The sequence below is a fragment of the Mesorhizobium sp. M0701 genome, assembly GCF_040320365.1.
Lineage (GTDB): Bacteria > Pseudomonadota > Alphaproteobacteria > Rhizobiales > Rhizobiaceae > Mesorhizobium.
This window is the reverse complement of record NZ_JAMYPO010000011.1, coordinates 110,706-156,735: the sequence shown is the minus strand read 5'-3', so window position 1 is coordinate 156,735 and position 46,030 is coordinate 110,706. Positions and strand designations below refer to the sequence as shown.

54 protein-coding genes and 1 pseudogene (1 of these 55 running past the window's edge) are annotated in these 46,030 nt (G+C 63.1%); 28 read left to right on the top strand and 27 right to left on the bottom strand.

The genetic code is table 11. The annotated features are described in order from the left end of the window. A pseudogene (locus tag NKI24_RS14160) lies at positions 1–119 on the top strand (IS110 family transposase); the annotation flags it as partial. A gap of 59 nt (positions 120–178) precedes the next feature. On the opposite strand, the gene NKI24_RS14155 reads toward NKI24_RS14160, so the two are convergent. The 3 genes from NKI24_RS14155 to NKI24_RS14145 all read right to left on the bottom strand — a co-directional run bounded on the left by NKI24_RS14155 (position 179) and on the right by NKI24_RS14145 (position 2,036). Continuing rightward, positions 179–466: an ArsR/SmtB family transcription factor gene (locus NKI24_RS14155; protein WP_023678497.1), complete on the bottom strand. Its 288-nt coding sequence runs from the start codon at positions 464–466 to the stop codon at positions 179–181. A 31-nt stretch (positions 467–497) separates the two neighbouring features. Further along, a complete protein-coding gene (locus NKI24_RS14150) occupies positions 498–1,745 on the bottom strand; it encodes an MFS transporter (protein WP_023678496.1) in 1,248 nt (415 codons plus the stop codon). A gap of 96 nt (positions 1,746–1,841) precedes the next feature. Next, positions 1,842–2,036 (bottom strand): DUF1192 domain-containing protein, encoded by a 195-nt coding sequence (locus tag NKI24_RS14145; protein ID WP_023678495.1) that lies wholly within the window; start codon positions 2,034–2,036, stop codon positions 1,842–1,844. A gap of 124 nt (positions 2,037–2,160) precedes the next feature. Between NKI24_RS14145 and NKI24_RS14140 the strand changes: the two genes are divergently transcribed. Further along, positions 2,161–3,171, top strand: coding sequence for an NAD(P)H-quinone oxidoreductase (locus NKI24_RS14140; RefSeq protein WP_352452476.1), 1,011 nt, complete (start codon positions 2,161–2,163; stop codon positions 3,169–3,171). Positions 3,172–3,303: 132 nt separating this feature from the next. Beyond that, a complete protein-coding gene (locus tag NKI24_RS14135) occupies positions 3,304–3,444 on the top strand; it encodes a DUF1127 domain-containing protein (protein ID WP_023678493.1) in 141 nt (46 codons plus the stop codon). On the opposite strand, the gene NKI24_RS14130 is transcribed toward NKI24_RS14135, so the two are convergent. After that, positions 3,441–3,806 (bottom strand): hypothetical protein, encoded by a 366-nt coding sequence (locus NKI24_RS14130; protein WP_352452477.1) that lies wholly within the window; start codon positions 3,804–3,806, stop codon positions 3,441–3,443. The two genes, NKI24_RS14135 and NKI24_RS14130, sit on opposite strands and share 4 nt — an antisense overlap. Between NKI24_RS14130 and NKI24_RS14125 the strand changes: the two genes are divergently transcribed. Next, positions 3,799–4,494, top strand: a complete 696-nt coding sequence (locus NKI24_RS14125) for a DUF1013 domain-containing protein (RefSeq protein WP_023678492.1) — start codon at positions 3,799–3,801, stop codon at positions 4,492–4,494. The genes NKI24_RS14130 and NKI24_RS14125 overlap by 8 nt on opposite strands. A 58-nt stretch (positions 4,495–4,552) precedes the next feature. On the opposite strand, the gene NKI24_RS14120 is transcribed toward NKI24_RS14125, so the two are convergent. From NKI24_RS14120 to NKI24_RS14110, 3 genes are all read right to left on the bottom strand, one after another. Then, the gene (locus tag NKI24_RS14120; RefSeq protein ID WP_023678491.1) at positions 4,553–5,272 is read right to left on the bottom strand and encodes a helix-turn-helix transcriptional regulator; all 720 of its coding nucleotides are present in this window, start codon (positions 5,270–5,272) and stop codon (positions 4,553–4,555) included. 18 nt (positions 5,273–5,290) lie between these two features. Next, positions 5,291–5,698: a hypothetical protein gene (locus NKI24_RS14115; RefSeq protein ID WP_352746016.1), complete on the bottom strand. Its 408-nt coding sequence runs from the start codon at positions 5,696–5,698 to the stop codon at positions 5,291–5,293. A 141-nt stretch (positions 5,699–5,839) separates the two neighbouring features. Beyond that, the gene (locus NKI24_RS14110) at positions 5,840–6,007 is read right to left on the bottom strand and encodes a hypothetical protein (RefSeq protein ID WP_023678489.1); all 168 of its coding nucleotides are present in this window, start codon (positions 6,005–6,007) and stop codon (positions 5,840–5,842) included. Between the two features lie 202 nt (positions 6,008–6,209). Here NKI24_RS14110 and NKI24_RS14105 point away from each other — a divergent pair, with 202 nt between their 5' ends. After that, positions 6,210–6,371, top strand: a complete 162-nt coding sequence (locus NKI24_RS14105) for a hypothetical protein (RefSeq protein WP_352540257.1) — start codon at positions 6,210–6,212, stop codon at positions 6,369–6,371. 117 nt (positions 6,372–6,488) lie between these two features. On the opposite strand, the gene NKI24_RS14100 is transcribed toward NKI24_RS14105, so the two are convergent. The 7 genes from NKI24_RS14100 to NKI24_RS14070 all read right to left on the bottom strand — a co-directional run bounded on the left by NKI24_RS14100 (position 6,489) and on the right by NKI24_RS14070 (position 13,213). After that, the gene (locus NKI24_RS14100) at positions 6,489–7,220 is read right to left on the bottom strand and encodes an SGNH/GDSL hydrolase family protein (RefSeq protein ID WP_352746013.1); all 732 of its coding nucleotides are present in this window, start codon (positions 7,218–7,220) and stop codon (positions 6,489–6,491) included. Positions 7,221–7,306: 86 nt separating this feature from the next. Next, positions 7,307–8,044, bottom strand: a complete 738-nt coding sequence (locus tag NKI24_RS14095) for a DUF899 domain-containing protein (protein ID WP_352746010.1) — start codon at positions 8,042–8,044, stop codon at positions 7,307–7,309. Positions 8,045–8,194: 150 nt separating this feature from the next. Then, positions 8,195–9,220: a class I fructose-bisphosphate aldolase gene (locus tag NKI24_RS14090; protein WP_352452480.1), complete on the bottom strand. Its 1,026-nt coding sequence runs from the start codon at positions 9,218–9,220 to the stop codon at positions 8,195–8,197. A gap of 140 nt (positions 9,221–9,360) precedes the next feature. Further along, on the bottom strand, positions 9,361–10,557 hold the full coding sequence (locus NKI24_RS14085) for a phosphoglycerate kinase (RefSeq protein WP_352746021.1): 1,197 nt from the start codon (positions 10,555–10,557) through the stop codon (positions 9,361–9,363). A 161-nt stretch (positions 10,558–10,718) separates the two neighbouring features. Next, positions 10,719–11,573, bottom strand: a complete 855-nt coding sequence (locus NKI24_RS14080) for a lytic transglycosylase domain-containing protein (RefSeq protein ID WP_352746007.1) — start codon at positions 11,571–11,573, stop codon at positions 10,719–10,721. A 4-nt stretch (positions 11,574–11,577) separates the two neighbouring features. Further along, positions 11,578–12,831: a flavodoxin-dependent (E)-4-hydroxy-3-methylbut-2-enyl-diphosphate synthase gene (gene ispG, locus NKI24_RS14075; protein ID WP_352683417.1), complete on the bottom strand. Its 1,254-nt coding sequence runs from the start codon at positions 12,829–12,831 to the stop codon at positions 11,578–11,580. Positions 12,832–13,033: 202 nt separating this feature from the next. After that, on the bottom strand, positions 13,034–13,213 hold the full coding sequence (locus NKI24_RS14070; RefSeq protein WP_023678481.1) for a YdcH family protein: 180 nt from the start codon (positions 13,211–13,213) through the stop codon (positions 13,034–13,036). Positions 13,214–13,452: 239 nt separating this feature from the next. On the opposite strand from NKI24_RS14070, the gene NKI24_RS14065 reads away from it, so the two are divergent. Next, a complete protein-coding gene (locus NKI24_RS14065) occupies positions 13,453–13,656 on the top strand; it encodes a YdcH family protein (RefSeq protein WP_023678480.1) in 204 nt (67 codons plus the stop codon). 51 nt (positions 13,657–13,707) lie between these two features. Here the strand turns inward: NKI24_RS14065 and NKI24_RS14060 are convergent, their stop codons facing one another. Then, complete coding sequence (locus tag NKI24_RS14060; RefSeq protein WP_352746003.1) at positions 13,708–14,511, bottom strand: IclR family transcriptional regulator; 804 nt, start codon at positions 14,509–14,511, stop codon at positions 13,708–13,710. 128 nt (positions 14,512–14,639) lie between these two features. Between NKI24_RS14060 and NKI24_RS14055 the strand changes: the two genes are divergently transcribed. From NKI24_RS14055 to NKI24_RS13995, 13 genes are all read left to right on the top strand, one after another. Further along, positions 14,640–15,521, top strand: coding sequence for a transporter substrate-binding protein (locus tag NKI24_RS14055; protein ID WP_031212143.1), 882 nt, complete (start codon positions 14,640–14,642; stop codon positions 15,519–15,521). Positions 15,522–15,587: 66 nt separating this feature from the next. Next, positions 15,588–16,253 (top strand): amino acid ABC transporter permease, encoded by a 666-nt coding sequence (locus tag NKI24_RS14050; protein WP_352746000.1) that lies wholly within the window; start codon positions 15,588–15,590, stop codon positions 16,251–16,253. 1 nt (position 16,254) lies between these two features. After that, positions 16,255–16,905, top strand: a complete 651-nt coding sequence (locus NKI24_RS14045; protein ID WP_023678476.1) for an amino acid ABC transporter permease — start codon at positions 16,255–16,257, stop codon at positions 16,903–16,905. Between the two features lie 4 nt (positions 16,906–16,909). Next, positions 16,910–17,704: an amino acid ABC transporter ATP-binding protein gene (locus tag NKI24_RS14040; protein WP_023678475.1), complete on the top strand. Its 795-nt coding sequence runs from the start codon at positions 16,910–16,912 to the stop codon at positions 17,702–17,704. A 34-nt stretch (positions 17,705–17,738) separates the two neighbouring features. Then, the gene (locus NKI24_RS14035; RefSeq protein WP_023678474.1) at positions 17,739–18,200 is read left to right on the top strand and encodes a RidA family protein; all 462 of its coding nucleotides are present in this window, start codon (positions 17,739–17,741) and stop codon (positions 18,198–18,200) included. 23 nt (positions 18,201–18,223) lie between these two features. Continuing rightward, positions 18,224–19,429, top strand: a complete 1,206-nt coding sequence (locus NKI24_RS14030) for an aminotransferase class V-fold PLP-dependent enzyme (protein WP_352745998.1) — start codon at positions 18,224–18,226, stop codon at positions 19,427–19,429. Positions 19,430–19,588: 159 nt separating this feature from the next. After that, positions 19,589–20,536 (top strand): metallophosphoesterase family protein, encoded by a 948-nt coding sequence (locus NKI24_RS14025; protein ID WP_352745996.1) that lies wholly within the window; start codon positions 19,589–19,591, stop codon positions 20,534–20,536. 10 nt (positions 20,537–20,546) lie between these two features. Then, positions 20,547–20,894, top strand: coding sequence for a cupredoxin domain-containing protein (locus tag NKI24_RS14020; RefSeq protein ID WP_352452488.1), 348 nt, complete (start codon positions 20,547–20,549; stop codon positions 20,892–20,894). A gap of 25 nt (positions 20,895–20,919) precedes the next feature. After that, positions 20,920–21,480 (top strand): sigma-70 family RNA polymerase sigma factor, encoded by a 561-nt coding sequence (locus NKI24_RS14015; protein WP_352817726.1) that lies wholly within the window; start codon positions 20,920–20,922, stop codon positions 21,478–21,480. Then, a complete protein-coding gene (locus tag NKI24_RS14010; protein WP_352452489.1) occupies positions 21,477–22,325 on the top strand; it encodes an anti-sigma factor family protein in 849 nt (282 codons plus the stop codon). The genes NKI24_RS14015 and NKI24_RS14010 overlap by 4 nt, the downstream gene beginning before the upstream one ends. A 154-nt stretch (positions 22,326–22,479) precedes the next feature. Beyond that, positions 22,480–22,818, top strand: a complete 339-nt coding sequence (locus tag NKI24_RS14005; protein ID WP_352452490.1) for a DUF6572 domain-containing protein — start codon at positions 22,480–22,482, stop codon at positions 22,816–22,818. Positions 22,819–22,943: 125 nt separating this feature from the next. Beyond that, positions 22,944–23,441: a 5-(carboxyamino)imidazole ribonucleotide mutase gene (purE, locus tag NKI24_RS14000; protein WP_023678468.1), complete on the top strand. Its 498-nt coding sequence runs from the start codon at positions 22,944–22,946 to the stop codon at positions 23,439–23,441. Continuing rightward, positions 23,438–24,514, top strand: a complete 1,077-nt coding sequence (locus tag NKI24_RS13995) for a 5-(carboxyamino)imidazole ribonucleotide synthase (protein ID WP_352452491.1) — start codon at positions 23,438–23,440, stop codon at positions 24,512–24,514. Before purE ends, NKI24_RS13995 begins: the two co-directional genes overlap by 4 nt. Before the next feature lie 92 nt (positions 24,515–24,606). Here NKI24_RS13995 and NKI24_RS13990 read toward each other — a convergent pair whose 3' ends face one another. Continuing rightward, the gene (locus NKI24_RS13990; RefSeq protein WP_352452492.1) at positions 24,607–25,029 is read right to left on the bottom strand and encodes a lysozyme inhibitor LprI family protein; all 423 of its coding nucleotides are present in this window, start codon (positions 25,027–25,029) and stop codon (positions 24,607–24,609) included. A 235-nt stretch (positions 25,030–25,264) separates the two neighbouring features. Between NKI24_RS13990 and ykgO the strand changes: the two genes are divergently transcribed. Together ykgO and NKI24_RS13980 are read left to right on the top strand one after the other, a co-directional pair. Beyond that, positions 25,265–25,390: a type B 50S ribosomal protein L36 gene (gene ykgO / locus NKI24_RS13985; RefSeq protein ID WP_006203764.1), complete on the top strand. Its 126-nt coding sequence runs from the start codon at positions 25,265–25,267 to the stop codon at positions 25,388–25,390. 94 nt (positions 25,391–25,484) lie between these two features. Next, positions 25,485–26,084 carry a tetratricopeptide repeat protein gene (locus NKI24_RS13980; protein ID WP_352452493.1) on the top strand — a complete coding sequence of 200 codons (600 nt, stop codon included), beginning with the start codon at positions 25,485–25,487 and terminating at the stop codon, positions 26,082–26,084. 94 nt (positions 26,085–26,178) lie between these two features. On the opposite strand, the gene NKI24_RS13975 is transcribed toward NKI24_RS13980, so the two are convergent. The 3 genes from NKI24_RS13975 to NKI24_RS13965 form a co-directional block, all read right to left on the bottom strand. Further along, complete coding sequence (locus tag NKI24_RS13975) at positions 26,179–27,261, bottom strand: NAD(P)H-dependent flavin oxidoreductase (protein ID WP_352452494.1); 1,083 nt, start codon at positions 27,259–27,261, stop codon at positions 26,179–26,181. Positions 27,262–27,476: 215 nt separating this feature from the next. After that, positions 27,477–28,907, bottom strand: a complete 1,431-nt coding sequence (gene pyk, locus NKI24_RS13970; protein WP_352452495.1) for a pyruvate kinase — start codon at positions 28,905–28,907, stop codon at positions 27,477–27,479. Beyond that, on the bottom strand, positions 28,904–29,350 hold the full coding sequence (locus NKI24_RS13965; protein ID WP_502894514.1) for a DUF1036 domain-containing protein: 447 nt from the start codon (positions 29,348–29,350) through the stop codon (positions 28,904–28,906). Before NKI24_RS13965 ends, pyk begins: the two co-directional genes overlap by 4 nt. A gap of 286 nt (positions 29,351–29,636) precedes the next feature. On the opposite strand from NKI24_RS13965, the gene NKI24_RS13960 reads away from it, so the two are divergent. The 4 genes from NKI24_RS13960 to NKI24_RS13945 all read left to right on the top strand — a co-directional run bounded on the left by NKI24_RS13960 (position 29,637) and on the right by NKI24_RS13945 (position 32,568). Continuing rightward, a complete protein-coding gene (locus NKI24_RS13960) occupies positions 29,637–30,434 on the top strand; it encodes an N-formylglutamate amidohydrolase (protein WP_352745990.1) in 798 nt (265 codons plus the stop codon). 26 nt (positions 30,435–30,460) lie between these two features. Continuing rightward, positions 30,461–30,769 (top strand): DUF1244 domain-containing protein, encoded by a 309-nt coding sequence (locus NKI24_RS13955; RefSeq protein WP_352452497.1) that lies wholly within the window; start codon positions 30,461–30,463, stop codon positions 30,767–30,769. 9 nt (positions 30,770–30,778) lie between these two features. Beyond that, positions 30,779–31,240 (top strand): cupin domain-containing protein, encoded by a 462-nt coding sequence (locus NKI24_RS13950; protein WP_352452498.1) that lies wholly within the window; start codon positions 30,779–30,781, stop codon positions 31,238–31,240. Between the two features lie 146 nt (positions 31,241–31,386). Beyond that, positions 31,387–32,568 carry an MFS transporter gene (locus tag NKI24_RS13945; protein WP_352745985.1) on the top strand — a complete coding sequence of 394 codons (1,182 nt, stop codon included), beginning with the start codon at positions 31,387–31,389 and terminating at the stop codon, positions 32,566–32,568. Here NKI24_RS13945 and NKI24_RS13940 read toward each other — a convergent pair. After that, positions 32,526–33,437: a LysR family transcriptional regulator gene (locus NKI24_RS13940; protein WP_352745982.1), complete on the bottom strand. Its 912-nt coding sequence runs from the start codon at positions 33,435–33,437 to the stop codon at positions 32,526–32,528. The genes NKI24_RS13945 and NKI24_RS13940 overlap by 43 nt on opposite strands. 93 nt (positions 33,438–33,530) lie before the next feature. On the opposite strand from NKI24_RS13940, the gene NKI24_RS13935 reads away from it, so the two are divergent. Next, complete coding sequence (locus NKI24_RS13935; RefSeq protein WP_352745979.1) at positions 33,531–34,502, top strand: SDR family oxidoreductase; 972 nt, start codon at positions 33,531–33,533, stop codon at positions 34,500–34,502. A 53-nt stretch (positions 34,503–34,555) separates the two neighbouring features. Here NKI24_RS13935 and NKI24_RS13930 read toward each other — a convergent pair whose 3' ends face one another. The 6 genes from NKI24_RS13930 to NKI24_RS13905 form a co-directional block, all read right to left on the bottom strand. Next, positions 34,556–34,714, bottom strand: coding sequence for a DUF3309 family protein (locus NKI24_RS13930; protein WP_023678456.1), 159 nt, complete (start codon positions 34,712–34,714; stop codon positions 34,556–34,558). Positions 34,715–34,813: 99 nt separating this feature from the next. Beyond that, the gene (locus NKI24_RS13925) at positions 34,814–37,990 is read right to left on the bottom strand and encodes an efflux RND transporter permease subunit (RefSeq protein ID WP_352745976.1); all 3,177 of its coding nucleotides are present in this window, start codon (positions 37,988–37,990) and stop codon (positions 34,814–34,816) included. 2 nt (positions 37,991–37,992) lie between these two features. Beyond that, entirely contained in the window at positions 37,993–39,204 is a 1,212-nt protein-coding gene (locus tag NKI24_RS13920) for an efflux RND transporter periplasmic adaptor subunit (RefSeq protein ID WP_352745972.1), read from the bottom strand. Between the two features lie 281 nt (positions 39,205–39,485). Next, on the bottom strand, positions 39,486–40,616 hold the full coding sequence (locus tag NKI24_RS13915) for a patatin-like phospholipase family protein (RefSeq protein WP_352540341.1): 1,131 nt from the start codon (positions 40,614–40,616) through the stop codon (positions 39,486–39,488). A gap of 26 nt (positions 40,617–40,642) precedes the next feature. Further along, the gene (locus tag NKI24_RS13910) at positions 40,643–41,425 is read right to left on the bottom strand and encodes a 3-hydroxybutyrate dehydrogenase (protein ID WP_352745970.1); all 783 of its coding nucleotides are present in this window, start codon (positions 41,423–41,425) and stop codon (positions 40,643–40,645) included. Between the two features lie 184 nt (positions 41,426–41,609). After that, the gene (locus tag NKI24_RS13905) at positions 41,610–42,698 is read right to left on the bottom strand and encodes a citrate synthase/methylcitrate synthase (protein ID WP_352471179.1); all 1,089 of its coding nucleotides are present in this window, start codon (positions 42,696–42,698) and stop codon (positions 41,610–41,612) included. Positions 42,699–42,790: 92 nt separating this feature from the next. Between NKI24_RS13905 and NKI24_RS13900 the strand changes: the two genes are divergently transcribed. Continuing rightward, positions 42,791–43,939 carry a citrate/2-methylcitrate synthase gene (locus NKI24_RS13900; RefSeq protein WP_352745966.1) on the top strand — a complete coding sequence of 383 codons (1,149 nt, stop codon included), beginning with the start codon at positions 42,791–42,793 and terminating at the stop codon, positions 43,937–43,939. A 68-nt stretch (positions 43,940–44,007) separates the two neighbouring features. Here the strand turns inward: NKI24_RS13900 and phaR are convergent, their stop codons facing one another. Next, positions 44,008–44,616, bottom strand: a complete 609-nt coding sequence (gene phaR, locus NKI24_RS13895; RefSeq protein WP_023678449.1) for a polyhydroxyalkanoate synthesis repressor PhaR — start codon at positions 44,614–44,616, stop codon at positions 44,008–44,010. Between the two features lie 278 nt (positions 44,617–44,894). On the opposite strand from phaR, the gene NKI24_RS13890 reads away from it, so the two are divergent. Next, on the top strand, positions 44,895–46,030 hold the 5' portion of the coding sequence (locus NKI24_RS13890) for an acetyl-CoA C-acetyltransferase (protein ID WP_352471180.1). 49 nt of this gene lie beyond the right edge of the window; 1,136 of the gene's 1,185 nt are visible here — the first part of the coding sequence; the start codon lies at positions 44,895–44,897; the stop codon falls past the right edge of the window.

Genomic DNA, 46,030 nt, shown 5'->3' with positions numbered 1-46,030 from the left:
AGCTCACGGCCGACGGCAAAGCCTCAAAACTCGCCATCACAGCCATCATGCGAAAGCTCATCATCCTCGCAAACGCACTACTCAGGGACAATCGGACCTGGACACCATCTCTCCCTTGACCAACACGGATACTCTAGGCCCGATGCTGCATAGTTGCTCGACGCGCTGACGATGCCTCTCAGCTTCCGGGTGAACCGAGCTGCTCCGCATCCCAGAACTGGTCAAGCCAGATGTTGAGCTTCAGGAAGCCGGCATTGCTGACCGTATAGACGCGCCTGGTGCCTTCCGGCTTGGCGTTGACCAACCCCGCATCAAGCAGCACCTTCAGGTGCTGCGAAACGGCCGGGCGGGACACCGGCAAGCCGGATGCCAATTCGTTGACGGTCTTCGGTCCGCGCCGGAGCTCTTCCAAGAGATGGCGCCGGTTGGGATCGGCAATCGCCATGAAGGCGTCGGAAAGCATCATGCCTTATTTGTGGGGCAAAGCGCCTCGAATCTCAACTGTCGGCTTCAGCTTTTCTACGCGGGTCGAGCCGCAACGCTTCCGGCGTCACCGAGCGATCGGCGGGCTGGGTCTTGAAGGCATCGCGGCCTTCGATCGGCACCGGCGCGCGACGGCTGATGCGCAGCAGCGTATAGCCAGCCAGGCTGAGATGCGCGAGCGCAGTGGCCAGGAACAGCCCCTCAGGGCGCATCCAGCCCATCAGGCCGGCGGCCACCAGCGGACCGATCATCGTGCCGAAGCCATAAAGCAGCAGCAGGCCGCCCGACACTTTGACAAAGTCCTCCGATCGCGCATGGTCATTGGCATGCGCCACCGCGATCGAATAGAGCGTGTAGGCGAAGGCGCCGTAGGCGGCGGTGCAGACGATGACGAAGACGCCGGAGCGCGGTTCGAACAGGAAGATGGCGATGGCAAACAGCGCAGCGCCGAAGGCCGCGCCCGCCAGCACGAAACGACGGTCCGTCGTGTCGGAGAGCCGCCCGGCCGGAAGCTGCATGGCGGCGCCGGCGATGACCACGAGGCTCATCATCAGCGCGATCTCGGCTGTCGAGATGCCGATGCGCGCTCCATAGACGGCACCAAGTGTACCCCAGGCGCCGTTGGCGATGCCGATCAGCACGCAAGCGATCGCCGACACCGGCGAATTGACGTAGAGCCCCTTGACGTCAAGCGACACGTCCTGCAGCGGCTTGGGGTGAGACGCCGTCGAGACCGCCGTCGGGATCAGCGACAGGCAGAACAGAATGCCGGTGATCATGAACAGCGACGCCGATCTCACATCGCCGCCGGCAACGATCATCTGACCGCCCATGATCGAGGCATAGGTGACCATCATGTAGAGGCCGAAGACGGTGCCGCGGTTTTCGTTGGTGGCCTTCTCGTTGAGCCAGCTTTCGATGACCATGAAGGCGCCGGCCATGGTGAAGCCGGTGAAGGCGCGCAGCAGGATCCAGGTATATTCGTCGATGATCAGGCCGGTGAGCAGTGCGACGATCGCTCCCGATGCGGCAAAGGCGCCGAAAGCCCTGACATGACCGGCGCGGCGCACGATGCGTGGCGCAAAGAAGCAGCCGGTGACGAAGCCGCCGGCCCAAGCCGTGCCCATCAGGCCGAGCGATGCCGTCGAGAAGCCCTCCACCTGGCCGCGCAGCGGCAACAGCAGACCGTGCAGTCCGGATGCCGCCAACAGGAACGCGGTGCCGCGCAGCAGCGAGAGGATCGGTCTGTAGCTTGCGAACATTTTTCAATCCGGCTGGGGTTTAGGGCACAAGTCTGGAGACAGCGGCATTCGGGCTTTTCGGCGGCGTGCCCGAGCTTTTGGAATTACCCGCAGTAACTACCCGCGGCGAAACAGCGCCTCTGCCGCCGACTTGGTCGAGCCCTTGGTCTTGAGCTCGGCTTCCAGCCGGGCGATCTCGTCGCGCAGGATGCCGATCCGTTCGGACAATTCATCGACGGAAAGCAGCGACAGATCCTGCCCGATCTCGTGCGGGCGCGCTTTCTTCTTGGGTTCGTCGTCGAAGATCGCCATCGTCGCTCCTCCGTGATTGCCCATTTGCCTGATTTGCCAATGAGCATACATAGGGCAAGGGTATGGATGCAAATGGCGGGCAAGAGCTGGCACGAGAAACCGGCGGAGCACGACGGGAAAATTCATGGCGAACGCACAGAAAATTCCGGCGAAGATGATGGCGATCGCCATATCGGAACCGGGCGGGCCGCGGGTGCTGAAAGCGGAAACCCGCGACGTACCGGTTCCCGGTCCCGGCGAGATCCTGATCCGGGTGCGGGCCGCCGGCGTCAACCGGCCGGACGTGCAACAGCGCAAGGGCGCCTATCCGCCACCGCCGGGAGCGTCGGATCTGCCGGGCCTGGAAGCAGCAGGCGAAGTCGCTGCCCTTGGTGACGAGATATCGCGCTGGCGCGTCGGCGACCGGGTCTGTGCGCTGACGGCGGGCGGCGGCTATGCCGAATATGTCAGAGTGCACGCCGGCAGCGTGCTGCCGCTGCCCGCCGGCTTTACCTACACCGAAGCGGCGGCGCTGCCGGAAAACTACTTCACTGTTTGGCACAATGTCTTCGAGCGCGGCGGCCTGAAGAGCGGCGAGACCCTGCTCGTGCATGGCGGCTCGTCGGGTATCGGCACCACGGCGATCCAGCTTGCTGCCGCTTTCGGCGCCTATGTCGTCACCACCGCCGGCAGCAAGGAGAAATGCGACGCCTGCCTCAAGCTCGGCGCCGACCGGGCGATCAACTACCGCGAGGAGGACTTCGTCGCCGCAGTCAAGGAGGCAACCGGCGGCAAGGGTGCCAATGTCATCCTCGACATGGTCGGCGGCGACTATGTGGCGCGAAACTATGAGGCTGCAGCCATGGAAGGCCGCATCGTCCAGATCGCGACGCAGGGCGGGGCGGTGGCGAGCGCCGATTTCTTCAAGATCATGGCCAAGCGGCTCGTGCACACAGGATCGCTGCTCAGGCCACGCACCGTGGAGTTCAAGGCGGCAGTTGCGGCTGCGCTGGAGGCGCAGGTTTGGCCGCTGCTCGGCACGCGCAAGGTTGCGCCGGTGATGGATACGATCTTCCCGCTCAAGGAAGCGTGGCGGGCGCATGAGCGGATGGAGGAGGGTGAGCACATCGGCAAGATTGTGCTCGATGTCGCCTGACGGCCCGCAAACAGGCTGAACGAAAGCTTAATGGTGCAATGCAACAAACGCATTGCGGCCATGCAAAAGCGTCTGTTCAATTTTTCATCGCCGATGCCTATTTACGCGGCATCAAAACGATGGAGGACTATCATGAACCCGATCCGCGCTTTCCGTAACTGGCGCATGTACAACGAAACCGTGCGCGAACTGAACCGGCTGAATGCTCGTCAGCTCAACGACCTCGGCATCAACCGCGGCGACATCGAGAGAATCGCCCGCAAAGGGCTTTAATCTCGAGCACGATCCCGCTCGAAGACCGGGCGCTGCTTTTCGGCAACGCCGAGCCGCGGTTCGGGATCAAGCTTTAGAAGCCAGAGCCGCAGCAGACGGATTTCCGTCGCCGGTTCCGAGCCCGCCCGACCTTGGTCTGGCGGGCTTTGTCTTTTTGAAGCTTTCGACTGCATGGCGTCATCTGCCGACCCTTCGCGGTCTGCTGGTCGCGCTGCCGTGCCGTCCTTGACGCGCGCCTGCCAAAAACATTGCGAAACGGCGAGCGAGCGGTTATATAGACCGCGATTTTCCCATTTTGGTGGCTCTAAACCACCGCCCGCGCGGGAACGCGGGCGAACGAGAAGGATTTTTGTAATGGCCAATACGCTGCTGATGCCAAAGGCGACCGCCGTCTGGCTGGTTGACAACACAGCGCTTTCCTTCGAGCAGATCGCGCAGTTCTGCGGACTGCATCCGCTTGAGGTCAAGGCGATCGCCGACGGCGAGTCGGCGCAAGGCATCAAGGGCATGGACCCGATCATGACCGGCCAGCTCACTCGCGACGAGATCGCGCGCGCCGAGAAGGACGCGAACCACCGGCTGAAGCTCTCGGATCCCAAGGTGCGGGTGCCGGAATCCAAACGCAAGGGTCCGCGCTACACGCCGCTGTCGAAGCGCCAGGACCGGCCCAACGCCATCCTCTGGCTGGTGCGCAACCATCCCGAGCTCAAGGATGCGCAGATTGCCCGCCTTGTCGGCACAACGAAGTCGACGATCGACCAGATCCGCGACAGAAAGCACTGGAACTCCGCCAATCTCCAGCCGATGGATCCGGTGACGCTCGGCCTGACGTCGCAGATCGACCTCGATATGGAAATCAACCGCGCCTCGCGCGGCCGCGAGCAGGCGCAGCCGGTCGGCGATACGCTGCTGCCGGCCGCCTTGACCGAACGGCTGGTGCCGGCGCCCGAAAAGCCGAAGGACGAGGACCGCGAACTTGACGCCAACGCCGTCTTCGCCAAGCTTTCAGCGCTGAAGTCGAAGGACAAGGACGCCGACGAAGAGGAATAGGTCTGGCATCCAAAACAAAAAGCCCGCTTTCAAGCGGGCTTTTTTGTGATCTTCCGTGTCAGCTTCGCGCCGCCCGGTCCGGCGCCATGCCGTAATCCTCGCTGCGCTCCACCGCGCGATAGAAATCGGCGAGCTGCTTGCCGCGCTCCGGCTTGAAGGTGCGGCCGGCGATGACCACCGAGGCGATGCGGTCGATGCGGAAGGCGCGGAAATCGCCGCGCATCTCACACCAGGCGACCAAGGTCCACACCTTGCCCCAGAACCACAGGCCGAGCGGGCGGATGTCGCGCGCGGTGCTGCGGCCGGCCTCATCCGAATAGTCGATGGTCAGCACCTGACGTTTCTCGATGGACCGCTCGATCAGGTCGATGGCTTCGCGGGCGGCATCGCTTACCACCCACATCGGCGTGTGGATCTCGGTACGGGCGATGCGGTCCTTTTCGGCGTCGGGCAACACGGCGCCTATCTTGACCAGCGCCTCGTCGGCGGCTCGCGCCATGGCCGCGCCACCAAAGGCGCGCACCATGCGGGCGCCGGCGACCAGCGCGACGATCTCGTCACGCGTGAACATCAGCGGCGGAAGGTCGAAACCCTCCCTCATCATGTAGCCGACACCGGCCTCGCCGTCGATCGGCACGCCGGTCGACTGCAGGTCTGCGATGTCGCGATAGATCGTCCGCTCGGAAACCTCGAGCCACGTGCCCAGCTTCTGGGCGGTGACCAGACGACCACCACGCAGATGCTGCACGATTTGGAAGAGCCTGTCGGCGCGGCGCATCGTATGGTCCCTCGGCGTCTATCGTTCCAGCCCTTCGCGCTTGCGCTGCGCGGCGACGAAGGCCGCGCCGAAGGACAGTTTCTTCGTTGTCGGCGTGCTTGCGTCGACCACCCGCCAGAACGGCGCAACATCGCCCAGCGCCATACCACGCTCAAGATCCTCGTTGGCGGCCTCGGCGACGGTGCGCAGATGATAGCCGATGGTGACCGGACATGTCATCTCGGCACCGTGCTCGATGGCGAGAGCGGTGCGCAAAGCGCGGATATTCATGTCCATGCCTTCGGGGATAGAGCGGATGAATGCGTGGACCTGGCGAGCTGTAGGAACCAGCATCGGCTGGCCTTCGACGACGTCGCCGATGGTGCGTGGCGACGGTGTTATGCCGTTGATGCCAAGCGTGTTCAGCCTGTCGTTCCAGCTTTTCATCGATCGTCCTCTCGGCCATCCGGCTCCGGCGGCCATTGCACTATGGCACGAGCCTCCTGACACCATACTGTCAGGAGGCTTCAGCATGCCCATTTCAGCTCGTCGCCAGGTCGCATCCAAACGCCACGCGGAAAGCTTGCCTCAATTGCCGCCATTGCGGCGGTCGCCATACATGTCCGGCCAACCAATATCCTTGCGGATGTCCGCCGGCAGGGTGTTCATGAATCGCTGGGTGCGGATCTCATTGCGGATCGTCCGGATCTTGCCGACATAGTGCTGCACGCTACGCAGAATGGTAATACCGTTCATGGCTGGTCTCCTCTCTTTCGATGCAGGCACTATCGCACACCCCTGCTGACAGCAGTCTGTCAGGAGGGTGCGGCTCTCATGACCGGCGTTCCGATTTATCCATCGAAGTGACAAGGCAGTGCTGAAAAGAGGCTTGCCGCAGTGGAAGCCGGCGATCCCGGAGCCGCTTTGACAGCCAGCCGCGATGCTGATCAAAGGCTGCATGTCGAAACTTCTCGCGCTCGTCATCATCTTCATGATGGTCATCCAGCTCATCAAGCCGCTCGGCTGGCCCGGGCTGAAGCGGCGCAGCGATTTCTGGAAGCTGGCGCTGCTGGCGATGGCGGCGATTTCGATTACGGCGGTGCTCGGGCACTGGACGTAATGCATGTCGCGCAAAATTGTGCAGCGGTTTTGCGACAACGACATGCATAGAAACAAGAACCTGAAGCGCGTCGGATGAGACCAATCGAACGCGACGCGCTTTAGTGCGGGCGGCCCGCTACGCGACGCCCGGTTCGTTGGCGAGCACCACGCTGACCAGATGTTCCGCCCAGGCTCGGTAGCCGGCTTCCGAAGCGTGAAATCCATCCGATGCGAAGCCGGCATCGGCATCCGTGATCGGCAGCCGGGGCGCCGGTATGGCGCCGCGTTCGAGGCAAAGGCGCTCGCCCATCCGGTTCACCTCGACGGCGCGGATTTCGAGGATCTTGCCGAGCAATGGCGGCATTGCCGGAGCCCGGGTGAACTCCAGCACCGGCGACCACACCACGCGCGCTTCCGGCCATTTGGCGCGCAGCGCGTAGAGCAGGCCGCCAAACTCGCGCTTGAAGCGCGGTACGGAATGAAAATTCTTGGTGTCGTTGGTACCGATGGCCAGCACGATATGCGTCCACGGATCGGCCGATAGATTGGGCAGCACATGATCGCGGATCTGGCCAGAGGTTGCCGAGTTGAAGCCGGCCGCCCGCCAGCGCACGGTGCGGCCGGTGCGTTGCGCAATCAGAACTGCCAGTTGCGCGGCCAATCCGTTTTCGGAATTGCCGATGCCGACCGAGGCGGCGGAGGAATCGCCAAGCACCAGAACCGAGATTGCTGGCGCCAGGCCAGATATCTCGTGCATGACCGGACCTTGTGCCGGCAGCATGCGGGCGGTGCGGCGACGCACGCCAAGTCCTTGCCAGACATAAACCGGAAAGGCGAGCCAGGTGAGAAGGGTCGGAAAGCGCCGCATGGCAAGTCCCTTTTAGGGCATAGCGAACAGCACTTAGCGCATGTTGCACTGAAGGTGAACGACCTTGCAGCGACACCCTTGTCGCCTCAATGGCAGCAGTCATGTGTTCCGGATCGGTCTTCATACTCGTCGTGCAGCCGCACCCAGTCGCCGAGGCTATGATGCGGGCCAGTTTCGTTGCGGCCTTTCGGCGTCAGGTCGAGATAGTGATAGGCGCCGATCAGCGGATCGCCGCCTCTGGAGCGCGAGATGAAAGTCAGGAAGATGTCGCCTTTCTCGTCGCGATAGAACACGCTGGTGCCGGGAAGGTCTTTCGATCTCAGCGCGCGCTGCTCGAAATTGTAGGTCGTGTCGCCGGCCGCGATCTGCTTGTCGGTGAATGACACCTGCATGTCGAAGTTGAAGTCCGAAGCGTAGGACGACACCCAGTCGAATTTCCAGCCCATGCGCTGCTTGTAGGGCAGCAATTCAGCCAGTGGCGCGCGCGCTACCACGACAAGTGAGACATCGTGATGCCTGAGATGGTGGTTGGCGCCGTCGATGTGGTCGGCAAGAAATGAGCAGCCCTCGCAGCGATAATCGGCGCCCGGCCCGAACATGAAATGGTAGACGATCAGCTGGCTGTTGCCGCCGAACAGGTCGGGCAGTTTCTTTGGCCCTTGCTCGGTCTCGAAGACGTAGTCCTTGCGGATCTTCAGCCACGGCAGTTCGCGGCGTTCGGCGGCGACACGATCGCGAAAGCGCATCAATTCCTTTTCGCGCGCCAGATGCGCCTTGTGCGCCTGAAACCAGTCTTCCTGCGATACGGTCTTGTTGTTTGGCATAGGTCTGCTCCTCTTTTCACGGAGGACGATCGGCAGCGAGGAATGCCGACACAGAGCTGCATTTTTAGTTGCAGGAAATTGCAGACCTTGCTGCTTTCAAACAAACCCGGGCACATGGCCCGGGTCGGAGGGAACGCAACCTGAATTCCGTCAGGCGGCTTGCTCCAGGGTCGGCTGCCATTGTCCAAGCGCTGCCAGATGGTTCATGTGGGCGCGATGGGCGAAGGCGGCCTGCGCGGCGGCGACGTTCGCCGGCTTGCCGCTCCAGGCCTTCTGCGGAGCGGCCTGCAAGGCGCGGCCGTAGGAGAAGGTCAGCTTCCACGGATGCGGGCCGATAGCGTTGATGGCATTGAGGTTGGCGGTCGCCTGCTCGTCCGTTTGTCCGCCTGACAGGAAGGCGATGCCTCCGATCGCGGCCGGCACCGTCTCGCGGAACAGTTTTATGGTCTTTTCGGCGACTTCCTCGGGGCTGCTGACCTTGCCTGATTTCTTGCCGGCCAGCACCATGTTCGGCTTCAGGATGGTGCCTTCGAGCACGACGCGGGCCGCATAGAGCTCGGTGTACAACTTTGTCAGTGTCGCCTTGCTGATCTCGTAGCAGGTGTCGATGTCGTGGGCGCCGTCCATCAGCACCTCCGGCTCGACGATCGGCACGATGCCGGCCTCCTGGCAAAGCGCGGCGTAACGGGCGAGCGCATGGGCGTTCGAGCCGATCGAGGTGGCGGAAGGCACGCCCTTGGCAACATCGATGTCGATCACCGCGCGCCATTTGGCGAAGCGGGCGCCGAGCTTGTAGTATTCGGCAAGGCGTTCGCGCAGGCCGTCGAGGCCCTCGGTGACGGTGTCGCCGGGGAAGCCGGCCAGCGGCTTGGCGCCGGCGTCGACCTTGATGCCGGGGATGGCGCCTGATGCCTTGATGATGTCGACCAGCGGTGTGCCGTCGGCGGCCTTCTGGTGAATGGTCTCGTCGTAGAGGATGACGCCGGAAATGTACTTGGTCATTGCATCGCTGGCGCGGAACATCATCTCGCGATAGTCGCGGCGACTGTCGGCGGTCGACTCGACACCGATGACGTCGAAGCGCTTCTTGATGGTGCCGGAGCTCTCGTCGGCGGCCAGCAGGCCCTTGCCATTGGCCACCATCGCGGCGGCAATGTCCTCGAGACGTTCGCTCATCGTGCTTCTCCTGAAAGAATTGATCCGCGCCCAGCAGACCACCAGAGCAACGCAGGTTCAAGTCGAACCATTTCGTCAAACAAGCGCGAATCGATTGAAATTCGCGGGCGCACTCCTTCGCGCTGCTCTTGCGGCCGCGCTCAGCGCTTCAAGACGTCGACGCCGGGCAAGGGCTTGCCTTCCATCCATTCGAGGAAAGCGCCGCCGGCCGTCGAGACATAAGTGAAATCATCGCTGACGCCGGCATGATTGAGCGCCGCCACCGTGTCGCCTCCGCCAGCGACCGAGATCAGTCTGCCGGCCTTGGTGCGCGCTGCCGCGTGCCTGGCCGTCGCCACCGTTGCATGGTCGAACGGCTCGATCTCGAAGGCGCCGAGCGGCCCGTTCCAGACCAGCGTCGCGGCGCGGTCGATCCATTCGGCAATGGTTTTCACGGTCTTTGCGCCTACGTCGAGGATCATGCCGTCGGCCGGCACGTCTGCTATGGCGACGGTCTCGCTGGCGGCGCCGGCCTTGAACTCCCTGGCGACAACGCCGTCGGCGGGCAGGATGATGGCGCAGCCGGCCTCGGCCGCCTCGATCATGATCTGCTTGGCGGTGGTCGCGAGATCATGCTCGCACAAGGATTTCCCGACGTCGGTGCCGCGCGCCGCTAGAAACGTATTGGCCATGCCGCCGCCGATGACCAGCGCGTCGACCTTCTTCACCAGGTTCATCAACAGGTCGATCTTGGTCGAGACTTTGGCGCCGCCGACGATGGCGACAACCGGGCGGACGGGATTGCCAAGCCCCTTTTCCAGCGCATCGAGCTCGGCCTCCATGGTGCGGCCGGCGAACGCCGGCAGCACATGCGCCAGCCCTTCCGTCGACGAATGGGCACGGTGCGCAGCAGAGAAGGCGTCGTTGACGAAGATATCGCCGTTAGCGGCGAGCTTTTCGGTGAAGGCCGGGTCGTTCTTCTCCTCGCCCTTATTGAAGCGGGTGTTCTCGAGCAGCAGCACGTCGCCATTATTCATGGCAGCAACGGCATTTGCCGCCTTGTCACCGATGCAGTCGGCGGCAAAGCCAACCGGACGGCCGAGCACGTCCGCCGTCGCCTTGGCGATCGGCTCGAGCGAGAATTCCGGCGCAGGTCCATCCTTGGGCCGGCCGAAATGGGCAAGCAGGATGACCTTGGCTCCCTTGCCGGAGAGCTCGGCAATGGTCGGCGCAATGCGCTCGATGCGGGTGGCGTCGGTGACCTTGCCCTCGGTGACGGGAACGTTGAGGTCGACACGCACCAGCACACGCTTGCCGCTGATATTGCCGATGTCGTCCAGTGTCTTGAAGCCGGCCATGCTGATCCCTTTCACGAAAAATCGCGGGGACCTTACCCCGCATCGACGACGATGCAAGACCTGCCTAACGGTTCACCGAAAATATGATTCACGTATCGAGGACGAAGTGCCACGGGGAGCGAGATGGGCAGCAATGGCGCAAAACGCTCCGACATATGGCTTTACCGGTTGCGTACCACGATGCAGGCGCCGCCGACGCTTTGCAGCTTGTCGCAGATCGTGTCGGCCTTGGCTCTGTTATCGGCGCCGATCCGCACGGCATAGATGCCGCGCCTGCCGATCGGGGTACGGACCCGGCTGACCACCGGATCGTGGCCGGCAAGCATTGCCGGGAACCGGCTTTTCACTCTCAGCCACTGGTTGAGCGCCGCGGCGCGGCGAAAATTGCCGGCCACCTGCACGCCCCACGGCTTGATGTTGATCGACGACATCGGCACGGTTCTGGACATGATCACCGGCAGCTCGCGGCAAGCAGCAGCGAAACTCGCCTTCTTGTCGAGCGGCCGGATGACGCCGGCGTAGGCGGTATTGGTGAAGTTGTCGGCCGGCTCGCCCATGACGTCCAACACGTAGCTTTCGGTCTCCATCGGCAAGAAGCCGCCGGAATGCAGCCAGCGCGTCACCCGGCTCTCGCCGGCATTGTAGGCTGCGGCGGCGAGGCCGAGATTGCCGAAACCGGATTTCATTTCGGCGAGGTATTTTGCCGAGGCCGGGATCGCCTGTTCGATGTCGAAGGAATTGGCGAGCCCGCGCATCCTGGCGGTGCCCGGCATGAACTGGGCAATGCCTTCGGCGCCGACCGGGCTGACCGCATTGGGATCGAAACGGCTTTCCTTCCAGATCAACCGGGCAAAGAAATCCCTGGGCAGCCCGTTCCGGTCGGCATGGGCCTCGATCAGGTTGCAAACCTGGTCGATCAGCTTCTTTTTGGCGGGCCGTGGTGGATCGGCCTGAACGGCTGTCGCCCAGATCAGCCCGCAAATGAGAACCAGCGCCGCGCCCAGCAAACGCCGCATTCAACTACTCCGCCGCGGCTTTGTCGTGCTGCCCGAACCGCCGTTCGATATAGTCGGCGACCATCTTCTCGAAATCCGCGGCAATCGATGGGCCGCGCAGCGTCGCCGCCTTCTTGCCGTCGACGAACACCGGGGCGGTCGGTGTCTCACCGGTGCCGGGCAGCGAAATGCCGATATCGGCATGTTTGGATTCGCCCGGACCGTTGACGATGCAACCCATCACCGCGACCTTGAGGTTCTCGACGCCGGGATAGCGTTCGCGCCACACCGGCATGTTCTTGCGCAGGTCGGCCTGGATGTTCTGGGCAAGCTCCTGGAACACGGTCGAGGTCGTGCGGCCGCAGCCCGGGCAGGCGGCGACGATCGGCACGAACTGCCTGAAGCCCATGGTCTGCAACAGCTCCTGCGACACCTGCACTTCGCGTGTGCGGTCACCGTTCGGCTCCGGCGTCAGCGAGATACGGATGGTGTCGCCGATCCCTTGCTGGAGCAGGATGCCCATGGCCGCGGACGAGGCGACGATGCCTTTCGAGCCCATGCCGGCCTCTGTCAGGCCGAGGTGCAGCGCATGGTCGGATCGGGTGGCAAGCTCGGTGTAGACGGCGATCAGATCCTGCACGCCGCTGACCTTGGCCGACAGGATGATCTTCTCGCGCGCAAGGCCGATCTCTTCGGCCATTTCGGCCGACAGGATCGCCGATTGCACGATTGCCTCGCGCGTCACTTCCTGCGCGGTCAGCGGAAAGCCTTGGGCCTGGTTGTCATCCATCAGCCGGGTCAGCAGCTCCTGGTCGAGCGAACCCCAGTTGACGCCGATGCGCACCGGCTTGTCGTATCGGATCGCCATCTCGACGATTGCCGCGAACTGCCGGTCCTTCTTGTCCTTGAAACCGACATTGCCGGGGTTGATGCGGTACTTGGCCAAGGCCGCGGCGCAGGCCGGATGATCGGCCAGGAGCTTGTGGCCGATATAATGGAAATCGCCGACCAGCGGCACGTTGATGCCGAGCCGCTCCAGTCGCTCGCGGATGGCCGGCACAGCGGCAGCGCTTTCGTCGCGGTCGACCGTTATGCGCACGATCTCGGAGCCGGCGCGATGCAGCGCCGCCACTTGCGCGACCGTCTGGTCGACGTCGGCCGTGTCGGTGTTGGTCATCGACTGGACGACGACTGGGGCGCCGCCGCCGACAATCACGCCGCCGACATCGACACCGACCGACCTGCGGCGTGGGAAGGGTGAGGAAAAATATCCGGTCATGCCGGCTACCTTTAATCTTGAAGGTCCGGGCATGAGGTGGAGGAGCAAAGATGGCTTGTCAATGGCAACTGGCGCGCAGGCCCAGCAAATCGGAAACAACAAGACGGCAGCTTGCCGCAAATCCATGAGCGTTTCCGGCAGCATAGAGACATGCCACCGGAAAGATCGCGCTCCGGGTGGCGCTTCTAGTCCTGGAAGGGTTTCAGTGGGTCGTCGGTTTCGCCTTCAGTTTTTCAATCTCGTCCTTGAGCGCCAGCTTGCGCCGCTTGAGATTCACGATTTCGAGGTCGTCTACCGATGGATGGGTCATCGCATCATCGATTTCGCGTTCGATGTCGCCGTGTTTCCGCTGCAGCTCATCAAGATGGGATGCAAGAGACATGATTGGTTCTCCCTTTCATGGTTTCCTCGGATTGCAGCCGTCATGGTACGTCCACCGCAGGCTCGCTTCTATGACGGCATAATGACAGTGTGCCACCATCGCGCACCGATGTCGAATGCTGCGTGGTAGCATTCCACGCCAATATGAAATGTGATATGGGCTGCGCGCCGGTGCAAGAAGACCCGGTCCCGCCCAATCAGGCCCATAGTTTGGGCGCCGCAGACGTGCAGACGGTAAAAATGTCCGATCAGGAACAGGCAGATATCCGCCTCGAATATTCCCGGCTGAAGCAGGAACACGCCGATTTCGACGCGGCCATCAATGCGATGATCGCCATGAATTGCGACCCGCTGCAAATCCAGCGCATGAAGAAAAAGAAGCTTTTCCTGAAGGACAGGCTGATGGCGCTGGAAGACAAGATCATTCCAGACATTATTGCTTGAACGAACGCCATTGCTTGAACGAACGCCGGCGCTGGCCTGCTGGAAAAGCGGTTATGCCGCGATCGAAAGCCGTGCGGCGCGCTCGCGCAACAACGCTATCAGGTCGTCGGTCTTTTCGGTCGAGGTATCGATCGGAACCACCAGGCACATCGTCGCCTCGACCCTGCCCGGCGCTGAAAAGACCGGCGCGGCCAGGCATTTCGTGTAGGCATCGACAAGGCCGGAGGTGACGCAGTAGCCGGCCGACTTGGCGACGGCGATGTCGTCTATGAAATCGTCGAGTTGCAATCTGCGGCCGTCCGGCAGCACGAGATCGTCCTCGGAGACCATATCCTCAATCGCTGCCCTGTCGAAGCCGGCGAGGAGCAGTCGCCCGGAAGCTGTCCAGGGGAGCGGTATTTGCAGACCGGTCGCCGAGCTGATCCGGAATGGCCTCGTTCCCGGGCTTGAATGGACGATGGTGTAGCGGCCGCTTTGCAGCATGCACAACTCCGAGGTCTCGCCGGTCTCGCGTGACAGATGATCGACTTCCTGGCGCCCTCGCCTGAGCAGGTCGTTGCCCCGCACATAGTCCATTCCGTAGAGATAGAGCTTCTTTCCGAAATAGACCCGATTGCCGTCTCCGGCCATCTCCAGCAGGCCTGCGTCGACCAGCGAGCGCACAAGCGTATAAGTCGTCGAACGCGGCGCGTTTACCCCCTTGGCAAGGTCGCCGATGCCGATCGCACGCTGGGTCGTGTGGAGAAACTCCAGAATCTGGAGGACCCGGTTGAGGCCCTTCTCCCGAGAAACCGAGTTCTTGTCTTCGTCCAGACCGGCGTCCGGTCGAGCGGCCAAGGCATTACCTTCTTGCATTATCGATTCCTGATGTTAATCTGTCTTGTACAGAGTACAGGCGTCCCTTGTAAGGGACAATGGCGTCAGTTGCAACCGATGCCTGTATTACTGCTCCAAAGGGGAACACAACACGAAAGGAGGTCGCCGTGAACGACACATCCAAAAGGCGTGAATTTCTGAAACTGGGAATGGCCGGGCTTGCAACGGCCGGAGTGATGAGCGCCGCTACCGCGGTCGACGTTCAGAAAGCGGCGGCCCAGGCAGCGCCGGACAGCCTGCTGCGCACCGTCCTCGAGCGCGGCAAGGTGATCGTCGGGACCGGCAGCACCAACGCGCCCTGGCATTTCGAGAACGACGCCGGCGAACTGGTAGGCATGGACATCACCATGGGTCGCATCCTCGCCAAGGGGCTTTTCGACGATCCGACCAAGGTCGAATTTGTCATGCAGGATCCGGCTCAGCGCATTCCGAACGTGACCACCAACAAGGTCGACATCACCATCCAGTTCATGACCATGACCGCCCAGCGCTCGCAGCTGATCCACTTCTCCCGACCCTACTACGTCGAAGGCATCGCCTTGCTGACCCTTCCGAACGCCGAAAACAAGACCTTCGACAAGCTGCTTGCCGGCGGTTCGGCGACGCGGATTTCCATCCTGCAAAATGTCGATGCCGAGGCTAACGTGCATATCGTCCTGCCGGAGTCGCAGGTGATGCAGATAGACACGCAGGCCAACGTGCTGCAGGCCTTGGAATCGAAGCGCGTCGACGCCGCCGCGGTCGATCTGTCAACGGTACGCTGGCTCGCCTCGCGCAATCCGGATAAGTACTTCGATGCCGGCAAGAGCTGGTTCTCGATGCTTTATGGTGCCGCGCTGCGGCAGGGCGACCTCGACTGGCTGACCTTCGTCAACCAGACCTTCACCATCGCCATGTTCGGCCATGAAACGGCCCTCTACGACGCTGCGTTCAAGGATTATTTCGGACAGGAGCCGCCGGCGCGCCATCCCGGTTTCCCGGTCATCTGATGCAAGCAGGCGGAAGGACAACGTCCTTCCGCCTTCTCTCATCACAGCCCTCCATGACGAGGACGCATGGGTTATACTCTCAACTTCAACCTTATCTGGCGGCATTTCGACAAGCTCTGGGGCGGACTGCTGCTAAGCCTCGAACTGGCCGTCATCTCGATCGCGATCGGCATCGTCATCGGACTCGTTCTGGCGGTCTGGTACGTGTCGGCCGGGCGTGCGGTGCGGACCATCATCGCGGGGTATGTCGAGTTCATCCGCAACGTGCCGCTGATCCTGCTCGTCTATCTGGTCTTCTACGGCTTGCCGACGGTGGTCGACATTACCTACAGCGCGCAAACCTCATTCATTGCCACGCTGTCGCTCTACAGCGGCGCCTACCTGGTCGAGGTGTTTCGCTCGGGGCTCGAGGCGGTGCCGCGCGGTCAGCTCGACGCCGGCAAGGCAATCGGCCTGACGCCATGGCAAAGGCTGCTCGATGTGCGCCTGCCGACGATGCTGCGCATAACCCTGCCGGCGCTTTCCAACACATTCATATCGCTCTTCAAGGATACGTCCGTGGCGTCGGTCATCTCGGTACCCGAACTCACCTATGGCGCCCAGTGGATCAACTTCAACACGTTCCGCATTGTCGAAGTCTATCTGGTAGTGACGGCAATGTACCTGTTGACCGGCTACACGCTGCTTTTCGCGCTGCGGCTCGTCGAGCGCCGGTTCAAGGCGGCGCGCTGACATGCTGAGCCAGATCATCTACGCCTTGCCGTTCCTCGCCGAAGGCTTTGCCGTAACCTTGTGGGTGTCGCTGCTGGTCGTGGTGTTATCGCTCATCGCCGGCGTGTTGATGGGCGTCGGCCTTGTCTATGGTCCTTTTCCGCTACGCTGGGCAGTGCGCATCTTCAGCGACACCATACGCGGCATTCCGATCCTGGTGCTGATCTTCTTCGTCTATTACGGCCTGCCCGCGGTAGGGCTGCATCTGGAATCCTTTTGGGCGGCCGTGTTCGCCCTCACCCTCTTCAAGACCGCACAAGTCGTCGAGTATCTCAGGGGCGCCGTCGGCTCGATTCCCAAGGGTCAGTCCGAGGCGGCGATGGCGATCGGACTGACCTTTCGCCAGCGGCTGGTCTACGTCATTTTTCCGCAGGCGTTCAGGCGCTTCCTGCCACCCTGGATCAATGGCGTCACCGACGCGGTGAAGGGCAGCGCGCTGGTCTCGCTGCTCGGCATCACCGACCTCATGCAGGCAATCAACCAGGTCATCGGCCGCACCTATGAGGCGATGCCACTCTACATTCTCGGTGCGCTCGTCTACTTCGCCGTCAACTACGCCCTCTCCTTGGCCAGCCGGCGCCTGGAGCGGCGTTTCTCCTTCATCCGGGAATAGCACGATGTCCAACGCCTCGCACCAGAATCCGGCACTTCTCGATGTCACCGAGGTTTCCAAAGCCTTTGGATCCGTCGAGGTCCTGCGCTCCGTCAGCCTGCAAGTGACGCGCGGCGAGGTCGTGACTATCATCGGCCCCTCCGGCAGCGGCAAGACCACGCTACTGCGCTGCGTCAACTTCCTGGAGAGCTACGACAGCGGCTCGATCCGTATCGACGGCAAAGAAGTCGGCTATCGCGAGACGGGAACACGCCAGCGACGCAGCGAGCGCGACCTGGCGGCGATGCGAGCCGAGACCGGAATGGTGTTCCAGAGCTTCAATCTGTTTCCGCATTTGACTGCGGCCGGCAACATCATGCTTGGCCTGCGCAAGGTGCGCGGCAAGAGCAATGCCGAGGCCCGCACCATTGCCGAGCACTGGCTCGGCCGCGTAGGCCTCGCCCACAAAGCCGACAGTCTGCCGGCCGAGCTTTCCGGCGGCCAGCAGCAGCGCGTCGGCATCGCCCGCGCCGTGGCGATGGAGCCGAAGATATTGCTTCTCGACGAGATAACCTCGGCGCTCGACCCCGAACTGGTTGGCGAGGTGCTCGAGGTCGTGCGCAGCCTCGCCGAAGACGGCATGACGATGCTGATGGTCACGCATGAAATGGCTTTTGCGCGCGACGCATCGAGCCGCATCGTTTTCATGGCGGATGGCGGCGTCAGTGCCGTCGGACCACCCGCCGAGATTCTGGCGGCGGGGTTCGACAATGAACGCCTTCGCAGTTTCCTGGCGCGGTTTCGCGCCTCGCATTTTTGACATCGGACGGCGAAAGCTGTCGCAAGGAGCTTTTATGACGCCTTACATCCGGCTCGCGGAATTGGGCCTGACACTGCCCGAGCCGCCGAAGCCCATCGCCAACTTCGTCACCTATGCCGAGAGCGGACGGCTGATCTTCCTCTCCGGCCAGGGGCCGTTGCGCGCCGATGGCGCGCTCTGCACCGGCAAGGTCGGAGAGGATGTCAGCGTTGAAGAGGCCTACGGGCATGCGCGTCTGACCGGCCTGAACCTGCTCGCCGTCATGCATGCGGCGGCCGGCGACCTCGGCCGCATCGTGCGCGTCGTCAAGCTGCTTGGCTTTGTCAATGCGACGCCGACATTCAGCGAGCACCCCAAGGTGGTGAACGGCTGTTCCGATCTTTTCGCGGCCGTCTTTGATACGCTTGGCGGACATGCCCGTTCCGCGATCGGTGTCGGCTCGCTGCCGGGCAACATCACAGTTGAAATCGAGGCGGTCGTCGAGATCGCCGCCTGAAACCTTAAACAGGATCTACAGAGATGACGACCTATGCCGCTGACCGTTCCAATACGACAATCCGCGAACGGCTTGGCCTTCGCCCAATCATCAATGTCTCCGGCACGATGACGGCACTCGGTGCTTCGATCATCGTGCCAGAAGCGATTGCCGCAATGTCGGAAATGGCCTCGCAATGGGTCGAGATGGACGATCTGCAGCGCGCCGCAAGTAGGGTGATTGCACGCCTCACCGGCGGCGAGGCCGGCTTCATCACCGCATGCTGCGCCAGCGGCATAACAATGGCGATTGCCGGCGCGATGACCGGGACCAGCCTTCTTGCGATCGAGCGGCTGCCGGACGACACCGAGGGCCTCAAATCGGAGGTCATCGTTCAGCTTGGTCACATCGTCAATTATGGCGCGCCGATCGACCAGTCGATCCGGCTTGCCGGAGCCAAGGCAGTGCCTGCCGGCACGGTCAGCGTCACCCAGGATTATCATGTTGCCGAGGCGATCCGGGACCGGACGGCGGCAGCCCTCTACGTCGTTGCGCACCACACCGTGCAATACGGCATGCTCTCGCTTGAGGAGCTCTGCGAGATTTGCCACGCCAAGGGCGTGCCAGTGATCGTCGACGCCGCCTCGGAATACGATTTGCGTGGCTTTCTGGCGCGCGGCGCCGACATTGTTGTCTACAGCGGGCACAAATTTCTCTCAGGGCCGACAAGCGGCATCGTTGCCGGCCGCAAGGATCTGGTACGGGCCGCCTATCTCCAGAACCGGGGCGTTGCGCGCGCCATGAAGGTCGGCAAGGAGAGCATTGCCGGCACTATGGCGGCCCTGGAAGCCTGGGAGCGGCGCGACCATGCCGGCATTCGCCAGCGGGAAGAAGCCGCACTGCATCTGTGGAAAGACGCATTGCAAGGACTGCCCGGTATCGTCGCGCATGTCATTCCCGATCCGACCAGCAATCCGCTCGACCGCCTGCAGGTGTTTGTTACGCCCAAAAGCCGCTTCACCGCCGCCGGCCTCGCCTCGGCGCTTGCGGCGGGTTCGCCGCCCGTGATCGTGCGCAACCACGAGGTGGAGCGCGGTCACTTCTTCCTTGATCCGTGCAATCTCCATCCCGGCGAGGCGGAGATCGTTGCCGAACGCCTGCGGGCGGTGTTGAGTGCTGCCGATCGGCCCGCGGATGCGATGAAACCCGCTCGCAAGCAATCCGCCGGATCGCTGCGCTGGCCGGACTAGACAGGGCGTGGTCGAGCCAGTGCCTTCCAGCGCCGGCTTCGCATCGGGCCAGTGCGCCATCACGGCAGTGTGAATGACCTTTTAGTCTTCGGGCGGAATAAACCACCCCGCCCATTGGTCTCCCAAACAGACGCCATTTCCGGCGTGCAGGAGACCGGTATGACCCACCACCACGACAATGAAGCTGACTGCATCAGCCGCCGTCATGCACTGGAATGCATGATCTGGGCCGGCACGGGAGTGCTGTGGACAATTTCGGCCGGCGTGCCGGTTTCGCTCAGCCTGCTCGGTGCGTCGCAAGCCGCCGAGGCCTTGGCCACCGGCTTCACTTTCCTCCAGATCTCCGACAGCCACATCGGCTTCGACAAGGCTGCCAACCCGCACGCCATCGACACGCTGAAGGAGGCCATCGGCAAGATCCAGGCATTGCCGCAAAAGCCCGCTTTCATGATCCACACCGGCGACATCACCCATTTGTCGAAAACCGCGCAGTTCGACAACGCTGCCCAGATCATCGGCGGCGCAGGCTTCGACGTGCATTATGTGCCCGGTGAGCACGACCTGATCGATGACGGCAATGGCCAGGCCTATCTCGACCGCTACGGCAAGGGCACCAAGGGCGCTGGCTGGTATTCGTTCGACCAGAACGGCGTCCATTTCATCGGGCTGGTCAACGTCGTCAACCTGAAGGCTGGCGGGCTGGGCAATCTCGGCGCCGACCAGTTGGCATGGTTGGCCAATGATCTGAAGGCGGTCACCGCCTCGACGCCAATCGTCGTCTTTGCCCACATCCCGCTATGGGCTGTTTATCCCGAATGGGGCTGGGGCACCGACGACGCGGCGCAGGCCTTGGCCCTGCTCAAGCGCTTCGGCTCTGTCACCGTACTCAACGGCCATATCCACCAGATCATGCAGAAGGTCGAAGGCAACGTTACCTTTCATACCGCGCGCTCGACCGCTTTCCCGCAACCGGCGCCGGGCACCGCAGCCTCACCCGGGCCGATGACGGTACCTGCCGGCCAGTTGCGCAGCCTGCTCGGCACGAGCAGCGTGACAGTCAAGCAAGGCGGGCAGGACCTCGCCATCATCGACAGCACGCTGGCCTGAGGGAAATGCGATGATCCGCTTCCCATCCCGCGTCTTGGTCGTATCCCCTGTCACGTTCGGTTTGGCGGCGATCCTGATAATGGTTGCCATGCCACTGAACGCAGCAGGCCAGCCAATGGTCAAGATCGAGAACTTTGCCTTCACACCGGCGGTGCTGACGGTAAAGCAGGGCACTACCGTGACCTTCGAGAATGACGACGACATCCCGCATCTGGTGGTCGCCAACGATGCCTCGTTTCGCTCCAAGGCGCTTGACACCGGTGACACATATGCCTTCACCTTCACCAAAGTGGGCAACTATGCCTATTTCTGCGGGCTTCACCCGCACATGCAGGGCAGGATCACCGTCGCTCCGTGAGGATTTTCGGAAGGTTCTGCCCGGGATGCCGGGCGATGCGACGGTGTTGAACCAAGAGGCCGCGACCGAGCGCTTTCGCGAGGTGGTTCTGCCCCATCTCGCGGATGCGCTTGCGCTTGCCCGCTGGCTGACCGGCAACGCCGCCGACGCGGAGGATGTGGTGCAGGAGGCCTGTTTGAAGGCGCATGCGGGCATCGCCGGCTATGCCGGCGGCAATGCGCGCGCCTGGCTGCTGGCGATCGTGCGCAACGCCTCTTACTCCTGGCTGGCGCGCAACCGGCCGCGCAGTATCGTCGCCGTCGGCGACCTGAGCGACCTCGATGACATGACGGCTGCATATGGCGCCGGCCTGCCGGATACGGATAGTCCTGAGGCAAGCCTGATCGCCAAGGCCGACACGGCCGCACTCGAGGCGGCGATCGCCGCGCTGCCGCACCAATTTCGCGAGACTGTGGTGCTGCGCGACATCAACGGCCTCAGCTATCGCGAGATCGCGACGCTGCTTGGCGTGCCGCTAGGCACGGTGATGTCGCGGCTGGCGAGGGCGCGCGGTCTGCTGATATCCCAACTTGGGAGGGCGCCATGAGCGCGCACAACGATGGACTGCCCGATGACCCGGCGGGCGTGGAGCTGATGATCCATGCCTTGGTCGATGGCGAGCTCGACGCAGCAGCAGCATTGGCTGTCGAGCGACGCATCGCGGCCGATCCGGCGCTCGCCGCCGAGCATGCCCGCATCGTGGCGCTGCAGTCCGCTGTCGGCAGGCTGGCGCTGCCACAGGTCAGCGACGCCCTCAATGCGCGCATCGCGGCGATCGGCGCGACTGGCGAGGCACAGGATCGGCCGGCGCCGACGCGGCCGCCGCAAACCGTGCCAACCCACATGCGGCCAACCCAAACGCGGCCGGGCCGCTTCGGCGCGTTCGACTGGCGCGCAATGGCGGCATCGATCCTCGTCACCGCCGTGCTGGCCAGCGGCGCGACGCAATGGGTGATGCTCAGCGGGGCGCCCGACAGCTTTGCAACGGCGGTCGCCAGCGGCCACCGCCGCAGCCTGCTGGCCGCCAGCCCGGTGGACGTCGTCTCGTCGGACAGGCATACGGTCAAACCCTGGCTCGATGGCAGGGTCGGTCTGTCGCCGCCTGCGCCAGACCTTGCCAATGACGGTTTCGCATTGCTCGGCGGCCGGGTCGAGGTGATCGCCGACCAGCCGGTGCCGGCACTGGTCTACCGCCATCGCGAGCACCTGATCACCCTCGTCGCCGCGCCACAGCAAACCGGCTCGACAACCGCGCCGGTCGATCTTTCTGCCGGTGGCTTCTCGCTGGTGCACTGGAGCGACGGCGCCTTTTCCTATTGGGCGATTTCCGATACGGAACGGCCCGAGCTCGACGATTTCGTCACGCGTTTCCGGGCGGCAGCCGCCCGGTGAAGCGACCGTGCCGGCGCAGCGACAGAAACCGTGGAAGCGGCCACCCGTTCCGGGTAGTCTCTCAGTTTGAATTTGCCGCGGCGTCAATCGTCGTCAACCAACTGTCGCTCGACGCGCCGAACTCCTATATGCCGTACAGAACAATTGAGGGATAATGAATAACGAGACTTTTGCTATCAAGGATGACTTCTCGAACGATTTGGAAGTTCGTTACACAAATAATAATCTTCGGTTCGTCATCACTGATACGTTACCTTGGACAGATGACGAGGCGACAACTGCGCACCTGGCGATCATATCGGCGAGAGCGGACTCTTACCTGCAGATTGCGAGAAGCGATCATTTTCGGCAGAGGTATCCGGGAACCTTGGTGACTGTCGTACTTCGATTCCACCACGACCCCACTCCACCTGCAAAGATGGTTTTATCCGAAATCTCAAAGAGACTCGCAAGCGACGGTATGCGTTTCCTTCACGGTATGGTTGCGGGATAGAAGGGACCTGCTTAGCGGCGGCGACGTTCGCAAATTTCAAACTGAGACACTACCCGTTTCGGGCCATCCTTGCTGTTCCACCCGAATTCCGCTAATGCGCGCTTTTGCCGCCGGAGAGCAGAAGCTTGGACGATCACCGCGCCGACGTCGCCATCATCATGGGCAGCCAGTCCGACTGGGCGACGATGCGCCACGCCGCCGAAACGCTTGAGGCGCTTGGAATTCCGCACAAGCGCCTGATCGTCTCGGCCCACCGCACGCCCGACCGGCTCTATGACTTCGCCAAGGGCGCCAAGGCGGCCGGCTACAAGGTGATCATCGCCGGTGCCGGCGGTGCGGCGCATCTGCCCGGCATGACGGCGGCGATGACGCCGCTACCGGTGTTCGGCGTGCCGGTGGAATCGAAGACGCTGTCCGGCCAGGATTCGCTGCTTTCGATCGTGCAGATGCCGGCCGGCATTCCGGTCGGCACTTTGGCCATCGGCAAGGCCGGCGCTGCCAACGCTGCCCTTCTGGCCGCCGCGGTGCTGGCGCTGAGCGACGAAAAGCTCGCCGCCCGGCTGGATAGCTGGCGCGCCGCGCAGACCGCCAAGGTGGCCGCCGAGCCCACGGACGCGCCGTGAGCCTGCCGGCGGGATCGAGCATCGGCATCATCGGCGGCGGCCAGCTTGGCCGCATGCTGGCGATGGCCGCGGCCCGCCTCGGCTACCGCATCGTCGTGCTGGAGCCGCAGCCGGATTGCCCGGCGGCACAGGTCGCCAACCGGCAGATCGTCGCCGCCTATGACGACGCGGCCGCGCTTAGCGAGCTGGCTTCGGCCAGTGCCGTCGTTACTTATGAATTCGAGAACGTACCGGTCGCGGCCGCCGCGGCACTTGCCTCTACGGTGCCGGTCTATCCGCCGGCACGCGCACTGGAAGTGGCGCAGGACCGGCTGGCGGAAAAGAAATTCCTCAACGGCATCGGCATACCGACCGCGGATTTCAGCCCCGTCGACAATGACGAGGAACTGACGGCTGCGCTGAAACAGTTCAACGGCAGCGGCATATTGAAGACGCGCCGCATGGGCTATGACGGCAAGGGCCAGCGTGTCTTCCGCAACATGGAAACAGGCGGCTTTGCCGGCACTTGCGAGGCGATGGGCAACGTGCCGTTGATCCTGGAATCCTTCGTCACCTTCGAGCGCGAGATTTCGGTGATCGCCGCCCGCGGCATCGACGGTTCGCTCGCCGCCTACGATCCGGCCTGGAATGTCCATCGCAACGGTATTCTGCACAGCTCGACGCTGCCGGCCGGGGTGAAGTCCGAGACGGCGGCTGCGGCTCAAGCGGCGGCGGCCGAGATACTCGCGGCGCTCGACTATGTCGGTGTCATCGGCGTCGAATTCTTTGTCCTCGCCGACGGTTCGCTGCTGGCCAACGAGATCGCGCCGCGCGTCCATAATTCCGGCCACTGGACGGAGGCCGCCTGCACCATCTCGCAATTCGAACAGCATATTCGAGCCGTCGCCGGCCTGCCGCTGGGAAGTCCCGCCCGGCAGTTCGACTGCGTCATGGAAAACCTGATCGGCGACGATGTCAGGCGCGTTCCTGATCTGCTCGCCGAGCCCGATCTGATGCTGCACCTCTATGGCAAGGCCGAGGCGCGGCCCGGCCGCAAGATGGGCCATTTTACGCGCGTGAGCCGCCGCAGCTAGAGCATGATCCCGAACCGAAGGTCCGCGCTAGCGAAAAGTGGAATCCGGATTTCGGAAAAGATCATGCTCAAACACAAAGTTAGAACCTACGCTTACTGGATTTCGCCGCTCTCGTCCTCGTCGGGGCTGGCGCAGCTCACATCGCCTTCCGCGCAGGTCGAATCGGCGGTGAGCTGCTTGGTGCGATCGTCGGTCAGCCGCGTCAGGCATTCCGATATCAGCATCGGATAGATCGAGCCGCCTTCGCTGTCCGCGGCGGAATAGCTGCATTCCGCGTCGCGAAAAGCGATCCAGGCGCGCTGCGCCGTCTGCAACAGCTTCCTGGCATTTGCGTCACTTCCGCCGATGAGATCCTGGTAGGCCTTGTTGAGCTTGGCGTCGGCGGATTTGTAGTCCGCGTCGGCGCAGATGTTCATCATCTGCTGGCTGTCGTCGTTGCGGTCGCATTCCTGCGCATAGGCAACAGAACCTGCCGCGAGGACGACAAGACAGGCGGACACAAGAATTCGGCGCATGACGATCTCCAATTCGCAACCGCATCATTCCAGCCGTCTCAACCCTGCGCAACGCCGCAAGACGCCAGTGGCGGATATTTGATGATACGAAACGGTCCGTATCGTTTAGGCAACGCGCTTGCGGTTGACACGGGCAACGCTCCTCGTCTATGAGCCACGCACAGTTCAAAGGCGCGTCTGTGGGCGCGCCTTAATAATTCGGCCCGTGACCGGGCCCAGACCGACGGGCAAGACCATGAAAATCAAGAATTCGCTCAAGGCGTTGAAGGCGCGTCACCGCGACAACCAGCTGGTTCGTCGCAAGGGCCGCATCTACATCATCAACAAGACCGCGCCGCGCTACAAAGCGCGCCAAGGTTGAGTTTTCGACGGAGGCTGCGCGCCTCCGTTCGCATGATACGACTCTCACGCTAAATTCAGTTTGACGATCCGGCGCCGGGGGCTAGATTCCCGCGATGCGGATTCTTCTTGCATTTTTCACGGCTTTCCTCGTTTCCGGCGCTGTCTCGCTGCCGGCGTGGGCTGAAGATCCGACCACAACTCCGCCGACAGCACCTCCGGTCGTCAAGACGAAACAGGCGCGGCTCGATCAGCTGTTTGCCGATCTCAAGCGCGAACGCAATGAAAAGGCGGCCGAGCGCATCGCCGGACGGATCGGCAGCGAGTGGTCCCAGTCGGGCAGCGCCTCTATCGACCTGATGATGCAATGGTCGCAGAAGGCGATCGAAAACCAGAAATTCGATGTTGCACTCGATTTCCTCGATCAGGTGGTGACTTTGCAGCCGACCTATGCGGAAGGCTGGAACCGCCGCGCCACTGTTCATTTCATGATGAAGAACTACGGGAAGTCGATGGCGGACATCGACCGCACCCTGCAGCTCGAACCACGCCATTTCGGCGCGCTTTCGGGCCTGGCTCAGATCATGGCCGAAACCGGCCACAAGCAGTCGGCACTTGAGGCCTGGCAGCGCGTGCTCGGCATCTACCCGATGATGCGCAGCGCCCAGGACCAGGTCGCCGCACTTTCCGAGGAGCTTGCCGGCGAAGGCATTTGAAGCCAGTAAGGGAGTAGGGGAGTAAGGCAGTATGTGAGTGGTGTAGATTGCACTGTGGAACGCATGCTCCCTGCTCCCCTGCTCCCCTACTCCCCTACTCCCCTACTCCCCTATAGGCCCGATCTATGCCGTTTGCCTCCGTGACGAGTTTCTCCACAAGGGCGGCGGCCGGCATCTCCCGCAGCTTCGCGACGCCCTGCCCGGCCCAAATAGGCAAGAAGTCAGCCCGCTTGCTTTCATCCTTTGCCATCGAAAGCGGCATGACCAGACTCGCCTGCAGCGGAAACGCCAACGCTGCATCTTCCTCACCAGCCATTTCCATCACAAACCGGTTGCGCACCACGCGCGCTGGGCGGCCAGTGAAGCAGCGAGTCACCGACGTGCTCTCGTCGTTGGCCGAGCGCAATGCTACGCGATAGACTGGCTGCACATTGGCTTCAGGACAGGCCAGGAAAGCCGTGCCGATCTGCACACCAGATGCACCAAGTGCAAAGCTGGCAGCGATGCCGCGACCGTCGAAGATACCGCCAGCGGCAATTACAGGCACCCGCACGGCATCAACAATCTGCGGTACGAGTGCCATAGTGCCGGCTGTGCCGATAGCAGGGTCGACAGTGAATGTGCCGCGATGCCCACCCGCCTCGTATCCCTGGGCGATAATGGCGTCCACCCCTCCTGCCTCAAGCTGGCGCGCTTCCGAGACGGTGGTGGCCGAACACAAGACAGTACAGCCGGCCGCCTTCAACTGCTGCACAATTGCGGTGTCGGGTAGATCGAAGTGGAAGCTGACCACCTTGGGGCGCAGCTCGAGCACAATTTCGAGACGCTCACGATCGAAGGTGGGGAAGGGCTCGCCCGGCTCGGGCACCGGTCCGAGGCCGACCTCCTCATACCAGCCGCGAAGGCGGTCTCGCATACTTTGGGCTGCCGCATCATCGTGTATCGGCGCCGGGTGCGCAAAGAAGTTGACGTTGATCGGACGATTGGTGGCGTGCTGTGTCGCCGTGAGCTGCTCGCGGATAGCCGCCGCAGGCAGAATGCCGCATCCGAGCGAGCCAAGCGCCCCGGCATTGCTGACTGCCGCCGCCAGTTCCGGCGTGGTGATGCCGCTCATCGGCGCCTGGATTATCGGGTGCTCAATGCCGAGGAGTTCCAGAAGATCAGTGCGCATCCACATTGGATCACCCTCCTCTTTCTCCCAGGAGAGATTACCTTAACTGACTTCCAGCTCAAGTCGGATAGGGCCTTCGAACCGCTTCACGGCCGGTCACAGGCTGATGCAAGCTGGCGGAGTTCGGCGTCTATCCTAACCCGACTGCCGTCGATGCGCCCGGCTGGCGCCGTGTTTACGACGCGCCATGCAGCCGGCCTATCCGGCAGCCGCGGCCGACATTAGCGGCCGACTTCCGATCCGACATAGGCGATGCGCAACATGTTGGTCGAACCGGGCGTCCTCAGCGGCACGCCGGCCGTGATGATGACGCGGTCGCCCGGCTTGCCGAAACCTTCATCGAAGGCGATGCGGCAGGCGCGGTCGACCATGTCGTCGAGGTCGATGGCGTCGGGGGAAACGACGCAATGCGTGCCCCACAACAGCGACAGCCGCCGCGCCGTGTTGAGGATCGGCGACAGCGCCACGATCGGCACTTGCGGCCGCTCGCGCGCGGCGCGCAAGCCGGTCGTGCCGGACGCGGTATAGGTGATGATCGCCGACAGCTTCAGCGTCTCGGCTATTTCGCGGGCGGCGAGCGAGATCGCGTCGGCCCCGGTCGCTTCCGGTTCCGAGCGCTGCGCGTTGATGATGCCGGCATAGGTCGGGTCGGTTTCGACCTTGGTGGCGATCCGGTTCATCATCGCCACCGCCTCGACCGGATAGGCGCCGGCGGCGGACTCCGCCGAAAGCATGATCGCGTCGGCGCCTTCAAACACGGCGATCGACACGTCCGACACCTCGGCCCGCGTCGGCACCGGCGCGGTGATCATCGATTCCAGCATCTGCGTGGCGACCACCACCGGCTTGCCGGCACGGCGCGCGGCGCGGGTGATCTGCTTCTGAATGCCAGGCACGGCTTCGAGAGGCATCTCGACGCCGAGATCGCCGCGGGCGACCATCAGCGCATCCGAAAGCTCGATGATCTCGGCCAGCCGGGCGACGGCCTGCGGCTTTTCGATCTTGGCCATGATCAGCGCCCGGCCGCGTGCGATCTTGCGCGCTTCGGCCAGGTCCTCGGGCCGCTGCACGAAGGACAGCGCCACCCAGTCGACGCCGGTCGCCAGAACCGCGTCGAGATCCCGGCGGTCCTTTTCCGTCAGCGCGCCGACCGGCAGGTCGGTGTCGGGCAGGCTGACGCCCTTCTTGTCGGAAATGGTGGTGCCGGCGACGACGGTGCAGACGATCGCCTTGCCGTTGCTGCTGACCGCCTTGAGCTCGAGCTTGCCGTCGTCGATCAGCAGGCGATGACCAGCCTCGACCGAACGCAGGATTTCGGGATGCGGCAGGTAGACCCTCGTCGAATTGCCGGGCTCGGGATTGTCGTCGAGCGTGAAGGTCTGACCGACGGTCAGCACCTCTTTGCCGTTGGCGAACTTGCCGACGCGCAGCTTTGGCCCTTGCAGGTCGGCGAGAACGCCGATCGGCCGGCCGACCGCCTCCTCGACGGCACGAATGCGGCCGACAAGCGTACGCATCAATTCATGGTCGGTGTGGCTCATATTGATGCGGAACACGTCGGCGCCGGCTTCGAACAGCTTCTTCAGCATCTCCTCGGACGAGGAGGCCGGACCGATGGTGGCGAGGATCTTGACCTTGCGGCTGCGTCTCATTGACTGTTTGTTCCCGGGGCGGCTGGAGCGCCATCCGTTGCGGGCTCGTCAGTCAGCTGGACCATCCAGCTTGCCTGCTCGCCCGTGTCATATTCCTGGAATCCGGCGCGCTGAAAGCCCCGGGCGACGCAATCGGTAACGCCGGCGATCTTGAACTCTTTTTCGGCCACGCACATGTTGATCGGGCCATCCCAGCGTCCGCCGCGCTCGGCGTCTTCTGCATAAAGATAGTAAAACCTTGATGACAACGGTCCCTCGATCAGCGTCTTGCAGCTCGATCCTTCGATGTGCCACCAGCCTTCGGTGATCCAGCCGGCTTTGGCGCGATAGCCGATGCCGACACCGACCAGGTTCTGCGTGGCGTTGCAGACCCGGAAATCGGCCCGTGCCGGCGAGGCCGAAATCACCGCGAAAAGACCCATGGCCGGTACCAGGAGCGGCATGGCCGAGGCGTGGCGCACACGCAGCCTGCCGGCGAAACCCATCCTGAAACCCCTCAAGAACCACATTTGCATCTCTCAACGCCCCTTTTCGGAAAAGTCCGTACGCATGTCAACGCGCCGATCTGTCCAATTCCAATCGATTTAGAAGGCTCTGGCGCGCTTGCGGTCGCCCCTGCTCAGTTTTTTGGCAGAAACCGTGGCCAAACAACGGCATTGCGCAAGCGGTCTCTTCGTGGAATGACGATACCACCCTCCCCGAAAGCCAGCGAACAGACCTTTCCCGCCAATGACCCGATCCACAGTTTTCGCGCCTTTCGATATCGTCGAAGGCGATCGCAAGCGCGGCTTGGTGCTTCTCGCCGATCACGCCCGCCGCGACCTGCCGGAGGAGTATGGCCGTCTCGGCCTGCCGGCGGCGGAGTTCGACCGCCACATCGCCTACGACATCGGCGTCGAGACTGTAACCCGCGAACTCGCAAGTCTGCTCGCCGTTCCGGCGGTGCTTGCCAATTTTTCGCGACTGCTGATCGACCCCAATCGCGGCGAGGACGATCCAACGCTGATTCGCCAGCTCTATGACGGAACCGTCATCCCGGGAAATTACCCCATCGCGCCGGAGGAGCGCGAAAGGCGGCTGGACCGCTTTTACCGCCCCTATCATGATGCCGTCAGCGCCATGATCGCCTCTGTGGCGCGAGCATCCGCGCAGGCACCCTTCATCTTTTCGGTGCATTCCTTCACACCGACCATGCAGGGATTCGTGCGGCCGTGGCACGCCGGCATATTGTGGGACCTGGACGACCGCGTTGCGCGGCCGCTGATCGACATGCTCGCCGAGGACAAGAGCCTCATCGTCGGCGACAACGAACCCTATGACGGCGCACTGCGCGGCGATACCATGTTCAGGCACGCCATCGTCAACGGCTTTGCCCATGCGCTGCTCGAGGTCCGCCAGGACCTGATCGCCGACCGCAAGGGTGCCCTCGCCTGGGCCGAACGGCTGGCGCCGATCGTTGACGCGATAGATCGACGTGCCGATATACATGCGGTGAAAATATTCGGCTCTCGCACCGGGCCGGTATGATGAGGCCCAAGGGAGGCCAACATGACATGACCGAACTCAGCGACGAACAAAAGCGCGATTTCGAAGCCGCTGCCTTCCGCCGGCTGGTCGCGCATCTGCGCGAGCGTTCCGACGTACAGAACATCGACCTGATGAACCTCGCCGGCTTCTGCCGCAACTGCCTGTCCAACTGGTACCGCGATGCGGCGAAAGCCGAAGGTGTCGAACTCAGCAAGGACCGGTCGCGCGAGATCATCTACGGCATGCCCTATGCCGAGTGGCAGGCACGGAACCAGATCGAGGCCTCCGACGCCAAGAAGGCCGAGTTCGAGGCAAGACGCCCTAGGGATCACTAGGGGGACGCCGTGCCTAAGATTGACGTTGCCGACGTGCCCGGACGCAAGGGCTCATCCTATCCACCGCCGTTCGATGCACCCTGTGCCGAACGCGTGCGGCAGCGGCTAGGCAACGCAGGCGGGCTCACCGACTTCGGCATCAATCTCATGCGCCTGCCGCCGGGCAACTGGTCGAGCCAGCGCCACTGGCATTCGCACGAAGACGAATTCGTCTACGTGCTTGAAGGCGAGCTGACGCTCGTCGAAGATGCCGGCGAGACGGTGCTGCGCGCCGGTGATTGCGCGGCCTTTCCGAAAGGATCAGGCAACGGCCATCACATGATCAATAAATCGGGCGCGATGGCGATCTATCTCGAAGTCGGTTCGCGCTGGCCCGACGACGTCGCCACCTGCTCCGACATCGACATGATGAGCACCAACGCTGACGGCCGGTTTGTGCACAAGGATGGCGCGCCTTATCCCGAGCCGTAGGGATTTCGGAGTGGACCGCCGAGATGGTTGGCCGACGCGAGAGAACGTAGCGTCTGGTCCAAGCACTTTCGGCGAAGAGCGCTTGACTGTGAATTGAATCGATCTAATTTGCCGCGCAACGCCATTTCCGGACCGGATTCTACCCGATGGACGCGCAGAAAATCACGCAGATCGCGATTCGTGGACGCTGGGCAGTGGCCGGCATCTTCCTCGCCAACGGCTTCTTGACCGGCAGTTGGGCGCCGCAGATCCCGGTGTTCCTGACGCGACTCGACATTTCGAAGTTCACGCTCGGCTTGCTGATTCTGTTGTTCGGTGCCGGCGCCGTCACCGCCATGACCTGGTGCGGCCATCTGATCTCGAAGCATGGCTCGCGCACGGTGCTGCGCTGGTTCGGACTTGCCGGCAGCTTCGGCCTTTTGGTTGTGGCTCTGGCCCCCAACGTGCCCCTTGCGGCCGTCGCCATGTTCATCTTCGGCGGTTCGATCGGCGGAATGGACGTCGCCATGAATGCCAATGCAGTGGCAGTCGAACGGCGGCTGTCCCGTGCCATCATGTCGTCCTCGCACGGCTTCTGGAGCCTTGGCGGTTTCGCTGGCGGCGCTTTGGGCGGTTTCGCCATCCAGAACTACGGTCACCTCGCCCATGCGACAGTGGTGACGGCTCTTGCCTTTGCCGTAATCGCCGTAGCGGTCCGCTACCTGATCGCCGAGGACAAGCACCCGGTCGCCGAGCACCACAAATTCGCGCTGCCGGCAAACCCGCTGGTCTATCTGGTTGGGCTGATGGCGCTGCTGACTATGATCTCCGAAGGTGCGGTACTCGACTGGGCGGCGCTGTATCTCAGGCAGGAGCTCGGCGCCGATCTTGCCATCGCAGGCCTGGCCTATGCCGCCTTTTCCGGAGTCATGGCCATCATGCGCTTTCTCGGCGATGGCGTCCGCAATCGTTTCGGTGCCGTTACGACGTTGCGCGCCTCGGCCCTTGCCGCTGCTGCCGGCATGCTGGTGGCCGGGCTGGCTCCCTCGCCTTGGCTGGCCATTGCCGCCTTTGCCTTTTGCGGCCTCGGCATTGCCAACATGGTGCCGATCATCTTTTCGGCCGCCGGCAACCAGGAGGGCATGGCGTCCGGCACCGGCATGAGCGTCGTCACCACAATGGGTTACTCAGGCATTCTGGTGGCGCCGTCGGCGATCGGCTTCATCGCCGAGCACTCGAGCTTCGGCCCGATCTTCGTCGCTCTGTCCGGGCTGCTGGTCGTCGTGCTGTTGATGGCCGGCCTCGCTCACCGCGCCGAATTCGCTGCCGAGCCCGCACCGGCCGAATAGCGCTTGAACTCTTCGTAGAGGAAATCCGCGACGCGGCGGATGCGCACGCTGGTGCGCACGTCGCGATGCATGGCCAGCCACACCGGCAGCGTCGGCAGCGGGAGACCCGGCAGCACTGTCTCGACCAGCGGATCACGGTCGGCGAGCGGCTCCTGGCCAAAGCCGATGCCGTTTCCCGCCCGCACCGCTTCCCACAGCACGATCTGATTATCGGTCCTGAAGCGGAAGGCATTGCGGGCGAGCGGGACGCCGAACTGGGCGAAGCCGCGAATGATCTCATCGCTGCGGTCGAAGCCGACCAGATCATGGCCGGCAAGATCGCGGGCCTCGCGCGGACGGCCACGCCGGTCGAGGTAGGATTTTGCCGCGCAGGCGCGGAGCGGAATGTCGGTCACCTTGCGCGCGACCAGTTCATTCTGCGCCGGCTTGACCATGCGGATGGCGATATCGGCGTCGCGACGCAGCAGATTCTCGACCTGGTTCGAGGCGACGATCTCGACTTCGATGCCCGGCTCCTCGAACCCAAGCCTCGCTGTGATTTCCGGCAGCACATAGGCCGCCACCACTTCGCTGGCGGCAATGCGCACCGTACCCTCTATCGCCTCGACCGATCCCAGCGCCAGCAGCGAAAAGGCGCTCGCCTGCTCGCTCACCGCGCGGCCCCGTTCAAAGAGCGTGCTGCCCGCTTCCGTGAGCGCATAGCCACGCCGCCCGCGCCGGAACAGGGTGACGCCGAGCGCCTGTTCCAGCTCGGCGATGTGGCGGCCGAGCGTCGGCTGGCTTGCGGCAAGTTTTCGTGCGGCCGCCGACAGGCTGCCGGTCTCCGCCACGGTGACGAAACTCTTGATCAGGTTCCAGTCAATATCCATTCAAAATTGAATATCATATCGCCAATCGTAGTCAATTTTCATTCGTTTGCGAACAGACAATATTGGCGTCGTAACGCAACACGGAGACGAACAATGACCACGATCGCAATTCTCGGCGCCAATGGCCGCCTCGGCCGCACGGTCGCCAAGGCCTTCATCGATGCCGGCTACGACGTCCGCGCTGTCACCCGCAGCGGCAAGGTGCCGGCCGAGCTCAAAGGCGCTACGGCGATCGCCGGCGACGCGCTCGACCGTGCTGCGCTGATCCGCGCGACCGAAAGCGTCGATATCATTTTCAACGGCCTCAACCCGCTCTACACCGACTGGAGCAAATGCCTGCCGATGGCCGAGAATGTGATGGCTGCCTGCCGGGCGAACGGCGCGCTGCATCTCTTCCCGGGCACCGTCTACAATTACGGCTCGCAAATGCCGGCGGTGATCGCCGAAGACACGCCGTTTCGCCCGACGACGGAAAAGGGCCGTATCCGCGTCGCCATGGAGGACCTGTTTCGCCGCGAGGCTGATGCAGGTCGAGTGCGCACGATCCTGCTGCGCGCTGGTGATTTCTTCGGCGGCACCGGCAGCGGATCGTGGTTCGATCTGGTTGTTGCCGCCAAGATGACCAAGGGCGTCTATACCGCCCCAGGGCCGGTCGATCTCGTGCATGAATGGGCCTATTTACCCGACCTGGCCAAGACCTTCGTCGGGCTGGCTGACAATCTCGACAAGCTCGGCTTCTACGAGGCGCTGAACTTTCCTGGCCATGCGGTGACCGACCTGCAGCTCAAGGCGGCCGCGGAGAAGGCGCTCGGGCGCTCGCTGAAACTGACGTCGATGCCGTGGTGGGTGCTGCGCGCCGGCAGCCCGTTCGTGGCGATGTGGCGCGAGATCGTTTCGATGTCCTATCTCCGCTTCGAGCCGCACCGGCTGGTTTCAGGCAGGCTGGAAAGCGTTATCGGTACGATCCCGCACACGCCGCTGGAAAATGCAGTGTCGGAAGCGCTTGAGGATATCGGCATCGCCACGATCAAGACGACGCAAAAAGCTGCCCAACAAGGAACTTAAAAAAGGCGGATGGCCTGATGGTCATCCGCCGCTGTTCGGGAGGAAGGTTGCGCTCAGATCCGGCCCATCAACAGCAGCACCAGGACAACGATCAGGATGACGCCGACGATGCCGGATGGTCCGTAACCCCAGGACCGGGAATGCGGCCATGCCGGAACCGCGCCGATCAGAATAAGAATAAGGATAATGATGAGAATGGTGCTGATCGTCATCTGAAAATCCTCGCTTTGAGGTTGCAATGACGGAACAATGCAGAAGGCCGCCCATTGTTCCCGGGCGGCCTTTGCTTGATCAGGACGGCGATCCGGACTCTATTCGGCGGCCTTCGGGAAGGCGATCGCCGGTTCGGCACCCAGATCGGCGTCCAGGCCTTTCGACGGGATTTCGGCCTTTCGACGCCCCAACAGGCGACTGAACCAGCCACGACGCGCACCGGGTTTGACCTTGGCGCGAGTGAACACCATCAGCATCGACGGCGTCACCACCAGCGTCAGCACGGTGGCGAAGGACAGCCCGAAGACGATCGCCGAAGACAGCGAAATCCACCATTGCGTCGACGGCGCGTTGATCGTCGTCTCGTGATGGAAGATTTCGAGGCCGAGGCCGAAAGCAATCGGCAGCACGCCGAGGATCGCCGACACCGCCGTCAGCACCACCGGACGGGCACGTTCGCGGCAGGTCTGTAGAACGGCTTCGTATTTGTCCCAGCCCTCTTCGCGCAACCGGTCATAGGTGTCGATCAGCACGATGTTGTTGTTCACCACCACACCGGCCAGCGCGATGACACCGATGCCCGACATGACGATGCCGAATGCCTCTCCCGTCAGCAGCAGCCCGAGGAACACGCCGATCGTCGCCATGACCACGCAGGACAGCACCAGCCAGACGCTGGTGAACTTGTTGAACTGCGCCAGAAGCACGATGAAGATCAGGAAGATCGCCGCACCGAAGGCTTTGCTGAGGAAGGCGCCGGCCTCCGCGCTGTCCTCATTCGAGCCGGCAAGCTTCCAGCGAATGCCGCTGCCGAGGTTCATGTCGGCGACAGCTTTGGTGACCTCCTGCTGGACGGCTGCCACCTGGGCGCCGGCAGCGACGTTGGCCTGGACGACGACCGTTCGCGCGCCGTCGATGCGGTTGAGGATACCGACCGTCGGCTCCGGCTTGCGCACGACGAAGTTCGAGATCGGCACCGAGCCTTGCGCGGTCTGCACCCGCAGTTCGTCGAGCGTCGACAGCGTGCGCCGATCCTCGGGCAGGCGCAGCCTGATGTCGACTGCATCGTCGGCGCCAGCGGGCCGGTATTCGCTGAGCTTCAGCCCGTTGGTCACCAGTTGCACGACCGTCCCGACCGCGGTTGGGCTGATGCCGTACTGGGCCGCCTTGGCGCGATCGACCTCGAGCGCCCAGTCGACGCCGGGCGGCGCCAGGCCGTCGGAAATATCGATGACGCCGGGCACCTTGGCTATGCGCGCGGCGACGGCGCGGGCCTTGTCGTCAAGGCCCTTCGGATCGACGGCCGAAAGCCTGATCTGGATCGGCTTGCCGGTAGGCGGGCCGGCTTCCGGCACGCGAACCTCGACGTCGACACCGGGAATGCCGGCCATCACGCCGCGCAGTTCGTCCAGGATTGAGTTCGCCGATTTACGCTCGCGCCAGTCGACGAATTCGTACTGGATCACGCCAACCACGTCTTCCGGAACATCCTGGCCGCCGCCCTGCGTCTTGCCGACACGGGTATAGACAGACTTCACGCCCGGCCAACCGAGCAGCCGATTTTCCGCGGTCTTGGTGGCCGCGTCCATTTCGGCAAGCGAAAGATTGCCGCGGGCGTGGACATAGAGCAGGCCGTAGTCAGGCTCGACATTCGGGAAGAATTCGACGCCGGCGCCGAATTTCGAATAGGCGTAGCCGACGCCGAACAACAGCGCCACAGTGAGGACAAGCACGGTGATGGGATAATGCACCGCCTGCTTGACCACGGCCATGTACCAGCCGTCGCGATTGTCGTCGGGGTGATGGGCCGGCGCCTTGGCAAATATCGCGCCCAGCGTCGGCGCGAAGACCAGCGCATAGAGCATCGAGGCCGAGAGCGTCACGATCAGCGTGATCGGCATGTATTTCATGAAGTCGCCGATAATGCCCGGCCAGAACAACAGCGGCGAGAAGGCGGCAATGCGCGTCATCGTCGCCGCGATGACCGGGCCGGCCATGCGCTTGGCGGCAAGCGCGAACGCTTGCTCCTTCGGCATGCCCTCGCTCATGCGGCGCTCGGCGAATTCGGTGACGATGATGGCGTCGTCGACCAGCATGCCGACCGCCAGGATGAGGCTGAACAGCACGATCATGTTGATCGTGTAGCCCATCATTGCCAGCAACAGGATGCCGATCAGGAAGGATGAGGGGATGGCCAATCCGATCAGCAGCGAGGCACGGCCAGACAGCGCGTAGAGAATGACGATGAACACCAGGATCACGGCGATCATCACGTGGTTCTGCAGGTCGCCGAGCAACTGGTTCACGAAGACGGACTTGTCTTGCGTGTAGGTGACGTGCATGCCCTCCGGCATCGTCTTGATGAAGGCGTCGGACACCTCCCTGACCTTGGCAAGGGTATCGATCAGGTTGGAGCCGATGCGCTTCTTCACCTCGATGGCGATCGCCGGCTTGCCGTCGAGGCGAGTGACCGTCTCGGCGTCCTTGAAGGTCGAGCGGATGGTTGCGATATCCTTGGCCTGCACCACCGCATTGGGGCCGGCGACGACCGGCAGCGCCGCCACATCCTCTGGCGTCTCGATAAGCGAGGGCACCTTGACCGCGTATTTGCCCTCGGATCCTTCGATGTTGCCGGCGGCGACAAGACTGTTGGAAGCGCCGACCGCACCGATCAACTGGTCGAGCTGCAGCCCGTAGGAAGACAGCTTCATCGGATCGATGACCACTTCGACGAGGTCGTCGCGCGCACCCTGCAGCGAGCCCTCGAGCACGCCAGGCACTTCCTCGATGCGGTCGCGCAGCTCGCGCGCCGCCGCCGTCAGCACACGCTCGGGCACCTCGCCCGACAGCGTCACGACCAGGACGGGAAACTCGGAGATGTTGACCTCGGTAATAACCGGCTCCTCTGCCGCTTGGGGCAGGTCAGCCTTCGCGTCCTGAACCTTCGAGCGTGTATCAGTCACCGCGGTGTCGACTTTTATCGACGGCAGAAACTCAAGAAAGACAAACGCGCCGCCCTGATAGGCGGATGATTTCATCTCCTTTAGCCCCTTCAGACTCTTGAGCTTTGTCTCCAGAGGCCTAAGCAGAAGCCTTTCAGCGTCTTCGGGCGCAATGCCTTGATAGGCGACATTTATGTAAACATAAGGGGTAGGAACGTCGGGTTCCGCTTCCTTCGGCGTCGACTGGTAGGCGACCGCACCGGCCAGGATGAGAAAGACCAGGACCGAAATGGTCAGCCGGGCATTGCTGATTGCAAGTTTGACGATGTCCATGATTACTGCGTCCCGGCCGTCGCTTCGCCCAACAGCTTTTGAATGGTCGCCTGGTCGGCTTCGACCGGCTTGATCACTTCGCCTTCCTTCACCAGCTCCTGGCCGGCGACGATGATGCGGGCGTCGGCCGGAATGCCGCCGAGCACCAGGCCGGTCGGCGTGTCGTCGACCAGGTCGATCGGGAAGAACACGACCTTGTCGTCCTTGTCGACGGCGCGGATGCCGAGGTCGCCCTTGTCGCCGAGCGTCACCACCGATCGCGGCAGCATCACGGCGTCGGTCGGCTGGGCGCTGAGCGCGATTTCTGCCGTCATGCCGGCCGGTACGGAACCATCGGCATTGGGGATAGCGACTTCGACGCGGAACGTACGGGTTGCCGAAGATGCATCCCGGCTGATGTAGCGCACCGTACCCTTGACGGTCTGGCCACTGACCAGGCGCACATTGGCTTCGTCACCGATCTTCAGATAGCCAAGATCGCGTTCGCTGACTTCGCCGCGGGCGATCACCGGATCGAGCTTGAGAATGGTCGCCACCTCGCCGCCCTGCATGACGGAACTGCCAAGCTCCACCGGCACCCGGTCGATGACGCCGTCGAAGGGCGCCTTCACCTCGTTGCGGTCGAGCTCGGCTTGCGCTGCGTCCAGTTGCGACTTGGCCAGCGTCAGGTTGGAACGGGCCGTATCGAGCTGCAGCTTGGGCAGATTGCCGGTTTTCATCAGCCGCAGGGCAGCTGCCAGCTCGGCCTCACGTTGCACGACAAGCTGCTTGGCATTGTCGACCGCCGAGATCTTTTCCTCGGCGGCAAGCATCAGGATGAGGTCGCCGGTCTTGACGTGCTGGCCCTGCTTGACCGGCAGTTTGTCGATGACGCCGGCGACGCGTGTTGCCAGGACGGCGCGCTTATCGGCTTCGGTCAGTCCGGAAATGCGGATAGCGCGTGCATAGGTGCGCCGCGGCGGGGTTATGACCGCGACCGTGCGCAACGGCGCCTTGGGCTGTTCCGCCTCGGCAGTCCCCGGCTTGGCAGCCCCCTGTTTGCCAGTTTGGGGCTTGCCTGCATCGGCTGCCTTGGGCTGCTCGACCTCTCCTGCCTTGGGCTTGTTGTCGGCGGACGCGCTGCCGACGGACGAGAACTCGCCTGTCGCCATCCAGCCGGCGAACCCGATGAGCACAACAATGGCTGCAAGCTTGTGAAACCTGAATTTCGGCATCGTCATTTTTTCCAGTGCGCGGGGTTCGGCCAGGCCGCATCTTCTACTTGGGGCGCGTCGCCGATATGGGTGCGCGCGAGGCCGTATTCAAATTGCCGTGATCGGCGAAGCGCGCTTCTACCTCAAAGTTGCATCGCAATATAGTCAGAAAAGTTGATGGGTTGTTGCTTTGTCCGCAAAGATGCGGCTGCAGCATCGGCTGTTGATCGCCAAAACAGCAGTATGGCAGCAAGTGTCAGGATGATTGGACAGATTGCGAATGCCATCTGCTTGCGAAGCAGCTAGGCCGGACGGCGGGCAGCCTCGGGCTGCTTGCGCGCCGCAAGAAATTCCTTGACCCGCCGGCCCGGCGCCGGCCCGCGCACCGGCTTCAGGCCGTCGTCGAGTTCGCCGGACAGATCGATCGTCGGCCGCTTGCCGACGGCGTCGTAATTTTCTTCCAGCCAGTCACTGGCTGCGGTGCGGCCGAGGTCGCGCAGATAGGCAAGGAACGCCCATTCGGCATTGACCTTGGACGATGCCGACAGATCCTTGAACGCTTCGTCGGCATCGATGCGGTGCATGCGGATGTCGCGATATTCGCCGTGCGGCAATCGGCCGGCGGCGATCAGTTCCTTGACGAAGGCGATCGAGCGGAATTCGCGCAACAGCCCGGCATTGAAGGTGATCTCGTCGATGCGGTTCTGGATCTCATTGGCGCTCTTCGGCGTCCCCTCGCGGACCACCGGATTGATCTGCACCAAAAGCACGTCCTCGGTGGCCGCCGTCTTGAAGAACGGGAACAGTGCCGGGTTGCCGCCAAAACCGCCATCCCAATAGGGCACGCCCTTGATCTCGACGGCACGGAACAATTGCGGCAAGCAGGCCGACGCCATCACCGTGTCGAGGTCGATCTCGCCGTCCGAGAAGACCCGCAACTGGCCGGTCTCGACATTGGTAGCGGAAATGAACAGTTCCATCGACTTGCAGGCGCGCACATTGTCGAAATCGATCTCACGTTCGACCACGTCGCGCAGCGGATTGATGGCGAGCGGATTGGCGACATAGGGCGAAAATACCCGAGACATCGTATCGAACAGGAAATAGCCGGGCGTGTTCTCGATCGACCAATTGCCCCAGGCGACGTCCCAAGGCATGCGCTGTACCGGGCTGAAGCGGCCCTTTGCCGCCACCGCACGCCAGAAATCGTCGAGCTTCCGCCGCGCGCCCTCGACACCGCCGCGGACAAAGCCGTCGGCCAGCGCCACGGCATTCATGGCGCCGGCGCTGGTGCCCGAAACCGCCGTTATGTCGAGGCGCCCGTCCTCGAGCAGCCGATCGAGCACGCCCCAGGAAAACGCCCCGTGCGAACCGCCGCCTTGCAGCGCGACATTGATCTTCTTTGGCTCTTCCGCCTTGCCATTTTTCGGCATGGCGTGGCCCTTGACCGCTGGAAGCCTCACTGAGCGGTCCAGCCGCCATCGACAGAGATGTGCGCGCCGTTGATCTGCGCCGCCGCATCCGAGCATAGGAACACCGCGGCCGCCGCAACCTGCTCGACGGTGACGAACTCCTTGGTAGGCTGCTTTTCGAGCATGACCTCACGAACCACCGTCTCGCGGTCCATCTTGTTGGCCTTCATCTGGTCGGGGATCTGCGCCTCGACCAGCGGCGTCAACACATAGCCCGGACAAATGGCATTGCAGGTGATCTTGTCGCGCGCCAGCTCCAGGGCGACAGTCTTGGTCAAGCCCAGAATGCCATGCTTGGCCGAGACATAGGCCGACTTGAACGGCGAGGCGACAAGGCCGTGGGCCGAGGCGACGTTGACGATCCGGCCGCCACCGGCCTGTTTCATCAACGGGATGGCGGCTGCGATGGTGTGGAAGGCCGATGACAGGTTAATGGCGATGATCGCATCCCACTTTTCGATCGGGAAGCTTTCCACCGGCGCGACATGCTGGATGCCGGCATTGTTGATCAGGATGTCGACCGAGCCGAATGCCTCGGCTGCCTTCGCCACCAAAGCCCGGCACTCGGCCGGCTTCGACATGTCGGCTTTGACATAGGCGGTCTTCACCTTGTGGTGCTTCGCGATCGCGTCTGCGATGACGCGGTCGTCGGCGGTGTCGGAAAAGGAATTGACGACGACGTTGCAGCCTTCGGCCGCGAGCGCGTGGGCAATGGCCAGGCCGATGCCCGAGGTGGAACCGGTGATGATGGCGGTTTTTCTGGCGGTCAAGGCGGCTTTATTCCTTTCGAGGCGGGCTCCCGTGGAACCATGCTGCACTGCAGCATATAGGCTCTCTGTCACCCAAGAACAGCGGATGTGTGGAGCAATGACATGAAATTTTTGTCATGTAGACCTCTCTCGTCCCCTAAGAGAGGTCGTTGCCTCGTTTCGCAAAGCATGCGCTGAAAGCTCGTCAGGCGACGAGGTCCGGCACCGTCCCGATATAGCGCGACTGCGGCCGGATCAGCCGTCCGCTCGTTTGCTGCTCGCGCGCATGGGCAATCCAGCCGGCGACGCGCCCGGCAGCAAAGACATTGGTGAACGCCTCTTTCGGAAAGCCCGCCGCTTCCAGCAGGAGCGCTGTGAAGAACTCGACATTGGTCTGGAGCGAGCGCGACGGCTTGGCGATGCGGAGCACTTCGAGCGCCGCTTGCTCCACGCTTTCGGCAAACGCCAGCCGGTGGCCGGCTTCGCCCTTGGCGCCGAGCTGCCGCACCACCGCTTTCAGCACGTCGGCACGCGGATCGCGCACGCGATAGATGCGATGCCCGAAGCCCATGATGCGGCGGCCACGCGCGATCTCGCCACGCAGCCAGCCGGCGGCGTCGCCATGCGCCTCGATCGCATCCAGCATCTCGATCACCGGACCTGGCGCGCCGCCATGCAGCGGCCCCTTAAGCGCTCCGAGCCCGGCCAGCACCGCCGAAGTAAGTCCGGCCTGCGTCGAAGCGACCACGCGCGCGGCGAAGGTCGATGCGTTGAGGCCGTGGTCGCAAACCGTCACGAGATAGGCATCGAGCGCCTTCGCCAATTTAGGAGAGGCCACAATGCCGGTCAGCATCCGCAGCATGTCGGCTGCATGATCGGCCTTGCTATCGGGCGCAATCGGGCTTTCGCCGCGCTGCAAGCGCAGCAAGGCCGGCGTCAGCACGGCGGGTGCCGCAACCAGCCGCAGCGCGTCCGACAATTTGTCACCATCCGGCAGCAGGGCAATACCGGCGCGCATCGCGCTGTAGATATCGACGGATGCGAGAAACGGCAGCAAGGGTTTGATCTGCTCGAACACTTCGCTGCGCGCCCGACCGATCGCGTTCGCCAGCTCCCTGCCGTCGGGAAGATCGTCGAAAAAGCCGTCGAACAGCAGATGAACCACCTCGGCGTATTTCCAGCGGCCTGCCAGTTCGGGCAACGAATGGCCCCGGATGGTCAGGCGGCCACCAAGACCGTCGACATCGGAGAGCACCGTTTCCGCCGCCACCACATCATCGAGCCCATTCGCCATTGGTTTTCTCCTTGACCCTTTCCGGGTGGAAGATAAGGGTTGGTGACTGGACCATCAATCTTGATCAACTGAATCAATATGCCAAGGCTGACATGACGGAGTGGCTGACGCGGGACGAAGCCCTGGAGCGTCTCAAGGTGCGCGCCCAGACCCTCTATGCCTATGTCAGCCGCGGACGCATCGGCGTGCGGCCGGACCGGGCGGATCCACGCCGCAGTCAGTATCGCGCCGACGACATCGCGGCGCTGGCGAGCCGCCGGGCTCGTGGCCGAAATCCCCAGGCAATCGCCGAAAGTGCAATTGCCTGGGGTGAGCCGGCGATCGCCACCACGATCTCGACCGTTTTGCATGGCCGCCTTGTCTATCGCGGCCAGGATGCGGTTGCTCTCTGCGAGGCTGCCACGCTGGAGCAGACGGCAAACCTGCTTTGGGCATCTGACGCACCGGTGTCGTTCGTCTCGGCGAGCCGCCATGGCAACGGCGCAACTGGCCGGCCGGCTGCCTTCGCGGAATTGGCCGCGTTGGCGGCCGACGGCCGGCCTTCGCTCGGCCGCAGGGCGGCTTCGCTCAACCACGATGCGGCCGGCGCCATCGCCGCTTTGGCCCAGGTGCTCGGCGCGATTCCCGGAACTGGTCCCGTGCACGAAAGGCTGGCGCGGGGATGGTCGCTCGATGCGGCCGGCGCAGCCTTGATCCGCCGCTCGCTGGTGCTGTTGGCCGATCACGAATTGAACGCATCGACCTTCGCCGCACGGGTCGCCGCGTCCACCGGCGCACCTGTTTCGGCCTGCCTGCTTGCCGGCCTCGCCACGCTCTCCGGGCCGCGTCATGGCGGCGCCGCGGAGGCGGTCATGATGCTGGCGGAAGATGCGCAGAGATTGGGGCCGGATGCGGCTGTCGGACGCTGGCTCGGTCACGACAGGCCGCTGCCCGGATTTGGCCATCCGCTTTATCCCGACGGCGATCCGCGTGCGGAACCGTTGCTGGCCGCGATAGATGTCGATGATGGGCTGTTACGGCTTTGCGATGCGGCCTTTGCGGCAACGGGCATGCGCCCGAACGTCGATTTCGCTTTGGCCGCGCTGACGCGCGGTCTCCGTTTGCCGTCCGATGCGCCGTTCCGCCTGTTCGCGCTCGGCCGCAGCGTCGGCTGGGCCGCGCATGCCGTGGAGCAGGTGACGAGCAGCGGCCTGATCCGGCCACGCGCCCGCTACCAGGGACCGCTGCCGGAGCAGCTCTAGCCGCGCTGCTTGCGAAGTCTCAGCGGCACCTGAAGGAAGGTTCGACCCTGCACTTCGCCAGCCGGCAGTCAGGACATCGTGTCGAGCTTGCGCTGCATCGCGGCGATCTGCTCCTTCAGCTCCTGGAGGTCGTCGGGTTTTTCCGGCGTTTCCTTCCTGGCCGGTTCGGCCGGCGCCGCTGCCGGCGCCGAGCCCGCGGGCGGGAACGGCGTGAACAGCCGCATGGCGTTCTGGAACATTTCCATGTTACGCCGCGTCTGCTCCTCCAGCACCTTGATCGGCGTAGCGATCTTCATCATGTCCATCGGCGACTTGCCGAGGGCATCTTTCATCTGCTCGCGAAAGCGCTCCTGCTCCTTCGAGAAGGCCAGCATCGACTGCTCGAGAAAGCTCGGCACGATCATCTGCATCTGGTCGCCATAATAGGCGATGAGCTGACGCAGGAACGGGATCGGCAGCATGTTCTGCCCGTCCTTGTTCTCCAGCTCGAAGATGATCTGGGTCAGTACCGGATGCGTGATGTCGTCACCGGTCTTGGCGTCCTGGACAGTAAAGTCCTCGCCTCTTTTGACCATTTCAGCGAGATCCTCGAGCGTCACATAGGTGCTGGTGCCCGTATTGTAGAGACGGCGATTGGCATATTTCTTGATAACAATAGGTTCGTCTTTTGCGGCCATCTGCATCCTCCCCGGACACCGGGCAGCTTAAGTAAGCCGCCGGTAACGATTGCGCCTTTTTAAAGGATATGCGCAAAAGCGCCATGAATCCAAGCAGTTTGTGCAGTGCGGGAACATTTTATGCTGCGCAGCACGGACGGGCCGCCGTCGCAGCGACGGGCGGCATGCTTGCGGGAGTGGGACGCCATGCCCATTTCGGGTTTGACTCGGGTTGTGGAAAGGGCAAGAAAAGTCCCCGACGGCACCCGAGATCGTTCCCCGAAAGCCTGGAGAAGAACATGTCCGCTTCCAACGCCATCGTTGTCGCCAGTGCAGCGCGCACGCCCGTCGGCTCCTTCAACGGCGCCTTCGCCAACACCCCAGCCCATGAATTGGGTGCCGTCGCCGTCAGGGAAGCGCTGGTCCGTGCCGGCGTCGACGGCAAGGAGGTGGACGAGGTCATTCTCGGCCAGATTCTGACCGCGGCTCAAGGGCAGAACCCGGCGCGGCAGGCGGCAATGGCTGCCGGCGTACCGCAGGAGGCGACCTCCTGGGGCCTGAACCAGCTCTGCGGCTCGGGCTTGCGCGCCATCGCGCTCGGCATGCAGCAGATCGCCCAGGGCGACGCGAGGATCATCGTTGCCGGCGGCCAGGAATCGATGTCGATGGCTCCGCATGCACAGCATCTGCGCGGTGGCGTCAAGATGGGCGATTTCAAGCTGATCGACACCATGATCAAGGACGGCCTGACCGATGCCTTCTATGGCTATCATATGGGCAACACCGCTGAGAACGTCGCCCGCCAGTTCCAGATCACCCGCGACGACCAGGACCAGTTCGCACTGGCTTCCCAGAACAAGGCCGAGGCCGCGCAGAAAGCCGGGAAATTCAAGGACGAGATCGTTGCCTTTACAGTCAAGGGCAGGAAGGGCGACACCGTCGTCGACCAGGATGAATACATCCGCCACGGCGCGACAATCGATGCCATGACCAAGCTCAAGCCCGCCTTCGACAAGGAAGGCACGGTGACTGCTGCCAATGCTTCCGGCATCAACGACGGCGCCGCCGCCGTGGTGCTGATGACCGAAGCGGAAGCCGCAAGGCGCGGCATCACACCGCTGGTGCGCATCGTTTCCTGGGCGACCGCCGGTGTCGACCCGCAGATCATGGGGACGGGACCGATCCCCTCCTCGCGCAAGGCGCTGGCCAAGGCCGGCTGGTCGGTTGGCGACCTCGATCTGGTCGAAGCCAACGAGGCCTTTGCCGCGCAGGCCTGCGCCGTCAACAAGGACATGGGCTGGGATCCGGCCATCGTCAACGTCAATGGCGGCGCCATCGCCATCGGCCATCCGGTCGGCGCCTCGGGCGCCCGCATCTTCAACACGCTGGTCTACGAGATGCGCCGCAGAAGTGCCAAGAAAGGCCTTGCCACGCT

Bases quoted from the DNA above. Each gene is read 5' to 3' on its own strand.
- NKI24_RS13940 (WP_352745982.1), bottom strand. From the start codon at position 33,437: ATGGATATTGACTGGAACCTGATCAAGAGTTTCGTCACCGTGGCGGAG.
- NKI24_RS14025 (WP_352745996.1), top strand. From the start codon at position 19,589: ATGACCCACCACCACGACAATGAAGCTGACTGCATCAGCCGCCGTCAT.
- NKI24_RS14100 (WP_352746013.1), bottom strand. From the start codon at position 7,220: ATGCGGCGCTTTCCGACCCTTCTCACCTGGCTCGCCTTTCCGGTTTAT.
- ykgO (WP_006203764.1), top strand. From the start codon at position 25,265: ATGAAAATCAAGAATTCGCTCAAGGCGTTGAAGGCGCGTCACCGCGAC.
- NKI24_RS14135 (WP_023678493.1), top strand. From the start codon at position 3,304: ATGAACCCGATCCGCGCTTTCCGTAACTGGCGCATGTACAACGAAACC.
- pyk (WP_352452495.1), bottom strand. From the start codon at position 28,907: ATGAGACGCAGCCGCAAGGTCAAGATCCTCGCCACCATCGGTCCGGCC.
- NKI24_RS13990 (WP_352452492.1), bottom strand. From the start codon at position 25,029: ATGCGCCGAATTCTTGTGTCCGCCTGTCTTGTCGTCCTCGCGGCAGGT.
- NKI24_RS14115 (WP_352746016.1), bottom strand. From the start codon at position 5,698: ATGAAAAGCTGGAACGACAGGCTGAACACGCTTGGCATCAACGGCATA.
- NKI24_RS14015 (WP_352817726.1), top strand. From the start codon at position 20,920: ATGCCGGGCGATGCGACGGTGTTGAACCAAGAGGCCGCGACCGAGCGC.
- NKI24_RS13960 (WP_352745990.1), top strand. From the start codon at position 29,637: ATGACCCGATCCACAGTTTTCGCGCCTTTCGATATCGTCGAAGGCGAT.
- NKI24_RS14090 (WP_352452480.1), bottom strand. From the start codon at position 9,220: ATGAGCGAACGTCTCGAGGACATTGCCGCCGCGATGGTGGCCAATGGC.
- NKI24_RS14070 (WP_023678481.1), bottom strand. From the start codon at position 13,213: ATGTCTCTTGCATCCCATCTTGATGAGCTGCAGCGGAAACACGGCGAC.
- NKI24_RS14140 (WP_352452476.1), top strand. From the start codon at position 2,161: ATGGCGAACGCACAGAAAATTCCGGCGAAGATGATGGCGATCGCCATA.
- NKI24_RS14030 (WP_352745998.1), top strand. From the start codon at position 18,224: ATGACGACCTATGCCGCTGACCGTTCCAATACGACAATCCGCGAACGG.
- NKI24_RS13975 (WP_352452494.1), bottom strand. From the start codon at position 27,261: ATGTGGATGCGCACTGATCTTCTGGAACTCCTCGGCATTGAGCACCCG.
- NKI24_RS13965 (WP_502894514.1), bottom strand. From the start codon at position 29,350: ATGCCGCTCCTGGTACCGGCCATGGGTCTTTTCGCGGTGATTTCGGCC.
- NKI24_RS13900 (WP_352745966.1), top strand. From the start codon at position 42,791: ATGACGGAGTGGCTGACGCGGGACGAAGCCCTGGAGCGTCTCAAGGTG.
- phaR (WP_023678449.1), bottom strand. From the start codon at position 44,616: ATGGCCGCAAAAGACGAACCTATTGTTATCAAGAAATATGCCAATCGC.
- NKI24_RS14085 (WP_352746021.1), bottom strand. From the start codon at position 10,557: ATGGCCGGCTTCAAGACACTGGACGACATCGGCAATATCAGCGGCAAG.
- NKI24_RS13955 (WP_352452497.1), top strand. From the start codon at position 30,461: ATGACCGAACTCAGCGACGAACAAAAGCGCGATTTCGAAGCCGCTGCC.
- NKI24_RS14045 (WP_023678476.1), top strand. From the start codon at position 16,255: ATGCTGAGCCAGATCATCTACGCCTTGCCGTTCCTCGCCGAAGGCTTT.
- NKI24_RS14105 (WP_352540257.1), top strand. From the start codon at position 6,210: ATGTCGAAACTTCTCGCGCTCGTCATCATCTTCATGATGGTCATCCAG.
- NKI24_RS14155 (WP_023678497.1), bottom strand. From the start codon at position 466: ATGATGCTTTCCGACGCCTTCATGGCGATTGCCGATCCCAACCGGCGC.
- NKI24_RS13925 (WP_352745976.1), bottom strand. From the start codon at position 37,990: ATGGACATCGTCAAACTTGCAATCAGCAATGCCCGGCTGACCATTTCG.
- NKI24_RS14125 (WP_023678492.1), top strand. From the start codon at position 3,799: ATGGCCAATACGCTGCTGATGCCAAAGGCGACCGCCGTCTGGCTGGTT.
- NKI24_RS14150 (WP_023678496.1), bottom strand. From the start codon at position 1,745: ATGTTCGCAAGCTACAGACCGATCCTCTCGCTGCTGCGCGGCACCGCG.
- NKI24_RS13945 (WP_352745985.1), top strand. From the start codon at position 31,387: ATGGACGCGCAGAAAATCACGCAGATCGCGATTCGTGGACGCTGGGCA.
- NKI24_RS14060 (WP_352746003.1), bottom strand. From the start codon at position 14,511: ATGCAAGAAGGTAATGCCTTGGCCGCTCGACCGGACGCCGGTCTGGAC.
- NKI24_RS14065 (WP_023678480.1), top strand. From the start codon at position 13,453: ATGTCCGATCAGGAACAGGCAGATATCCGCCTCGAATATTCCCGGCTG.
- NKI24_RS14035 (WP_023678474.1), top strand. From the start codon at position 17,739: ATGACGCCTTACATCCGGCTCGCGGAATTGGGCCTGACACTGCCCGAG.
- NKI24_RS14110 (WP_023678489.1), bottom strand. From the start codon at position 6,007: ATGAACGGTATTACCATTCTGCGTAGCGTGCAGCACTATGTCGGCAAG.
- NKI24_RS14005 (WP_352452490.1), top strand. From the start codon at position 22,480: ATGAATAACGAGACTTTTGCTATCAAGGATGACTTCTCGAACGATTTG.
- NKI24_RS14080 (WP_352746007.1), bottom strand. From the start codon at position 11,573: ATGCGGCGTTTGCTGGGCGCGGCGCTGGTTCTCATTTGCGGGCTGATC.
- NKI24_RS13915 (WP_352540341.1), bottom strand. From the start codon at position 40,616: ATGCCGAAAAATGGCAAGGCGGAAGAGCCAAAGAAGATCAATGTCGCG.
- NKI24_RS13905 (WP_352471179.1), bottom strand. From the start codon at position 42,698: ATGGCGAATGGGCTCGATGATGTGGTGGCGGCGGAAACGGTGCTCTCC.
- NKI24_RS14020 (WP_352452488.1), top strand. From the start codon at position 20,547: ATGATCCGCTTCCCATCCCGCGTCTTGGTCGTATCCCCTGTCACGTTC.
- NKI24_RS14120 (WP_023678491.1), bottom strand. From the start codon at position 5,272: ATGCGCCGCGCCGACAGGCTCTTCCAAATCGTGCAGCATCTGCGTGGT.
- NKI24_RS13980 (WP_352452493.1), top strand. From the start codon at position 25,485: ATGCGGATTCTTCTTGCATTTTTCACGGCTTTCCTCGTTTCCGGCGCT.
- NKI24_RS13935 (WP_352745979.1), top strand. From the start codon at position 33,531: ATGACCACGATCGCAATTCTCGGCGCCAATGGCCGCCTCGGCCGCACG.
- NKI24_RS14145 (WP_023678495.1), bottom strand. From the start codon at position 2,036: ATGGCGATCTTCGACGACGAACCCAAGAAGAAAGCGCGCCCGCACGAG.
- NKI24_RS14095 (WP_352746010.1), bottom strand. From the start codon at position 8,044: ATGCCAAACAACAAGACCGTATCGCAGGAAGACTGGTTTCAGGCGCAC.
- NKI24_RS14010 (WP_352452489.1), top strand. From the start codon at position 21,477: ATGAGCGCGCACAACGATGGACTGCCCGATGACCCGGCGGGCGTGGAG.
- NKI24_RS13930 (WP_023678456.1), bottom strand. From the start codon at position 34,714: ATGACGATCAGCACCATTCTCATCATTATCCTTATTCTTATTCTGATC.
- NKI24_RS14050 (WP_352746000.1), top strand. From the start codon at position 15,588: ATGGGTTATACTCTCAACTTCAACCTTATCTGGCGGCATTTCGACAAG.
- NKI24_RS14040 (WP_023678475.1), top strand. From the start codon at position 16,910: ATGTCCAACGCCTCGCACCAGAATCCGGCACTTCTCGATGTCACCGAG.
- NKI24_RS13920 (WP_352745972.1), bottom strand. From the start codon at position 39,204: ATGCCGAAATTCAGGTTTCACAAGCTTGCAGCCATTGTTGTGCTCATC.
- ispG (WP_352683417.1), bottom strand. From the start codon at position 12,831: ATGACCGGATATTTTTCCTCACCCTTCCCACGCCGCAGGTCGGTCGGT.